Raw genomic sequence first — 57,671 nt, 5'->3', positions numbered from 1 at the left:
TGTTAAGATGGAGCCGTTGAATGGTTCAACGGTGGAATTGCTATATGGCATGTCCGGCAGTCGTCGGATTAAGAAATCCAAGAAAGAAATTCAACCAGCGAAGACCATAGTTGTGAATTTAAAGGCGTCGGAGGAAGAACTTTTGTCTTTGATGCACCATAAGACCAGGTACAACATAAAAGTTGCCGAGAAACATGGACTAAGATTCTCTGAAGATGGTAGTTTTGAAGATTTCTGGAAATTACTTAAACAGACCTCAGAGAAAGATCAATTTAATACTCACGAGAAGGGTTATTATGAAAAGCTATTAAACTTTTTCAGAGACGGAGAAATTAGGGCCAAATTGTATTTTATCAAACTTGAAGATAAGCCCGTTGCTGGAATGATGGCCATGACCTATGGTGATACTGTTTATTATTTGCACGGAGCGATGGATAGAGAATATAAGCCAATGATGGCACCATATCTAATGCATTGGGAGGCTATGAAGCTATTTAAGAACGGGGGATATATGTTCTATGATTTCTGGGGAATTGATTCAAAGAAATGGCCTGGCGTGACTAGATTTAAATTAGGTTGGGGTGGTAATCAGATCGAATATCCCGGGTCATTTGATTTGCCTATATCCAGCTTCTGGTATTGGATATATAAAATAGCGAGAAAAGTTTTTTAACTTAAGCCTACCCGTTTCTTTGGCACCGATAGTCAATCGGCTCCTGCGGCCGATTGCTATCTAAATTCTCGGCATTTCGAAGATCCGACTTTATCGCCTCTTCGAGGCTATATCAATTCTGTTCAAGCCGAAATGCCTCCGAAATTTGCCCAGAAACGGTTGGGCTTAATGGCTAGCTCAATATATTAAATAATAAATGAATAGTGTTTTGAATATAATTAGGAAAATTGTGCCGCGAGAAGTTTTCGGTTTGATCGCGCCGGCTTATCATGCTTGTTGGGCTTATACTGGAGCGCTAGCCTATGGTTTCCCTTCCAAGAAGATGAAGGTTATCGGAGTGACTGGAACCAAGGGCAAGTCGTCGGTAGTATATCTGACGGGCAAGATCCTGGAGAGATCTGGTCATAAAAAAGTAGCGGTGCTTGGCTCGATGGGTTTCAGAATTGGAGAAAAGGAATGGCCAAATACAGTGAAGATGACTATGCCGGGTAGATTTATGATTCATAAATATATGGCTCAGGCCCAAAAAGTCGGTAGCGAATTCTTTATTATGGAAGTAACCTCTGAGGGTATAAAACAGAATAGACATCTCGGTATCGATTTTGATTGTGTCGTGTTCACGGGTTTGCACAAAGAACATATTGAAAGTCATGGTTCATTTGAGAACTATTATCGAGCTAAGCAAAAACTATTTCAGGTTTCGAAGAATATTCACGTTTTTAATGCTGATGATCCTCACGTGGGTCTATTCTGGGACTATCCAGCCAATAAGAAAATAACCTATGGCGTGGAGCGAGGTGATATCCGGGCAGAAAAATTAGAATTGCGATCGGATGGGGCTTCGTTTGAATGTTATGGTACTGAATTTGATATTAATCTAAGCGGCAAATTCAACGTGTCTAATGTTCTGGCGGCGGCGACAATCGCAGCCATGTATAATATTGATCTACCAAGCTCAGCGTCGATTTTTAAAGAGATTAAATATATCCCAGGGCGAATGGAGTTTATTCAAAGGATGCCATTCTCTGTAGTTGTCGATTATGCTCATACTCCAGATTCATTAAGACAAGTCTATGCCGCGTTAAAACCGAAAAGCGGTAAATTAATTTCCGTACTTGGTGCCGCTGGCGGAGGGAGAGATAAATGGAAAAGATCTGAATTTGGCAAAATAGCTGATGAGTATTGTGACCATGTGATTTTAACAAACGAAGATCCTTATGAAGAAGATCCTGGGCGCATACTGGATGGAATCATGGAAGGTATTAAGTCTATTAATAAGGTAGAGAGAATCATGGATAGGAGAGAAGCCATTGGTGTTGGTATGTCTATGGCTGAGAATGGTGACGTGGTGATTATCACTGGTAAGGGCTCGGAAACAACCATGGCGATTGCTGGCGGTAAGAAGATTGGATGGTCCGACAAGGAAGTCGTCGAAGAATTTATGAATCTGCAAGATAGATAAGTATTTATATTTGACCTCTTTTTTTAAAGTAATATTATCAAGGTAGGACATTGAAAAAGGGGTGATTGTGGCTAAGACTAGGAAGAATCTTAGCTCACATCATATTATACCTCGCAGTCGTGTACGTGAAGATGGTGGACGCAAAAATGACGATATTGAATTCATTATGTCTGAGTTCAACGAATTTCGGTGGACTGTCAGATCTCATCGTGCTTGGCACGCTCTGTTCCAAAACTTAACTCTGTTTGAGGTTTGGGATATCATCGATTACGTCCATGGGGTCATATTCTGCGAGAAGCCTCACGATAATGTTGCCCAGCTTTGGTTGGCCGGCGCAACCCAAAGGAATATATATAATAGAAAGAATCGAAATATTTCTGTTAAGAAATTGAGAGAGCGGTGGACGGAGTGCTTTGACAGTGACGATATCGTCGCCGCCAAGACCTTGATGGGTAAGATGATGCTAGTCATGATCTTCGGCGCTAGAGTTAGGAGGCCAACATTCTATCTCGATACTAATTATGTCGAGGCGGCGATCAATGGCCATTCTCGCGGAGTTCATGAGTGGCGGGTGAGGGCATTTGATATTCTATTCGGCAAAAATCGTGGCACCAGCTACGTTAAGAAGAAAATTGCTAAATTACTGAATCATTCTTCCAGTCTCCAATAGTGGAGACTTTATTTTTTTGCATATATTCCAAATGGTGTTAAAATCTTAATATGGACGGGCCAGAAATCCAATTGACAGTCAAGAGGAAAAAAATAGAGCCGATCAACGGGCCCGGTTTGGTCTGGATGCTGATTATTTTAATGCTTTTATTTCTTGCTCTCTCGGTTGGATTTTTTAGTAAGGCTGGTGGCAATGGGGTTGTGGTGGAGTCTCCTACTCCGACGCCTGAGCCCACTGACACTAGAATTCTTAGGATATACACAGTGTCTTATAAAAATGGAGTTTTTAGTCCCACAAATTTAAGAATTCATTCTGGCGATACGGTTAAATTCAAAAATGATGGCTATTCTGGCATAAGAGTAGTGTCTGATCCCCACCCAGAGCATAATAATTTAGTTGGCTTCGACAGCGTTGGCGATGTTCCACAAAATAGCTTTTTCTCGTTCACTTTTGCCGCTAAGGGGATATTCGGATATCACAACGAGAAAAATTTAAATGAAACTGGTACAATTATTGTTAGGTAATAGGCGCCTACATGGCGCTTGGAATTCCATTGCTTGTCCCGTACGAAAATGAACTTTCGTTTGGAGGCCTGCCAGGAATTAAAAACAAATGTTAAAAAGTTTCGCAACGTTTCGAACTGAGTCGATCATTGGAGCTATTTTTCTAGCATTGCTGTCGGGCTTTTTAATTGGTTTTTTGTTTATTCAAATGAAGAACCTTGAATCCGACACCCTGATCATAGAGTCCAATACTGGAGTGGCCAAGAACGTTTCTCCGTTAGAGATGTCTTTGATAGATGACTGGATTATTGATTATGGCATTAAAATTCCAGGAGATAAGAGGTACGACTACGTATTTGATAAATATCCTCAGAAGCCATGGCTTGGTTCGAATAAAAAATAGTTCTGCATGAGAATAACTTTTTATGGTGGAGCAAAGTCGGTAACTGGCTCGAATTACCTGCTAGAAGTGGGTGGTTTAAAGCTGGTGATTGATTGCGGATTGTTTCAGGGATCAAAGTACTCCGAAGACTTAAATTATGCTCCTTTCCCTTATATTCCTGGAGAGATAGATTACGTTTTGATAACTCATAGCCACGCTGATCACGTGGGCAGGTTGCCCAAATTATATAAAGATGGTTTTAGGGGTAAGTTAATTACTACCGAAGCTACTCTTGGTTTAATAACAAGAGCTTTACCAGACAATCTGGGATTGATTTCTGATGAAGCTGTCAAGCATAATCATGAGCCGCTCTTTAATGCGGAAGATCTTGATGGCATATTATCTTTAGCTGAGCCAGTTAACTACGAAGAAGAGAAGGCTCTCGGTGGTATAAAAATCAAATTCCACGACGCTGGACATATTCTAGGGTCGGCTATCATTGAGATTCAATTTGAAGGTAAGAAGATCTATTTCTCCGGAGACTTGGGTAATCCTCCGACGCCACTATTAAATTATCCGTTTATGCCTCACGATGGCGAATATGCCGTCATCGAGTCAGCTTACGGTGGGAGGATTCACGAAGATAGGGAGACGAGAAGGGATATTCTCTTAAGTTCGATTTCGAAGGCCATAACGCGTGGCGGTACGATTATGATACCTTCGTTTGCCATTGAGCGTACTCAGGAACTATTATACGAGCTTAACAATCTTATAAATGAAAAAAAGATTCCGCACATCCCTATATTTGTCGATTCGCCGCTAGCCATTAAGCTTACGGAAGTTTACAGGCGATATTCTGACTACATGAATATTAAGACGAATTATATAATTAATTCGGGCGATGATATATTTGATTTTCCTGGTCTGCGCTTTACCGTAACTTCTCAGGAGTCAAGATCTATAAATGATATCGTCGGGCCGAAGATAATTATCGCTGGAGCAGGAATGTCTAATGGCGGAAGAATTTTGCATCACGAAAGAAGATACTTATCTGACAAGGACTCGATGATAATTTTTATCGGCTACCAAGTTGAAGGCTGCTTGGGTAGAAAGATTCTAGAGGGCGAGAAATCGGTAAAAATTATGGGTGAGAACGTAGCGGTTAATTGTGAGGTAGTAGCTATCGGTGGGTATTCTGCTCATGCTGATCAGAACATGTTAGCCGAATGGATAGGATCAATTGCCGAGGGTGGGAATCTACGAAGAGTTTTTGTTGTTCAAGGAGAAGAAGATGCGGCAACGGCCTTAGCTCAGAGAATCAAAACCAGCACTGGCGTAGAGGCGATTGTTCCGGCGCAAGACGAGAGTTTCGAGCTGTAAAATTTATTGTATAAGGTATTTCATCCCGAAGACGGCCTAAATGGCCGTTTTTTGGTGAGAAAATTATGCTTGACTTTTCAGCGCGTATGCGGTATAATGTAAGTACAGTTCGTTGTTGTGTCCAGCCCCACCCGACGTAGAGCCAGTCGGTGGGGAAAGAAGAAATGGCTCAGGGAGAATCAAGATGGTCAACTACTTTCTCGTCGCAGTGGTCGTTGCGGTCATCACGTTCATCGTCATGCGGAAGCTGACGCCTCCGCCTCCGGCACCCAAGCCGGTGCCGGTCAAGACATTCGGCCTGGCGCAGGCCGCCAAAGCCGCACCCATGTTCCAGCAGCTCGGTGATCAGGCTGGCCTGGGCGCGAAGATCGCGATGGGCGTCCTCGCGATGATGGAGATTCAGAGTCGGGTCGGCGCCGACCTGAAGGCGCTCCTTACGGAGCGGGACAACCAGATCGTGGCGGCTGGTGAACGGTCCAAGGCTGCGCAGAACGAGATCCTGCAGCAACAGGCCATGATTGCGAATGCCAATCGGACCGCTGCTGCAGCCGAGCTCGAGAAGGTCCAGGCCACGGCGGTCGCCGCTCTGTTCGGCGAGTAGCCGATCGGCCGGCAGGCCATCGAGGCCTGACACACAAGCGCGTGTGTCAGGCCTCTTCTAATTTAAGCCCAATCAACGAAGAGTTGATCTGTGGCTTTTTTTGTATTATAATACTGGGGCTAATTAATACGCATATATGGCTGAATTTAAAGAAAACAACACAATTATTCCTAACGAGTTACCTCTAATTGCCCTCAAGAATACGGTCTTATTTCCTAAGCTCATAATCCCGTTATTAGTCCAGAGGTCTAAATCCATGACTGCCCTCGGAGAGGCTATGACTAAAGACAAATTAGTCTTTTTTGCTTCTCAAAAGAACATAGATGATGACGTGGATACTAAAGACATTTTTGAAATTGGTACCATTGGTAGGATTATATCGGTTTTTAAATTGCCAGATGGATCGTCGAAAGTTGACGTTGAAGGATTAGTAAGAGCCCGAATTACTAAATTCACAAAAACTGAACCATATTTTAAAGTTCAGGCCGAGCCATTTAATTTGATACTCAGGAATAATCTAGACGAGAAGGCTTTAGTTCGATCAGCTATCGACCAATTTAAGAATATATCTGAGTCCAAGTCTTTTCCAAATGTATTGCCAGAGGTCATATACATGATGATGCAGCTCAAAGATACTGAGCAAATATTAAGTTTAGTTACGGTTAATTTGAATTTATCTTTAGATGATCAGCAAAGAATATTGGAATTTGAGAGTGCCATGGACGCATTGAGGGAGTTAAATATTTTAATTGCCAGAGAGGCGGAGATATTGGAAGCCGAAAAAAGCGTGGCCAAGGAAACCAAGAAACAGATAGGCAAAATGCAGAAAGAGCTTTTTCTGCGCGAGCAATTGAAGAGTATCGAAAAAGAATTGGGCGTCGACGATGAGCGTGGTGAATTAGATATCGTCAAAGACAAGATAGATAAAGCTGGCATGCCGAAAGAAGTAAAAGACAAGGCGCTAAAAGAACTAAATAGATTATCGAAGATGCCACCATTTAGTCCAGAGGTTTCTTATATTAGAACATATTTGGATTGGATGACTGAGATGCCGTGGAATACAAAAGATGATGCAAAAATAGATCTTAAATCAGCCGAGAAGATATTGAATCAAGATCATTACGGACTATCTAATGTAAAAGAGAGGATTTTAGAATATTTAGCTGTTCAAAAACAAGTTGGTAAAGTGAAGGGGCCGATATTATGTCTAGTTGGCCCACCGGGAACTGGTAAAACTTCTATTGGTCAATCGATTGCCAGAGCTCTGAGTAGAAAATTTATCAGAGTTTCCCTGGGTGGCATAAAAGATGAGGCCGAGATTAGGGGTCACAGGAGAACATACATTGGCGCTTTACCGGGTAGAGTTATACAAGGCATTCACAACGCCAAAACAAAAAATCCCGTTTTCATGCTTGATGAGATCGATAAGATTGGCATGGATTTTAGGGGTGACCCGTCATCGGCGCTACTTGAGGCGTTGGATCCTCAACAGAATAACGCTTTTTCTGATCATTATTTGGAGGCGCCTTTTGATTTATCGGATGTCTTATTTATAGCTACGGCTAATGTTCTAGATACTATCCCGCCGGCATTAAGAGATAGATTAGAGATTATTGATTTTGCTGGTTACACTGAAGAGGAAAAGCTTCATATCGCGAAGAAATTTTTGATACCTAAACTCTTCAAAGATCATGGTATTAAAAAGAATACGTTGACGTTTAATGATCCAGCCTTAGTCGATATTATTGGACAGCATACCCGAGAGGCTGGGGTCAGAGAGCTAGAAAGACAGTTGGCCTCAATAATTAGAAAATATTTAAGAAGGAATTCTGACAATAATGGGAAAAAACAGGCTACAATAACCAAAGAAATAATTCACAAATATCTAGGCCCAGCCAAATATACTCATCAAATGGCGGAGGTTAAAGATGAGATTGGAGTCGTAACGGGTCTGGCTTGGACTCCCGTTGGTGGAGAAGTTTTGACTATCGAGGTAAGCAAGATGCCCGGACGTGGTAGGTTGATTCTGACTGGTCAACTTGGTGAAGTAATGAAAGAATCTGCCCAGGCGGCATTGAGCTACGCTAGAGCATATGCTTCAAAATTGGGGATTAAGGAGGATTTCAACAAGGACGATATTCATATTCATGTTCCATCTGGCGCTATAAAGAAAGATGGTCCTTCGGCTGGCTCAGCTATCACCACGGCTCTGATATCTATATTCCTGAAAAAGGAAGTTAGGAAAGAAGTTGGCATGACCGGTGAAGTAACTTTGCGTGGAAAGGTTCTAGAAATTGGCGGAGTTAAGGAGAAGGTCTTAGCAGCTCATCGAGCTGGTCTTAAAATAATTATATTGCCAGCTGCGAACAAGAAAGACATGATTGATATACCGAAAGAAGTTAAAAGAAATGCTAAATTTGTTTTCGTGAGCCATGTAGATGAAGTGTTGAAAGTGGCGTTTAGATAGACGAGATAAACAAAAAACGGCCAGGCGGCCGTTTTTTGTTTATCTTATTCCCTGATATAATTTAATGATTGTGCAGTATCTAAATTGGATAAAAGGAAATAGGCAGCTTATTTCGGCCACGTCAGTTCTGATTGGCGCTATGGTTGGCGTTGGATTATTTGGCTTGCCCTTAGCTTTCAGCAGAGCTGGTTTTGTGGTCGGAGTCGCATTCCTCTTCTTCGTTGGTGGACTAGTGCTTCTTGTTGATCTAATGTATGCCGAGATAATACTTAGGACCAAAGAAGATCATCAGCTGGTCGGCTATGCTGAGATGTATGCAGGGAAGGGCCTAAGACGAGCCCTTTTCTTCTCGGCTGCTTTGAATGGTTACGCCGGCCTATTGGCCTACATGTTGATATCCGGACAATTTTTAAGTAATATTTTCTCTTTTTTCTTCTATCAGTCGATTGATTTCTATAGTATTTTATTCGTTGTCGTATTCTCGGCAATTTTGCTTATGGGCATCAAGAGAATCTCTTTTTTAGAGATAGCGTTTTCTATACTTTTCTTAGGAATTGTAATCATCATCTTGGGTTTTAGTATTCCCAAGATAGATTTGGGCCATTTAATAGATTTTTCCTCGACCTCTCGGTACTGGTTTTTGCCGTATGGCGTTTTATTATTTGCTTTTGGTGGTTTAAGCGCAATTCCAATCCAGCGGCAGATATTAAAGGGACAAGAGAAGAAGCTATTTAAGGCTATATTGATTGCCATGATTTTCGTGGCGGTGCTTTTTCTTCTTTTCGTTATTGGCGTTGTTGGGGTAACTGGTGGATCTGCCGGCGATGATTCTATAGCTGATTTGTTCATCATCCTTGGCGATAAGATGATGGTTCTGTGCTCTTTATTTGGTATTTTGGCTATAGGCAGTTGTTTCCTGATGCTGGGATCAGCTTTCCAGGAGATATTTACTCTCGATTTTGGCTTTAACAGATTCTGGTCTTGGCTGTTGGTCGTGGCGCCGCCAATTGTTCTTTATTTCCTTGGTTTGCGTGATTTTGTAAGCGTCATCGGTTTAGGTGGGGCTGTTGCCTTGGGTTTTGAAGCGATAGTAATAATTTATATATATTTAAAAGCGAAGAAAAAGGGTAATCGAGTACCAGAGTCCAGATTGTCCATGCCGCACTGGATTTTATATGGCATGATGCTCCTTTTTGCTTTAGGAGCTATTCTGAAATTATTTTTAGATGTTGGATAAATTAGAGAGGTATCTATTCTACATATTCTTATTTTCTATTCCACTTCAGACGAGGAAGATTTTTTACTACCCGGGATGGCGCTACAATGAATGGTTATCTATGTCCGTGTACCTAAGTGATATAATCTTGTGCTTATTGTTAATAGTGGCGATATATTTATGGGCCAAGAATAATTATAGATTTTATCCAAAGATCGATAAGCCATCGTACGTGTTGTTTGGGCTTGTCGTTATAGGCGCATTATCGATTTTTAAATCTCTAGATCGAGGCGTGGCGATATTCCAACTTATTAAGCTAATAGAGTTTATCGGTCTGTATTTCTATATAAAAAATTATGCCACATCCAGATTCAACTTTTCCAGGGGATTGGTCGCAATTGTAGCAGGTGGATTGTTGCAATCGATCATAGCCATTGCTCAATTCTTAAAACAAGGAGATCTGGGACTTAGATATCTAGGTGAAAGTCCTCTGGGCCTATATATGAATGGCGTGGCGATATTCACAAATACTGTCGGAGAAAGAATTATCAGGGCTTATGGAACTACGCCTCATCCAAATGTTTTGGCAATTTTTCTATTTTTGGCCATCTATTGTTTGTATAATTATTGGTCCTATCGTGATACTGCGAAGAACGGAATGAATTATATATTGTTTACGATTCATAGCATTCTTTTACTTGGATTACTGCTGACGTTCTCGAGAACAATTATTTTCTTTTGGGCATTAGGATTTGTTTTGCGAGGAGGGCTCTTAGCTTTTAAGACTAATTTTCGAGAGCTGTTTTGGGCTAAATCCGAGAACAAAATTAAGCTGAAGCTCATCCTGGCTTCAACGCTCTTGGTAATTCTCATGGTGAGCGTTTTATATTGGCCGAGCGTACTTAGTAGAATCACTATGTCTTACGAGGAGGAGGCCGTGCAGATGCGATTATTTTACGCTGAAGAATCTCTGAGCTCGGATATCAATATAGTTGGATATGGTCTGGGCAATTTTGTACCATGGCTTATGTACGAGAGCCCGCATCTCCCAAGTTATTACTACCAGCCCGTGCATAACATTTATCTACTGGCGTATAACGAAGTCGGCTTGATCGGCTGCATATTGTTCATAGCCTTTTTGGTTTTAATAATCGGCGAGTATGTCCTGGATACTAGGTTTAAAAAAATGTACCACTATTCTTTTATAATACTTTTTGGATCATTGCTCTTAATCGGACTATTCGATCATTTCTTTTGGACTCTACAGCAGGGGAGATTAGTCTTCTGGCTGGTAGCTGGTCTAATTAGTTCGAAGAAACTAATTATGGGCTAGTGACAAAAATACTTGCGATCTGCGCTCTAATAAAATAGTATTAAGTACATATGTCAGAGGATAGAGATGAGCTATTACGTATAATAAAAGACGAGATCATGGCCCTGAAGGAGTCTCCTCTTTATGCCGAAAGGATTAAAAATAATGTTTTTCCAGTAATTGGCGAAGGTAGTCATTATGCAGAGATTGTATTTATTGGCGAAGCTCCTGGAAAAAATGAAGCTGCGACTGGTAAGCCGTTTTGTGGCGCTTCGGGCAGGATATTGAATGAGCTATTGGCCTCAGCTAGTATTGATCGAGCGGATGTATACGTGACGAATATTGTTAAGGATCGGCCGCCGCTAAATAGAGATCCACTACCGGGAGAAATAGAAATATATGGTCCATTTCTAGATAGGCAGTTGGAAATAATTAGACCCAAAACGATTGCTACTTTGGGTAGATTTTCTATGGAATATATTATGAAAAGATTCGGCTTAGAGTCGCATCTAAAGCCCATTAGTCAGATGCACGGCAAGGTGTTTGAAACCGATGCCTCATATGGTAAGGTTAGGATCGTCCCACTCTATCATCCAGCCGTAGCAATCTATAATTCTAACACCAAATCTGTTCTAAAATCTGATTTTCGGATACTAAAGAAGTCTTAATGGAAACAATTTTCTATTTTCTAAAAGATAATTTTCCAGTTCTATTTTCTCACAAATATTTTTTTGTTTTTGCTGGCGCTGCCATCGAGGGTTTTAATACGCAGATATTGGCCGGATTCTTGGTAGGTGTCGGTGGCTTAAGTTTTATCCCCACGTTTTTGGTTACTATCGCCGGGCAATTCGTAAATGGTTTTATGTGGTATGGAATTGGTTATTTTGCCGGTGCTAAAACTTTGGATTATTGGGCACGCAAGACTAAGAGCGGCAAGAGAATCGTGGGATGGGTTAGGACTTATTTTACAGAGCATAGCGGTAAGGCCATAATTTTTACGAGAATGACCGTCTCTTTCACTGTGGCCACATTGATTACGGCGGGGATGCTAAAATACAATTTAAAGAAGTTTAGCCTCTATAATTTAATAGGTGGCATCGGTTGGGCCGCCATAACGATTGGTTTCGGATATTTCTTTGGAGAGGGTTTCAGATATATCTTTCAATACGTCGCTAATGCGACTATGGTCTTGCTGGGTTTAATTCTAATTGTTACCGTTTGTTATCTGATATTTAAATTCACGAATAAAATTTTTGAGAAGATTTTCAGAGCGAACGAGAAGATTAAAGAAATAGGCGATCTAGTTGTGGATGGCATAGACAAACTACTTTCTACTGAAGAAATGACAAAAAATAATGACGCAAAAAGCAAGTAGGCTGTGGATTGCCCTAGGGGGTGGCGATGTGGTAAAATAGATCCATACATGAATATAAAGAGAATAGTGCCTGTTTTAGCCATTATTGCAGTATTTGGGGTAGCATTTGGCGCTAATGCAGCGGCTAACAATACTCGCTATTTAGTAAAATCGAACGCTTCTTTTTGGAAGAAATCCTTCAATGTAAGGCAGATTTTTGATGTGGGTTTCACCGCTGATTTAACCGATTGGCAGCTTAGACTAACTAAAATATTTGGCGTTGAGATTACGTCAGTTAATAGGCTAAATATTCTAGAAACTAAGGTTGCCCCTAAATTAAAGGCCGCTTATCAAGCTCCGGTAGATAGTATCCCTTGGGGAGTAAAAACTTTATATAGCGATCCAACTATAACTAAATCTTCTGGTGGAGATGGCGTGAAGGTTGCTGTCTTAGATACTGGCGTTGCAAAACATCCTGATATTAAAATTAAAGAATGCAGAGACTTTACAGGATCGAAGCCCATGATTGAGGATAAATGCGACGATAACAATGGACATGGTACTCACATGGCCGGTATTATTCTTGCCAATGGTGGTAGCGAGGGCAATGGTATTTGGGGCATGGCTCCAGAGGCGGAACTCTACGCTTATAAGGTCTGCTTAGACAATGGTTCTTGCTGGGCTGACGATGTCGCAGCCGGGATTATAACAGCGGTTGATCAAAAGGTTAACGTTATAGTATTGGGATTGGGTTCAGATATCGAAAGTAATTTGATCCGAGACGCAATAGCTTATGGCATTGGCAAAAATGTTTTATTCGTAGCCGCTGCGGGCAACGATGGTCCGTATGCTGGAAGTATTGATTATCCTGCGACAGACAAAAGCGTTGTCTCTGTGGGTGCTATTGATTTTAGCGACAAAGTGCCGGATTGGAGCGCTAGAGGCGAAGACGAAGATAAAGAGACGAATGTCAATGAGGACGGTTATGTCAATTTCGTGGCTCCTGGAGTCGGCATAGAATCTTTGTCTAGAGATGGTGGCTATGTCGTGTCGTCTGGCACATCTATGGCCGCCGCGCATGTTGCTGGCTTGGCAACTAAGCTTTGGCAGAAAGATGACAAGAATCCAGCAGTTTCTACTTTTGAATTACTTAAGGAGTTTTCACAGAAAATATCTTCAGCTGACGATGGATCGACGGGTTGGGGATTGCCTAGGCTCTAATACCATCCAACTAATGTTGTGTTCTAGAAATGGCCGTTGGCCATTTTTTCGTTTATTGCTAGAATGGATATGTGAAGGTTAATCATGTTATAAGAACACTAGTTGTATCAGATTTTTTTATAAACTCTGGCTTTAGTATATTCGCTCCAGTGTTCGCGATATTTGTTACTAATCAAATCCAGGGCTCTTTGGAGGTCATCGGTTTCGCCGCCGCAATCTTTCAAGTTTTTAAAGTCGGTTTTCAAATCCCGGTTTCTAGGATACTAGATAGAAATCATGGCGAGAGAGATGATTTCTATTCAATGATATTTGGAAGCGCTATTGTCGGCATCATTCCTTTTCTGTATCTCTTTGCAAAGACTCCGATTCATATATATATTATCCAGGCTCTATATGGAATCGGGGCAGCTTTCTCTATACCTCCTTGGTATGCTATTTTCTCTAGGCATTTGGACAAGTTGAAAGAAAATGTTGAATGGTCTATGGACTCTGTGGCCATAGGTATTTCCGGTGCTATTGCCGCCGCTCTGGGCGGATTCCTTGCTCAAAAATTTGGATTCCAGGCCGTGTTTATAATTGGTGGTATTATTGCCCTTTTCGGCGCTGTTCAACAAATCAGAATATTTGATGATATTAAAAAACGAGTCAAGCGTGATGATGTTAAACCTCAGCCAGATCGTGGCTCAGAATCTTAATATAAAAATAATTTAAAAATCATGAAAAAATTTATTGCCCTGGTCGTATTCTTGATCGTGGCTGGAATGGCTATCCTATTTGGTATGCGCTTATGGAGTGGCGAAGATTCTTGGGTATGTCAATCTGGGGAATGGGTTAAGCATGGTAATCCTTCTAAGGCCAAGCCGGCTGGAGTTTGCGGGGAAATTAGAGAATTCAACGGGACCATATCGAAAGTCGATATTGATGGTGGCGTAATATTTATTGAGTTATCTGATTCTAAGATCGAGCTCGTGCTTCATGCGGAAGCAAAACTATTCGACGGATCAGGGATGGATATCCCAATAAGTGATTTGTACGAATCTTTTGAGGTCTCTGGGAAGGGTAGCGTGGTTGCGGAAGATAAGTTAATCGTCACTGAGCTTAGGGTGACTAAATCTCCAAATATAATCTTAATGAGTCCCAGAAGTGGAGACGAGGCTGGTCTTCCGGTTGAGATAAGGGGCGTTGCAAGGGTTTTTGAAAATAATCTGAACGTTCGAGTTAAAGATAGTAACGGCAAGGTACTTGCAGAGGCATTTACCATGGCTAATAGCCCCGATATGGGCAAATACGGAGTCTTTGCTATTGATTTAAATTACAGCGAGCCGACAGCTAGTACGGGATATGTTGAGGCTTTCAATTACAGCGCCAAAGACGGATCAATTGAAAACTTAGTTTCTTCTCCGATTAAATTCGAGAACGTAGAAGCGCAGATTTTAAAGGTCTATTTCTCTAATTCTAAGAAAGATCCCAGGGCTGATTATTGCGCTAGAACATATCCAGTCGAGAGAAGAGTCCCCAAGTCTGAGGCTCCGGGTAGGACAGCTCTCGAGGAGCTAATTAGGGGCGTGCTAACTGATGAAGGTAGAGCTGGCTATTTTAGCTCCATACCTCAGGTTCCTAGGGTAGAGATAAATAAGCTAGTCATAGAGAATGGATTGGCCACAATCGATTTCAACTCGGCCCTATCTGCGTATGGTGGTGGATCTTGCAAGGTTGCTGCGATAAGATCGCAGATAGAGAACACGATAAAACAATTTAGCTCAGTGAAAAAGGTAGATATTCTAATCGATGGCAGTAAGGATGACGTGCTCCAGCCATAGTTGGTCGTTGATTATTCTGATAATATATAAATAACATATGGCTTTTAGAATTTTATTAGTCGGTGGCGGTACGGGTGGCCATGTTTTTCCATTGATAGCAGTGGCCAATTCGTTACAGAACAAAGCTCAACAGTCAGGAGCTGATTTAGATTTATTAGTGTTGGGAGACGGAAAGATGCTGAGGGATGCTTGCATCGATAACTCGCTTAAATTTAAAAGCGTGGTGGCTGGCAAATTTCGCAGATATCTTAGCTTCCTCAATCTCCTTGATATCTTGAAGATGCCTATCGGTTTTATCCAATCTCTTTGGTATATATTCTGGTTTATGCCAGATGTGGTTTTTACCAAGGGGGGATATGCGTCTTTTATTCCTGCGATTGTGGCAAAAATATACGCAATACCACTTTTGACCCATGATTCGGATGCGGTTCCAGGACTAACGAATAGATGGATTGGCAAAATGGCAAATGGGATATTTATATCTTTCAAATCTGCTGGAGACTATTTTGTGAAAGATAAAGCCATTCTAACCGGTAATCCTGTAAGGACTGATTTATTAAATGGTAGCAAAGAAGAAGCTCTTAAAGCGTTTAATCTAAAATCGGACAAGAAGGTTATCTTAGTCTTGGGCGGAAGCCAGGGAGCTAAAATCATAAACGATACGATCACTCAGTCCTTGGTCATAATTGCCAAGGATTATCAAATTATCCATCAATGCGGGGACGGTCAATTGGACGTTGTGAAGTCCGAGGTTGAGAAGATAACGAAAGAAGGTGAAACTCATTATGCCGATTTGATTAAGAATAATTATCGTCTCTATCCATTCTTTGGAGTTTCAGAGATGAGATTGGCTTATGCGGTCGCCGATATAATAATCTCTCGTGCGGGTGCAGCTAATATATTTGAGATTGCCGCACTTGGAAAACCTGCCATCATTATTCCCCTCGGAAATTCAGCCTCAAACCACCAGTTTTTAAATGCGAAGGAGTTCAGCCAGTCTGGTGCGGTTATGATCGAAGAGCAGAATTTAACGCCGCATATAATACTCAATCAAATTGAGAATTTATTAAATCCAGAAAATTATCTCAATGTCAGCGAGAAAATAAAATCATTTGCATTGGTCGATGCCGCTGATAAGGTCGCCGAACAAATTTTGTTATTAAACAATAACGATCGTTAATACGAAAATATGTTAATTACAGCTTTAATAATAGGAGCGATAATAGTGCTAGTCATTATATATGTCGCACTCAACGACAATAAGTCGAAGAACTTGCCCATGGTATCGGAGGATGTTAATTTGCCAGCTAACATAGAACAGGGCAACTCCGATAAGGTTACGTCAGGAGCAGAGACGCCAGAAGAGGAGAATAATAATCTACCTCTCAATCCAGCTCAGTAAAATCATAAGTATCTAAAAGAGCCGCTTTTGATTGCAAAGGCGGCTCTTTTCTTGTTTAATGAAATTATGAAGTGGGCGACAATAGGTTTCAGTAAAAATAAGAAATACTTTGAAAGCATGATTAAAGATGGCAGCATGAACCATGCTTATTTGTTTTGGGGACAAGAGATGATCGGTAAAAGAACTTTTGCCTTGGAAGTGTACAAATTGGCTAATAATCGAGCTGATATCTCTGACGCAGATCCTGACCTAAAGATATTGTCACCTAAAATAATTGACGGCGAAACTAAGATTTATATTGATGATTCTAGGGATATGCGAAAGTTCATGACGCTAAAGCCATATCATGGGCCATATAAATTTATAATTATAAATGATGCTGACAGATTAACTACTGATGCCGCCAACGCTATCCTTAAAATCTTAGAAGAGCCAAACAAGTTCTCAATATTACTGTTAATATCTTCAAGACCTCAGGCTATGTTGTCAACTATAAGATCGAGATGTGAATCTGTTAAATTTGTGTCCATCGCTGATAAAATGATAGGAGATTATTTAAACGAGAGAGGCATTAATGGCCAAGATGCTGATTTTATAATGAGAGTTGCGAATGGTCGTCTCGGCTGGGCAATAAATTGTGTGGACGACGAAAAAATTAAAGGAGTTAAGAGATCTATCGATAGCCTTAACGAAGCCATCAACATGAGCGTGGCAGATAAGATCAATTTTGTTAAAAAATTCTATGAAGCTGGAGACTACCTTCAACGTATTGATGAATGGATGAACTATTTGAGTCATGGCGCTAAGACAGCTTTATGCGTCCGGATTTTGAGTGGCTTGAGCCGTCTCTACCCGATCATATCTGAACCACAATTTAATCATCGGCTAGCTCTCGAGACTTTTTTCATTAATGTTGAAAATGATTAGCTTAATGATATAATATCTTTATATGTATAAGGACTTAATCAATCAAAGAAAGGGCGATTTCGAGGGTGCATTTATGCATGCGAAGAACGAAGTTGCCTCGATAAGAACTGGTCGTGCGAATACTTCCATGGTGGAAGAGATTCAGGTTGAATATATGGGTTCAAGGATGAGGATAAAGGAGTTGGCAACGATTTCAATACCAGAGCCTAGAGTTATTCTCATAGTGCCTTGGGACAAACAAGCGATTCCGTATATAGAGAAAGGTATTAAAGATGGTGCCGCGTCTCTTAGCCCATCATCTGATCGGGATGGTGTTAAGGTCGTATTGCCTGCCCTCACAGAAGATCGAAGAAAAGAGTTTATAAAATTGCTTGGCCAGAAAGTAGAAGAAGGTAAAATCAAGGTTAGGCAGATAAGAGAAGATATTCTAAAAAAAGTTCAGCAAGAAGTTAAAGAAAAGAAAGCCCGAGAAGACGATAATTATAAAGCCAAAGATGAATTGCAAAAGATTATAGACGATCTAAACAAAAAGTTTGACGAGCTGGCCAAGAAGAAGGAGCAAGAGCTAATGACGTCATAAAAAATATCAGATGCGGGTATGGATTTCTCGAGTACGGGCTGTATTTTCTACTGAAAATCACCCTCTCTCTCGCGCCAGTCGCGCTCCGAGAGCCTCTCGAAACCCATACCCGCACATGCTAATTGGCATTTCTAAGCTTAACCTATGCTGACTGCTATAATTTTCATTATTGTCCTCGGGATACTAATCCTAGTCCACGAACTTGGCCATTTTATATTTGCGAAGAGGGCAGGTATGACTGTTGAGGAATTTGGATTTGGGTTTCCGCCTCGGCTATGGAGCATAAAGAAAGGTGGAACAGTATATTCCATTAATCTTATTCCATTTGGCGGCTACGTTAAGATTCTGGGAGAAGACGGCGAAGAAAAGAATAAAGAAGGAAGTTTCTCCTCGAAGTCTATATGGCAAAGATTTGTAGTTATCTCTGCTGGAGTCGTCATGAATTTATTTTTAGCCATTTTCCTTCTAATGGTGGTTAATTTTTTTGGTCTTAGAATTGGCGTGACCGACGGCAGTGATACGTCTAAAGTGAAAGATCTCCAAGTCCAAATAATCCAAGTTAATGCTAAGAGTCCGGCAGATATGTCTGGCCTCAAGCTGTTGGATACTATCGTGGGATTCAAGAGTGGCGATAAGCTGATCTATGCAAGTTCCGTTGGAGAGGTGCAGTCATATATAGTCGATAATGCCGGTAATCGGGTGACCATGCTCATCAAAAGAGGCGACTTAGTGATTGAGAAAATCGTTGAGCCTAGAAAAAATCCGCCTGCAGGCGAAGGTGCTCTTGGAATATCATTAGCCCTTACGGGAATTGTTAAATATCCTTGGTATGAGGCGGTTTGGCGTGGCGTTTACGATGCTTATTATTTATTGATCAATACCGTAATGGGATACTATACTCTCATTAAGACGCTAGTAGTGAGCGGTAAATTGATGTCAGATGTTTCTGGACCGATAGGCATTGCTACACTTACTGGTTCAGCGGCTAGAATCGGTTTTAACTATCTCATGCAATTCGTAGCTATGATATCTATCAATCTTGCAGTTCTCAATTTTATACCATTCCCAGCTCTCGATGGTGGCCGGGCCTTACTTCTGCTAGTCGAGAAGATAAAACGTTCTCCCATAAATAAAAAGCTAGAAGGCCGCATGAATGCTATTGGTTTTGGACTTCTAATACTTCTCATGTTCTATGTCACATTCAGAGACCTCGTTAAATTCTTCTAATTATCACTTAGCGGTTGATAAAATACTCAGAATATTAAAGAGCGGGGGTTTTTGGTTTGAGACCTTCGAACACGACGAAGTTAGAACAAGTGAAGAGGCGGCCAAAATGCGACCAGAATATAAGTTAGAGCAGGGAGCTAAGGCCTTAATTGTTAAGGCCTATCTAGCTGATAGCGAAGAGAAATTTCTTATGCTAATAATGCCGGCCGATCTAAAGCTAGATTCTAAAAAGGCTTGCGAGGTGCTGGGCGCTAAAAAGATAAGATTTGTCACAGAAGACGAGGTATCGCAAATAACAAATGGTGTTAGGGTTGGCGGCGTACCGCCTTTTGGTAATTTATTTTGTATTAAGGTGGTAGCTGATCCAAAACTTTTCGACAATGAAAAAATAGTTTTTAATGCCGGCGACAGATGCTTTTCGATTGCCATGAAGTCTGAAGATTATAAAGCGATCGTCACTCCTCAGATTGCCTCAATTACGTAAATTGGGTATATTAAACATATGCGAATATCTAAATTATTCACTAAAACAATCAAGGAGGCTCCAGCCGATGAGACAGCTGTAAATGCTCAACTTCTTATTCGTGGCGGCTTCGTGTATAAGGAAATGGCTGGAGTATATTCATTTCTTCCTCTTGGCTTGAGGGTTATAAAAAAGATTGAAGGGATAATCAGGGAAGAAATGAACAGAATTGATGGCGTAGAAATGAAGACGTCTATACTTCAGAATAAGGAAACTTGGGAGAAATCAGGTAGATGGAGCGATGAGGTGGTAGATAGCTGGTTTAAGACGAAGCTAAAAAATGGCGGTGAAGCCGGCTTATCGTTTACCAACGAAGAAGATTATTCCAATATCTTGACTCAGCACGTAAGCTCATATAAAGATTTGCCGATATATGCATATGATTTTAAGGAAATCTTTAGAAATGAAGCCAGGAGCAAATCCGGTATCTTAAGAGGGAGAGAGTTCTATTGGAAGGCTCTGTATTCATTTTCCAAAGATGAAAAGGAGCATATGGCATTTTATGAAAAAGCTACTGAGGCGTATAAGAATGTTTTTAATCGAGTTGGCATTGGAAATAGGACATACTTAGTCCTTGCATCTGGTGGAACTTTCTCCAAATTTTCCCACGAATTCCAAACTATTTGCGAAGCCGGAGAAGACCTTATCTATATATCTAAAAAAGATTACGGTAAGGGACTAGAAATAGAAAGAGGCCGAGCTGCCATAAATAAAGAGATTTTTACCGATAATATTAAGAAGGATTTGGGTCTAGGAAATGACTTTGTAGAAGAGAAGGCTATTGAAGTTGGTAATATTTTTACCTTGGGAACTAGATTTTCAGAACCTTTTGGTTTGGATTTTATCGATGATACTGGAAATAAGAAACACATTTTTATGGGTTCTTATGGCATTGGACTCAGTAGATTGATGGGCACAATTGTTGAGGTAATGCACGATGATAGGGGTATTATTTGGCCTGATAGCATAGCACCATTCAAGATACATTTAGTATCGTTAGGCAAGAATGACGAAGCTGGGGCTATATATGATACATTAACTGAATCTGGCTTAGAAGTCTTATGTGACGATAGAGAGGACAAGAGTGCAGGTGAAAAATTTGCTGATGCTGATTTGATAGGTTGTCCAATCAGACTAGTAGTTAGTGAAAAAACTCTAGCCAAAGATTCGGTAGAGCTTAAGCACAGAAAGTCTAGCGAGCTAGAACTGATTGAGATAAAAGATCTCAAGAAATTTCTAATATAATTAGAAAAGCGAGCCTAAAAATTTTTTGAGAGTTTTAGGCTCGCTTTTTCGTATGTAAAGTTCTATCTCAAGCGAAGCTCCTTCCATCTCCGAATCATCCGCAGTTAAATCATTGACTGTAGAGTGACTAGAATCAAGAATCCAAAAAGATAGGTCGAGGGCAACACCTATAAGAAATTGATAGTGCGAGGGTTACCTATCTTTTTGGCTTATTCTTGCCTAGGCAACTCGATAGTCAATGATGCAGGCGAGGACACGATGAGGAGATGGAAGGGGTGGAACGTCTTTTGATTGTTCATATCATTTTTGATATGTTATGTTATTGAAAGATAAGGATTAAACGAGGATGTTAAACAAACTTTTTGGTTTTTGGTCAAAAGATATTGGTATTGATCTGGGTACTGCAAATACCTTAGTTTATGTTAGGGGCAAAGGTATTATCATCAATGAGCCATCGATAGTCGCAGTTAATCAAAAAACTGGCAAGATTTTAGCCATAGGCGAAGAAGCTAAGAAAATGGTAGGGCGTACGCCTGGATATATCATGGTCTCTAGGCCATTGGTTTCCGGTGTGGTGTCCGATTTCGAGGTTACCGAGCAGATGCTCAAGTACTTCATAGACAGAGTCCATCAGGAAGGATTTGCATTATTTCCGAGGCCACGTGTAGTTGTGGGCATACCTTCTGGCGTGACCGAAGTTGAGAGGCGTGCAGTCGAAGATGCAACATATAATGCTGGTGCGAGAGAGGTCTATTTGATAGAAGAGCCTATGGCCGCGGCTATAGGGGCAAGATTACCAGTCCAGGACGCTGTAGCCAATGTTATCGTCGATATGGGTGGTGGGACTACGGAGGTGGCTGTAATTTCTATGGGAGGCGTTATAGCGTCTAGATCTCTTAGAATAGCCGGAGATAAATTGAGTGAAGATATTGTGAGATATATGAGAGAGCAGAAGAATCTTCTAATAGGTGATGCAACGGCTGAGAATCTGAAAATTATGTTTGGTTCGGCTTCTCCGCTTGAAGATGAGCTAGAAGGTACAGTTAGGGGTCGAGACCTGGTTTCTGGGCTGCCTAAGGAGCTGCCGATCACGTCATATGATCTTCGCGAAGCAATGCAGAGGTCTATAGCCCTAATTGTTGCGTCGGTTAAAAGCACAATCGAAGAGACGCCGCCAGAGCTTACGGCTGATCTTATAAATAGGCACATATATCTTGCCGGCGGTGGAGCGATGATGCGTGGGTTGGATAGGCTCATAGCTCAAGAGACTAAGCTGTTTGTTAAAATTGTCGACGATCCGTTAACGGCCGTTGCTCGTGGTTGCGGTTTTGTCTTGGAAAACGTGGATCAGCTCAAGAACGTATTAGTCTCAACCGAGAGAGAGGCTTATATATAAACCATGATGAGGAATAAGTTCCTGGCGTATCTAATATTTTTAATTTTTATCTTATTGGCGATGGCTCTAGCCAGTCGTTTTTGGATTGGGCAGATTGTTCCAAACGTAGGGATAATTCAAAGGCCGGCAGTTTATCTATTTGAGAAGATGAACGGCTTCAGAATGTTCTGGGATGAATTTAGAAGATTGGGAAAAGTCTCTAATGATAACGTGGCCCTGCGCGAGAAAGTTGACGATCTTACTAGTCAATTGTCTAAATTTAAGAATTTAGAAGAAGAGAATAATTATTTGAGAAAATCTTTAAATTTAGCAGAAAAACATAAATTTTCATTCGTGGATGCCAGCATATTCAGCAGTTCGGCATCTTTAGACGGTTTAAATTTTTTAATTAATAAGGGTTCTAGCGACGGGTTAGAAAGTGGCCTCGTTGTTGTGACTGACGAGGGTGTACTAATAGGTAGAATCGGAGATGTCTTTGAGACTTTTTCTAGAGTCGTTTCGGTAATCGACAGTTCTTTCAAGGTTACGGCTAGGGATGCGGCATCTGGAGCTGGAGGTATCGCTGTCGGAGCTGTGCGTAATGGTTTAAATTTAGATTTGATCGTTGAGGACGATGACGTAAGGGAGGGGGATCTTATTGTGTCTTCTGGTGATGACCTTTTCCCAGCAGCTTTGATTATAGGTACAGTTGATTTGGTTGAGACTAAAGCCGGAGAATTGTTTAAGAAGGTGAGAATTAAGCCAGCATTTGATCAGATAAGATTCTCAAGAGTCTTAATTATAAAAAAATAATGTTCTTGTGGTTCCTATTGATATTTTTATTGTGTATCGCTGTTGATGGACTAATCGGGCCAGCTCTTTACGGTGCGTATTTTAATTTTTTAGTAATTACATATCTGGCAAGTTGTCTACTGGTTTTCGGTCCTAGAAAAAGAGTATTCATTTTTCTTCCATTCTTTTCGATTCTGTATGAGCTGATTCTTGGTTATCCGCTCGGCTCAATTATTCTTCCTATGAGCTTAATTATCTTGGTATTGTTTGGGATGGATAGAATTATCAGTTTTAATATATTCTCTGAACGTAGCGGATATATGAGCTTTATTGCGATGCCTATACTGGGACTGGCCCTTACTGTCGCGATATTGATTATTAGTCACTACTCTCAACAGTTTATCTCCGGCGAGAGCTTAAATGCGTTCAAATTTGGGAATCATCTGAAAGATTATAGGTTCTATATTCATTCATATATAATAATCGCTATAGAATATTTTCTGCTGACTCGCATATTTAATATCTACAATGAAGAGAGACTATAGAATATCAATCGATAGGGATGATTTAATAACGCCGGAAGAAACATTATTAGATTCCGGCAGTGATCTTTCAGATCTAGAAAGGCCGATATCGGATCTAGCTTTTAGGATTATTTGGATATCTTTCATTCTGTTGATAGGGGTTATACTTTCTTTTTCTTTCAAGATATCAATCGTAGATCATAAAAGCTTATCAATAGTTGCCAATCAAAACCGTTCGGCTAATTTTCAAATTCCGCCCCCGAGAGGAATAATATTAGATCGTTCTGGCAAGCCGCTTACGAAGAATCTGCCAAGTTTTGATCTATTGGTTATTTCCAAAGAGATTAGGGAGCACAAGGAAGATTACGATGTTAATCTAGGTAAGATTGCGAAGGCACTTGGCCTAGATAGAGATATCCTAGCCAGCCAAGTCGCCGATCAAATGAAATCAAGCTCAATCTTTTTTATAGCTAAAGATCTATCCAAAGAGCAGCTATTAGAGATAAATTTTCTAAATCCTCAAGGATTTTATGTAATAGCAGACACTAAGAGGTACTATGTTGATGGCTCTCAATTTTCTCAAATAATTGGATATACCGGCAAGGTCTCTAAAGATGACCTAGCTCGGGATTCGTATTATCTATCTACAGATACGATCGGTCGTGCCGGCCTAGAAGACGAATATGAAGAATATTTGAGGGGGGAGCATGGGCGCGTATTTTTCAGTGGCGGAGCTAGCGGCGATCAAAAAGAAGCACTACCCGGCAATAATATTGTGTTGAATATAGATTATGACATGCAGAAAGTATTATATAATTCTCTTTTTAATATATTGAAGCCGACATCATTAGATAAAGCCGCTGCTATTGTGCAGAACCCGCAGAATGGCGAGGTGCTGGCTTTGGTAAGCTTTCCCAGTTTTGATAATAATCTTTTTCGAGATGGCCTATCTGAGACTGAATACAAAAAATTGTTTGATAATAGCTCAAAGCCACTTTTTAATAGAGTAGTAAGTGGCGTCTATAATCCGGGTTCTACGATAAAGCCATTCATGGGCATGGCTATTCTACAGGAGGGCATATTTAAAATTAGCGACACCATAAAAGATTGCGTCAGCTTAACTGTTCCTGATTCAAGTGGCGGCGATACTGGCCGTACTTTCAAAAATTGGCGTGTAGATTTGGGGCAATTTAATTTAAGGCGTGCCATAGCAGATTCTTGCAACATATACTTTTTTATTGGCGGCGGCGGATATGGAAAAATCTCTGGACTGGGAGTTGATAGGATAGCTAATTATTTAAAGAACGCTCTAGCTGATGTCGTCTTGGGAATTGATCTGCCGAATGAGGGTAAGGGTTTTGTTCCCACTCCTGCATGGAAGGAAACTGAACGGGGTGAGTCTTGGTATCCAGGAGATACTTACAATATATCCATAGGCCAGGGAGACCTATCCGTTACGCCGTTGTGGCTTAATAGTTATATAGCGGCTATCGCTAATGGCGGGACTATATATCGTCCTAGGATAGCTAATAGAATTGTGGACGGAAAGAATAATACATTGAAAATTTTTAAGACAGAAGTTCTTAAGAAGTTGCCATTCAGGGAGGACATAATAGACGAGATGAGAAGAGATATGGAGGAGACGGTTATATCTGGTACGGCCAAGTTGCTACAAGACATACCGGTCAGAGTTGGTGCAAAGACCGGAACGTCAGAGATTGTAAAGGGCAAGAGGATCAACTCCTTATTTACGGCTTTTGCCCCTTTAAATAATGCGGAGATTGTTGTCACTGTTCTGACCGAAGGCTCGTCTTCAAATGAAGGATATGCCACCCGTACAGTTAACGAATTCATGAAATGGTATTTTTCTAAGGATAAAGTGCTAGATGTCGTGCCCTCGATATCTCCTGCGGAGAGTCCCGAGCCATCTATCTCGCCTGCACTTTGATTATCAACAAGAGAATTGCCAAAAACAAAGTATTGTTGTAGACTTCTACTTTATATAATTAAGTAACGCCCGTTTCTGGTCATTATCTAGAAATAAGGCAAAAATTATGGATAACCAATATTTCAGTAAGGAAGGCCTAGAGAAACTAAAGAATGAGCTCGAAGAGAGACTCAGTGTTTTGAGACCCGAGATTGCTCTTAGAATCAAGGAAGCTAAGGAGCAAGGAGATCTGTCTGAGAACGCCGAATTCGATGCAGCTAAAGAAGCTCAAGCTTTCAATGAAGGCAGGATAGAGGAGATAAAAAACATATTGGAGAAGGCCGTGGTTATTAATCATAACGGCGATAAAGACTTCGTCCAGGTCGGGTCAACCCTCAAAGTTCAATCTGAAGTTGGTTCGCACACTTATTCGATTGTTGGCGCCGCAGAATCAGATCCGGTCGCCGGATTTATCTCTAATGAATCTCCCCTTGGAAAAGCTTTTATCGGCCGTAAAAAAGGCGAAGCCGTAAGAGTTGTTACTCCAAAGGGTGAAGTTGAATATAAAATCGTAGATATCGGTTAATCTTTTAAAAAGCCCTGTCTACGCTGAATGGCGTAGACAGGGCTTTTTTGTTGTCCAGCTAGTTTAATGGCGAGGAGAGGGGTACTAATTTTTAGCGTATAGGGAGCGGCCGATTGGCCGGGTTCACTTTTTTGGCCAATTTGCTATCATTTGAATATGCCAATAGATGAAATAAGAGATACTAAAATTCAAAAGGTTGAAGAGCTGAGAAAGTTGGGTATAGACCCATATCCGGCTAAGTCTAATCGCACACATACCGTCGCTGAAGCGATATCCAATTTTGGGTCATTGTCTGACGAGAAAAAGACTATAGTCATAGCTGGGAGGTTGATGGCGGTCAGGGGGCATGGTGGCGCGGCTTTTCTGGATGTCTATGATAACGGTAGTAAGATCCAGGGGCACATCAAGAAAGACGTGGTCGGTGAAGATGCCTTTAATAAATTCCAAAGATTCATAGATATCGGTGATTTTATAGAAATCAAAGGAACACTTTTTAGAACCAAAAAGGAAGAACAAACTTTGGAAGTCGAAGAGTGCAGGCTTCTAAGCAAAGCCATTTTAACGTTGCCAGAGAAGTGGCATGGACTCCAGGATGAAGAGGACAAGTTAAGAAAAAGATATTTAGATATTTTATTTGATCCAGAAACCAGAGAGATGTTCGTAAAAAGGTCTAAGTTCTGGCAATCAACTCGCGAATTCCTATTGAATCGGGGGTTCTTGGAAGTTGAAACACCAGTTCTCGAGAGTACGACCGGCGGAGCTGATGCCAAGCCCTTCATTACCCATCACAATGCGCTCGATCTTGATGTCTATCTTAGAATCTCCATGGGCGAATTGTGGCAAAAGAAATTAATGGTTGCTGGTTACGCCAAAACCTTCGAAATCGGAAGGCAGTTTCGAAATGAAGGCATGGATAGTGAACATGCTCAGGATTATACCCAGATGGAATTTTACTGGGCCTATGCCGACTACAATGATGGCATGGAGCTAGTAGAAGAAATGTATAAATACGTTGCTAAAGAAACTTTTGGCACTCTACAATTTAAAATTAAAGATTTCGAAATCGACCTAGGCCGCGAGTGGGAGAGATATGACTACCGAGAAACTATAAAGAAATTTACTGGGGTGGATATTTTAAGCGCCAAGCTTGAAGAGGTTGAGGCTAAACTTATTGAACTGAAAATAAAATATGACAGAAAGGGTTTTAATATAACGCGAGCGCTAGATAATCTTTGGAAGTATTGTCGAAAGCAAATCACTGGGCCTGGGTTTTTGGTAGGCGTTCCGGTGGCGCTGTCACCATTGGCCAAGAGAGATCAGAATAATTCGGAATTGAGCCAGAGGTTCCAGGTAATTATCGCTGGTTCTGAAGTTGGTAACGGCTACAGCGAATTGAACGACCCGATTGATCAGGCTAACCGTTTCGAAGACCAAGTTAAGCTCAGAGAATCTGGCGACGAAGAGGCCCAGATGTATGATTATGATTTCGTGGAAGCATTGGAATACGGTATGCCTCCAACTTGTGGTTTTGGTGTTAGTGAGAGGCTATTCTCTTTCCTCATGAATAAATCTATCCGCGAATGTCAGATCTTTCCGTTGATGAAGTCTAACTCCCGAAAGGGATAGAATTTCGCATGGCTAGAGTAGAAACCTACAACTTTAATTAATCATTACGTATATGTTAGATATAAAATTAATAAGAGATAAAAGAGATGAGGTAGAGAAGGCTTTATTGAAAAGAGTGGCCAAGGATGTCCTAAATTTGGGCGGGATTATCGCGCTAGATGATAACAGAAAGGAGATACTTATTGGCCTAGAAGCATTGAAGGCCGAGAGGAATAAGAACTCCAAGGTTAAGCCGACGCCAGAGATAATTGAACAGATGAAAAAGATTGGCGAAGAAGTAAAAGAGTTAGAGGCCAATCTCAGGAATGTTGAAGATCAATTAAAGGAGAAGCTGTCGGAGTTACCAAATATACCGGCCGAAGACGTTCTTCCGGGCGGGAAAGAGAATAACAAGGTGGTAAAAACATTCGGTGAGAAACCGGAATTTAGTTTCGAGCCAATTGATCATGTCGAGCTGGCCAAGAGAATGGATCTTATCGATTACGACCGCGGTGTTAAAATAGCTGGGTCTGGCTTTTGGTGCTATAGGGGTAACGGCGCTCTGTTGGAGTGGGCATTATTAAATTATTTCAAAGATTTTCATGTCGCTAATGGCTACACTTTTATTTTGCCGCCATTCTTACTTAACGAAGATTCGGCCTACGCCTCTGGCCATTTACCCAAATTCAGAGACGATCTTTTTTGGACATCGCGATCATCGGAAAATAAGCAGGGCGACAGTCTTTGCCTTAATGCCACCAGTGAGATGATGATCAACAACTTGCATCGTAATGAGGTGTTAGATGAAATTGATCTACCTTTAAAATACTTTGCCTATTCGCCGTGTTTTAGAAAAGAGCCGGGGGGCTATGGTGCTGGAGAGAAGGGTACGACTCGTGGCCATCAGTTTAATAAAATAGAGATGTTTCAGTTTACTAGACCCGAAGATTCGTGGAGTGGTTTTGAAGAACTTGTTGGGAACGCTGAAAAACTAGTCGAGGGCCTCGGGCTTCATTATCAGACTGTTCAGCTGGCCGCTCAAGATGCCTCGGCCTCAATGTCTAAGACTTGTGATATTGAAGTTTGGATACCAAGCATGAATACATATAAAGAGGTAAGTAGTGCTTCGAACGCAATCGATTACCAGGCCAGAAGGGCGGATATAAAATATAAGAGTTCTAAGACTGGAAAAAATGAATTCGTGCATACGCTCAATGCTTCTGGTCTTGCCACGAGTCGTTTATTACCAGCCATCCTGGAGCAGTTTCAGCAGGAAGATGGTAGCGTAAGGATCCCCGAAGTCCTCCATAAATATATGAATGGAGTAAAAGAAATTAAATCGAAATAGTTAATGCGCGCCACTACCATTAAGGGACCGCACTATAAAGACAGTCTAACTCGAAAAAGAAGGCGATCTTTTCTCATAAAAAGCTTAATAGCTGGCGTAATTATTTTTGCCATAATAGCTGGTGCCTTCTATCTGATTTTCTTTTCTTCGGTGTTTATGATCGAAAGCGTGACTATCAAGGGCCTGGAAGATATCCCTACGGATTCAGTAACTTCGGAGATAGAAAGACATAAAGAGAGAAAGATATGGGGATTCATACCCGTCGGGAAAAATATACTGTTCCTCGATCAGCAATCTCTAAAGAATGATTTACTCAATAAGTATGACAATCTAAGAGACGTGAGTATAGATAGAAACAACCTAGGGTCATTGATTATGAATTTTACCGAAAGAGATCCGACTGGCGTCTGGTGTTTTGAAAATTACATCACTAGCAACGATAAGTGCAAGTATTTCGATGAGAGTATGAGTTTATGGGGGGAAGTCCGCAAATCTACGGGATTTGCGTTGCTAACGATCCTAGATGAAAAGCAATTTGATGAGCAGGCTATAGACAAAGAATATTTCAATGCCATCTTGCTAACGATCAAAAGTTTAAGGGATATCGTTAATATAAAAAATGTGACTATCCCTAAAAACACTGTAAGCGATATTCGTTTTAGTAGTAATGGGGGGTATGATCTAATCTTTTCTCTTGATTCGAATATCGTTAGTCAAATAGAGGTTCTTAAAATATTCCTAAATAATAAGAAAGACGACACGAACTTTAAGCCTCAATATGTCGATCTTCGTATTGATGGCCGCGTCTATTACAAATAAGCACTCAGCCCCAATCACTTCATCGGATCAGAGTCGAAAGTTTCCTGCGATCTTTCGCTCCTAATGCTCGATATTTTGAAGAACCTCTCATGGCCAGCGCTTATTCGCAAAGCGAATGGGCGCTGGCCATCCTAAGGATAAGCCAAAATATCTGCGCAATTTCCTCCGAAGTGATTGGGGCTTCGCTCGAATAAACCAAGCGAAGCCTAGCCCCATCGATTACAATCCGAGTCATATAGATATAAATAAATGAGAGATTCGATGATAAATACGGTAACCCCGAAGGGGCTTGCAATAATCTGGGTCGAAGCCCCTTGGGGCTGAGGGGCATCCAGATTTTGTTCGGATTTATCAGAAGCTCGAATATTATTTATCTATATGGGGAGTTGTAATAGATGGAGCTAGGCGGAGTGGCTATTGACATTATATCGCCATCTGCTATAATGTATCTACACTAAGTTCCTTAAAGAGCCCGTAAGGGCTCAAAAAAGCCAGTATTTATGCAGTCTTTTGAGAGTTCAGGCAACACGCAATTTTGATTAAATGTGCCATTAGAATGTAGATCAGTGTAGTATTGGTTTTTTTGAGCCCTTTCTTGGGCAAAGAAGTTCGACCAGATGTCTCCGGCGAAACCCCAAGATGGGCTTCAAAGGAGATGGATCCCGTCCCGGAAGCAGGGGTAACCCTCGATATTCCGATCTGGTCGTACCTATTGGTGGAAGCGGGAGTCCTTTCATAAGGTTTGAATTGAAGGAAGGACAGCTTCTGCCAATTGCCTGCGGCACCGAGATTCTCTCGGGCGCGGGCATTCGGAGATAAAGTCAGGCACTCCACCCAAAAAAGCCTGAACCTTCTTCCAAAGTCTGTAAGTCGTGGAAGATGCGAAGAAGAAGGTACGGCCGCCCAAAGCGGTGTTCACCCATTCCCAACAACCCGAGGTATCCATGTCCAAGCGTAGACTGTTCACCATCATGCTCCTGATCGCGGTCATCGTCATTCCCATCGCGGAATCGACCCGCGTCGATGCTCGTCCCGCCTACTGCGACCCGAGTGACGCGGGCTACGACAACCCCTCGGGTGAGTGCATGACGGTCGTCACTCAGGATTGCCCGTGGTATGACTTCCTGGCCCGCCCGTTCGGCTACAACGTCTGCACGATGAACGCCTGCACGTCCTGCGGCCCCCGGTAAGGATGGACCACGAACCGACGGCCTGGTCGTACCTATTGGTGGAAGCGGGAGTCCTTTCATAAGGTTTGAATTGAAGGAAGGACAGCTTCTGCCAATTGCCTGCGGCACCGAGATTCTCTCGGGCGCGGGCATTCGGAGATAAAGTCAGGCACTCCACCCAAAAAAGCCTGAACCTTCTTCCGAAGACACTAGATCTGAGGAGGAAGCGGGGCCTGATACGTGTCCCGACGACCCAGCGAAAGGCGTATCGTTGACGGAAGGTCCGGAGCGGCCAGCGAACGGTGGCCATAGTGGCGAAGACTGTTGCGCTCGGCCCGCTCCGGGCCCGCTCAATTCGTAGACCTACACGATGCGGAGGAATGATGCTAACCCCTCGATCCTGGCGGCCGCCGTAGCAAATAGCTACGACCAAGCGTCCAGAACTCGACAATGACGATGATCGACTCGCGTGGAGGACGCATGGCACCAGACAGGTCGTGGCGGCCGCCGTAGGGTAAATCGCCGACGGACGCGACGCAAGTAGGTAGGGGGGTGGGGCGAAAGGCGCGAAGCGCTGAGTAACTCCACCCAGCTCGTGCTGACCGGGTATCTCGGTGGCACGAGTTTTTTAATACTTTAAAATCACGCTCCGCCCCATCCATTTTTTCATCTTGTCCTCGACTACGCCAAGTCTAGTCGATACAGAAAAGCATTAGTAGGCCAAAACAATAGGTAACCCTCGCACTATCATTTAAAGAAGGCCTCCCACTTAGTGGGAGGCCTTCTTCCTTAATGATTGTATTGCCCTCGACCTGTTGTTTTGGACTAATGCTTTTCCAATCTCCTATTCTTGGCTTGTCTGCGGATGATTCAAAAATGAATAGAGCTACGCTTGATTAAAATTAATTCAAGCGAAGGCCCAAGCCTACAGCGAGAACTCGCACAGGCCCGAGGGCTTGGATCTTCCGAGGGCCGTCTCGGAGGGATGGTGCTTTAGCCCATCCTCTAAGTCTCTGTAGCGTGTAGACAGCGAGCCGCCGCAGGAGCGGCTCGACTATCGGTCGAGTCGTAGGCTTGGGCCGAAGCGGTTATCTGGGTGGTATGTGCCAAACGAGAATCGAGTTGCCTATAGTGATGACGGGTTTGTATGCGTCTAGCCAGGCATAGAATTTATCCTGATCATATTTGGATTGCATATAGAATGTCGCCGATATGGCTAAATATCCACCGGCGGGATAAGCTTTTAAGAATTCTTCGGCGCTCTTGTACATTCCTCCGCTTGTATAAGCGTATTTATCGCCTAGATAATATCTAGGATCTGACCATCCAAAATAATCTAAATTTATTTTATCGATATTATTTTTTTCTGCCCAATCACCCAATCTCTTAAGATCTTGGCCCCAGTCGAGATTAGAATCGACTACGTAACGATGACCACCAGTCGGCCCACCTACGGTCTGATTGAAGTAAGTTAAGTAATATGGAAATACGTTGAGGTTCTCAACCAAATACCATCCAAGCAAAAGAAATATCATCGTGGCGAATACAGCAAGAGCCTTTTTCTTATATTTTAAGATTTCCAATATTTGCGCAATCTGACCAGATAAGAGGATGTAGACGAAACCGAACGTGGGTATGAGGTGCCTAACGCCTATGTTAAGATGTGCGGTTAGGCTCGTATACCAATAAATGGCTAGCCAAAGTAGCATCGTAATCTCTCCTATGTGATTCTTTGACCAGCTAGAGATTCTATCGAATTTAAACTTCTTGAAACCATATAGCAAGCCAATCAATCCAATTAGTGTAAGTCCCCAGAATGGTAGCGGTTCTTTTATGAAATAAACTAACGGGAAGTAGCTCATAGACCCCACGAAGTTTATATGGCCGAAGAAATAAGTTGTGTTACCTCCAGCATTTCTTTGGACAACCATTAGAACGCCAAGGGTATAATGGCTAAGAGATCTGATTATGGGCTTATCGCTGGCCCAAATTGTTAGGTCCGCGGCCTTACGCATTAATGTGGGATTCTTCTGACTGTCATATCCGAAATCTTTCAGTATATCTATCGCGTCAGCTCTTTGCGTCTGAGGATTATCGTTTTGGACGTGTAGCGCATATGTCGGCCAAATTATAGTTACTACGCCGATGATCATTATAACGGCGGTTAGTAATAATGATTTGACTGCCAGGCGCCAATTTTTATGAGAGGCGCCCCAGATTACGGCTATCAAAAAGAATAGCGGGATGATCAGGACTAGAGAGAATTTTGTCAGTTGAGCAACGCCAAAGGCTAAACCAGCTAAAACGAGATTTATTTTCGTTTGATTCTGTATGAATTTTACGAAGAAATAAGAGCTGAGAAGCACGCCAAATAGCGCGGCGACGTCCGTCGTTACTAGACGGCCATGGGCAAGGATGGTTGGCGACATACAGAAAAGAAAGAGCGCAATGAGACTTGCTTTGTCTCCGTATAATTTTCTGGTCCAGATAAATATTATTAATGCGCTAAGAATGAAGAATAAGAATAGAGGTATTCTCGCCACTCGGGTTACGAGCATGGCATCGTTCCCTGAATTGAATATTAAATTTCTTCCAAAATTCCATTCACCGTGAATGTCAGTCGGCCAATACCCGGGATGAGGCATGGAAAATGCAGATTGATCTAAATCTAGAAGCGCCAGAGCTATGCCAGCTAAGTCTTTGGCTAATGGCGGATGTTCCGGATTAAATATATAGCTACCTTGAGTCACGTACGAATAGCCTGCACCAATATGGGGCACCTCATCCACGACTGGTGATTCGTTCCAAGTGCTGAATAGGCCCAGAGCAACCGACAATACGATGATTATTCCGGCTATAGTTTTTGTGTACATAACGCTACTTATTTAATTATTTGGTTAAAGAATATAAGAACTTCGGGTGACGTGCCCCAGACGTGGAAGAATTGCCAATACTCAAAAAAACCGATTGCGCCAAGGAAAGCGAAAAGAGTGACGCTTACTTTTGGGGTCATTGTCCCATGGAATAGAGAATGATTGGCCGCATGGAGTAGCTCTTCTGAGTGGTTTAATTTTTCAAACAACCACCAAATACCGCGAGCGGTGAGTATCATTATGATTGGCAGCATGCCTGCAGCTAGCAATGAATTCGGCGCGTTATTGCCAAATATGGCGGGTAACATCATTAATATGAGCCATGAGAACAGCATTGTGTGTGCAACTGAGAAGTGGCCGTGTTTTCTTCTCGTCCAGTGAATAAATTCTTTGACTAGTCCAATTGCAAAGAATATTACTAGTGGCCAGGCGATAGCAGTCCTGCCAGGGATATTATATTTAATATTTTTATCTCCGGAGATCAAGAACATTCCCAACGTTTTCTCGGTATTTTTCACTATTTCTACGGTTGGGGACTTGGTTGTAAAAACCGATTCTAAACCATCATGGGAATTATTAATAATCTCAGGATGGCTCCAATATAGAAACCCGAGGGGTAGAAATATTATTAACGCTGTCAGGCCCATGGCCGTAAAACCTTTTAGAAGTTCGTGTCTAGCGAATTCATATTTCGAGAGAGAAAAGTCTCTCTTTAGGAAACTCCAATATCCTAAAAATAGAATAATTATTATCGGGATGGCGTAAAAGAAGGAATCGTATATGTAGGGACCAAAACCACACAATATTCCAGCTGCGATAAAATGTAGTATGTGATGGCTTCTGAGCCCTTCCCATAAGAAATAGAACATTGAGATCATAACTAGCAAGAAGCTGGTAGCCATAATTTCGGTCCTAGATAAGTTCACGTGCCAAAATGATGTGGCCATAAGAAAGGCCGTGATTGCGGCAATGGGCCAGCCAAACATTTTCTTTGCTAGTAAATAGAGGCAAATTACAGATAATAAGCTAAGGCCCGATGAGACAATCATGAGCGTCATGAGGTCTGGAGCTATTTGAGGCGTTGTATCTATCTGATACAACCTAAAAAAACCGGCTACGACCAGGATTATAGAAAATACGATAATTTCTTTTCTCATTAGATTAATTTTAACAGAATATCGTGGTTGTACCTTGCTCGGTATGTTGATAACAGCATTGTGCTATTTGTTTATATTTCCTACACTTTAGGTAACTAATATAACCAACATCAAAATGTCAACGGAGGATCCTACAAAAATAGAAGTTTCGGGTGATAAGTCTTCGGCCGTCGAGAGAAGTGCTGAAGAAATCAGAATGGAAGCCCTTTTAGCGAAAAGGGATGTTTTGTCCGCTAATTATGCTCTAACAAAATTTAGCAGATCGATTAATGAAAGAATTGAGGACATGTCCGATGAGGAGGTTAAGACTGAGGGTGGCAGAAAAGAAATGCTAAAGAACGAATGGAAAAGAAGAATGGAGAAATTAGCAGCGCTTGATCCCGAAGCTAAGATTGCTGGAGAATTTAAGAGTTTGATGGCCATAGAACTTGAGATAGCCAACTTATCACCAATTCCAATTCCGAGGCCACCAGAAGCGGCTCCTTCTGCTCCTCATGAACCAATGGCAGAGCCAACTCCGGCAGCTCCATCACCAGCTGAAGTAGCACCGATCGTGCCATCAGCTGAGGTTGGAGAAGAAATGCCGGCTGGAATGGCTGAGATCTCCGAATCAAGAGTTGATGATGAGGTTTCTGGCTTGCTGACGGAAATCGCTAATAAGCAGAGAGAATTAGACTACACCAAGAGTACGGCGCGACCCTTAGCTTTGGCTTTAGCAGAATCAGAGATGGCTGATCTACAAAATCAATTAAAAGCAGCAAAAGAAAGACAGGCCAACAAAGAGAAGTTAGAAGAAGAAGAAAGAAAAGCGGCCGAGAAAGAATTAAAGCTTGGAAAATTAAAAGATAGACTGTCTGAAGTTATGGCTGAGATAGAAAGAGTTAAGCAAGATGGTAGTGATCCTAGATCGGCCATATTGAACGAGATTGATGAAATCAGAAAAAGAATAGAATTTGCAAAAAGTACTGGTAGAGTTCCTGGCATTGGGCCAGATGGCTTGGCTTTGGCCGAGGAAGATATGAAGAATGCTCGAGCGAGGCTCAAGGAATTAGAAGATAGAATCGGAATACTTATTGGACCGATGGAAGACGAAGCTGATCAAATTAGGGGCGAGATCAGAAAACTTGAAGGCGGAGTAGGTAAGAAGATGGCTGAAGCTGTCGAAACGGCTTATGAGTCTGCCAAGGGGTTAATTAGTAAATTCAGCGCTTCAGGCATTGGTTCTAAGCTCAAGAAGGCCGGAGGCTGGCTATGGGAAAGAGCTAAGGGAATGGCAACCGTGGGCGGTTTAGAATATTATCATGCCGAAAAGTTTAGGAGACACACATTCGGAGCGGCCGATACGGCCACAGCCTTTGCTACTCAAGTTGAGGTTGATACTGCGTTTCCATATCCGCGTAGGGATATGATAGCAGACACTGATAAGGCGCAGGAATATGCTAATAAATTAGTTGAAGAGTCAGCAGCAACCGGCGAAGATATAAAGGTAATTGATGGGCGTTTATCCGATGCTAATCGCGATTATTGGGCCAGTATATATAGGGAAGCTATAAGATCGGGGGCTGACTTCGAAGAAGTTGAAAAAGCCAGAAGAAAGGAGAACGATGGATATATCGAAAGGACCATCGGTTATACCATGGAGAGAATATTGGAAGGCTTGAAAAAATATAAGAATCAATTCGGCGAAAATGTTCTAACTCCGGAGAAATTGGCTCAAGTAGAAGATGAAGTTAGAAAGACCCTGGTTTCTATAAGAGAGGCTGGCGCGGGATCTTCATTTGAAGAAGTCAAAAAGAGAATGAGAGATACTTTAGATTCAAAATGGTGGAGCAGGTACGTATATGGCGCGATAGAGACTCTATTGTGGATAGGCGGTATCGGGTATATAGCCTTATCTTCAGAAGTCGGGCCGTTACCACCGCTACCAAAAGGACCAGGATTGCCCATGCCGGACAAACTTCCAGTGCGAACACCGCCGGAGTTCGTAGATATGTGGACTAGGATGACTGATAATATTTGGAACACCATCGAGATTAATTCTAAGGTACCTCTTACCGATTCTCAGCTCGTGGATGCTTCTAAGCAAGTGCTTAATTTCAATCAAATGTATGAGCCTGAATGGACTAGCAAAATCCTAGACTCAGTAAGCTCGAGATCATTGCCTCAGGGCCAGATGTTAAGAATACCATTCGAAGTATTAAGAATGATGGGACTCTAAAAATATAAAATAATAAAATGGACGAACTAAACTTAACACAACAACAAATAGCGGAGAAAGTTGGCCGTTTGCTGGCTGAATCTGCTCTGAAAGATGAGATTAAAGATGGTCTTCTGAAAAATATCGAGAACATGCCAGATTATCTACTTATTAAGCTGATGAATGCCCTTGAGGCCGAGGTTGATGAGATGGATAAGGCTATCGCCGAAGTTGAATTAGCAATAAGAGAGAGAAATGGTGCATGGAAGAAGACGGAAGACGATCAGAAAGCGGCGGCAGACACAATCGCCGATGCCTGGATACAAAAGTTGGGCTAAATAAATCCCAGATCAAAACGAGCCCTGTTGGGGCTCGTTTTGATCTGGGCAACTGTTGATACGGACGTTTTATTATTAATACAAAAGACTATAATTAGGTAAAGTAACAATATGAAAATGCAAGAGACTTCGCCGGCACTACAACAAGAAATTGCTGATCTAGAGATGCGGTTGCGAGAAAAGAGAGCGGCTTTGGGCCAGTCTGAGGGAGACAATGCAGCCGATAAAGAAATACTTCACGAAGCTGTTGGAGAAAAAATACAGGAGCACGCTCCTGAGTATCAGCCCAAGGCGTATACTCAAACAGCTACTTCGGGCGCTAATTCCACGCCCAAGGATGATGACCAAACCTATCTACTGCCCGAGCTTAAAGACGCCGTCCAGGCATTGGTGAATATCGTTTTTAGTAAGAGCTTGGCAGATGCCGTGAAAGCAGCTAAAGGCCAGAATAACCCAGCCTTGATGGACGCTTTTCACGACATCATAGTTGACCAGTTATACGACACTCTAATTGAGAGAAATAAGTTAGAAAAGATTAAATAATACCTAAAGTTTGTCTCCAATACTACTAGCCATATACCTAGTCGTCGCAGCTATGATTTTAATAGCTACTCTTATTGTAATTAATTCCTTCAGAACCAAAGGTAGTATTGCGAGAGCTCTGAATATGTCGTTATTCTCCATAGTCTTGCCTAGAGAAACTCAATCTTCGAATGGCCCACAGAAGCAAGACAAAGAGTTAATTATGGTCATGGAGCAGTTGTACTCTTCGTTCACCAATATTCATTCAAAAGGGTGGAATAAATTTGAGTATGGTGAGCCATATCTATCCTTTGAGATGGCCGTGCATCATATTGGCGAAGAGATACATTTCTACGCTTCTGTGCCAAGATCATTCGAAGATATCTTTGAGAAACTGGTCCACGGGCTCTACCCAACGGCGGAAGTGGCGAAAGTTAAGGATTATAATATTTTTAATCCTAATGGTGCTCATGTTGGAGGATACATGGCACTAAAGGGTGATGCTATATTACCATTCAAGACTTATCAAAGTCTCGAGTCTGATCCTTTGGGATTGATTCTGACAGCATTTTCTAAACTTGACGGGCAAGGCGAGGGTGCTTCCATGCAAATATTAATTAGACCATCACACGAGGACTCGGCCAGAAAAATCGCAGGGAAAGTTGCTCGTGATATGCAAAATGGTGCTAAGTTCTCGAGCGCACTTTCAAAAGCTCAAAAAGCAAACTCAATTTTTAATATATTCTTTCCGGCTAAGAAAGATGAAAATAAGCCAGCTGAAGGGCCTAAGCAGATAACTCAATTTGATCAGGAAGTCATAAAAAGTATCCAGACCAAAGCTTCAAAGCCATTGTTTGATACAGATGTTAGAGTAATCGTTTCTTCGACGGATCAATCACGAGCGGAGCAAATATTTAACGAGATTAGCAATTCATTCGTACAGTTGTCTAGCTCAGACGCCAATTCGGTCAAGATGAATAAGCTTAAGGGGAGCTATCTAAATAAGCTTCTTTTCAAGTTTGCCTTTAGGGTATTCGACAATAGGCAATCCATTTTACTTTCTAGTGAAGAGCTGGCGAGTTTGATGCATTTCCCATTAGCGACTACTTCGGCGCCGAAGGTCAAATATCTAAATGCCAAGCCATCTGAACCACCATCTGATCTACCAAGAGAAGGGATTGTCTTGGGAGTTAATGTTTATAGGGGGCAAGAGACTCCTGTGCATATGCCTGACGAAGACAGAAGAAGGCATTTGTACGTGATCGGACAAACTGGTACTGGAAAAACAACTATTCTTAAATCGCTTTTACGACAGGATATCGAAAATGGAAAAGGATTATGTCTAATTGATCCTCATGGTGAATTCTCTGAGTTTGTCCTGGGCATTATTCCAAAAGAAAGGATTGATGATGTAATATACTTTGACCCTGGAGATATATCAAGGCCAATGGGCTTAAACATGATGGAGTTCGATCCAAATCATTCTGAACAAAAATCTATGGTTATAGACGAATTGTTCGGAATATTCGATAAGTTATACGATCTGAAAACTACCGGCGGACCAATGTTTGAAAAGTACTTTAAGAATTCGGCTTTATTACTGATGGACGCCTATGAACATGCGTTTAGAAGCAACTTACCAGATAAGGATAGCTATATTCCGGTATTGGCTGACGTTAGCCGAGTTCTAGTCGACGATGCTTATAGGGCTAAACTACTAACCATGGAAATGAACCCCCTGGTGAGCCAATTTTGGAAGCTAGAGGCCGAGAAAGCCGGCGGTGATCAGAGTCTCGCCAACATGGCCCCATATATAACATCCAAGATCACGTCTTTTGTATTCAATGAGTTTCTTAGGCCAGTCATTAATCAACCGAAAAGCGCTTTCAACTTCAGAGAGGTTATGGATAATGGCAAAATTTTGGTTGTTAATCTGTCCCAGGGTAAGCTTGGCGAAATTAACGCTGCGCTTCTCGGCATGATCGTAATAGGTAAATTATTGATGGCCGCATTGTCCAGAGTGGACATAGTGGATGAGAAACAAAGAAAAGATTTTTACCTGTACATAGACGAATTTCAGAATTTTTCTACGGACAGCATATCTAAGATATTGTCAGAGGCTAGAAAATATAGGCTCAGCCTGATTATCGCTCACCAATTCGTAAAGCAATTGAAAGAGAATATAAGAAACGCAATATTCGGTAATGTTGGCTCTATTTTTGCACTAAGACTTGGTCCAGATGACGCGGAGGATCCATCGATGAAAAATAAATTTGCAGCCAGCTTTACTCCGCAGGATATGACCAATATAGCCAACTTGAATGCCTATGTTAGCCTGATATTAAATAATAAGGTAGAGAAACCATTTAGCCTCAGATTAGAGACTGAGAAGGTTTTCGGTGCTGGTTCTAGGGAGATGTTTGATGCGATCAATAATATGTCCAAGCTAAAGTACGGTCGACCAAGAGATGAAGTTGAGGCTGAGATTAAAGCTAAATTTGATCCGGTTAAGTAACGATTTCGTTCCGAAATTAACTGCTAAAAAATAAATGAAGTTTACAAAAAAAGATTTTGTTTTCTCTGTGATAACCGGATTAATAGCCGGCTTTATTGGCTGGAGAGTGTTGGAGTTTCTTGGCACACCAATATTCCTCGGAATGAATGTCTCATGGCTAGTCTTGATCATTCCGATTCTATGGATATTTGGGGTTAATCTAGGATATTTCTTGGGAAGATGGGTAGCTTTCTTCAATCAGTTTGGCAAATACGTTGCGGTCGGATTTACCAATTTCGCCGTAGACATTGGAGTATTGAACTTGCTTTTTGCATTATCCGGACATTCTACTGGCAATTGGTTTACCTCTTTCAAGACGGTCTCGGTTATAGTGGCTCTTTTGACGAGCTATATGTGGAATAAGTATTGGGCTTTTAATGCTTCGCAGAGCGGCGAAGGTGGAAAGGAGTTCGCTAAATTTATAGCCGTTACGGCATTGGCTCTAATCGTGAATACGGCGACAGCTTCATTTGTGGCCAGATTCATAGGTCCTCAATTCGGACTTGACGCTAAGGCTTGGGGAACTATTGCTTCTATTGTCGGATCAGCTGTCTCGCTGGTGTTTAGTTTTGTAGGTTACAAGTTGGCAGTCTTTAAGAAAAGTGCTACAAGTTAATGTAAGATAGTTTAGTTTTTTCGGGTACTACTATGCTATATAGAAAATATAGACCCCAGACGTTTGCTGAAGTTGTGGGGCAGGATCATATAATAAAAACTTTGACCGGGGGATTAATAAGCGGCCGAATAGGCCACGCTTATTTATTTACCGGACCCAGGGGTACCGGTAAAACCTCTGTCGCGCGAGTATTCGCTAAATCTTTGAACTGCCACAATCTATCCAAAGATGGAAATCCCGACAATAAATGCGATAGTTGTTCGATAATGAATGAAGGCCGTTCGATGGATTTAATTGAAATTGATGCCGCCTCAAATCGAGGCATCGAGGATATACGCAACCTTAAAGAATCGGCCCTAGTCGCGGCTCCAAGCGGTAAATACAAGGTTTTTATCATTGATGAAGTTCATATGCTAAGCAAAGACGCATTCAATGCACTACTTAAGATTTTAGAAGAGCCGCCGGCTCACGTAATCTTTATTCTAGCCACCACCGAATCGCACAAGATCTTACCAACGGTATTATCCCGCGTTCAGAGATTTGATTTTAAGAGACTTACTACCGATCAAATTTTTAATAAGATAAAAGATGTCGCGCGCATAGAAAAGATAAAGATCGGAGATGACAGCTTACGCTCTATGGCTATCTCGGCTGATGGTGCGCTAAGAGATGCCGAGGTTTATTTATCTAAAATAAGGGCTGCATATCCTCTTGGCCAAGAAGTCACGGCTAAAGACGTAATTGAAACTTTGGGTCTTATTCCCGCCGATTATTTCCCGAAGTTCGTGTCTCTCATATTTAATAGCGAGAAAGAGAAGGCGATTGAATTTATAAGCGATATCCATGGTTCTGGAGTTGATTTGGATAACTTCTCGAAAGGATTAATAGAATATTTACGCAAAGTATTGATATCGAAAATTAGTCCAGCGACTTTGGCGGCCTATTTTTCCGATGTAGAAATTTCGAGCGATGCTAATTTCACTCATCAGATTGACCCTAAGCTAGTAGTAAGGATGATCGCATCTTTCTCGAATGCCAGGAATGAGATGAAGACGTCTCCGATCCCGACACTATCTCTTGAATTGGCCGTGATGGACGTCCTCGGATTTAGTTAACTCTTCAACAATGGCGGCCTTTTAGGCGGCAAAGACCGCCATTGTTAAGTAAGTCAACTCTTGAGAAAAATGCCAAAATAGGGCATAATCTTAAATATTGCGAGGTTGTCCCTGGCCGGGCAGGCTAATGGTAGGACACATATGGCACAGTTTGTATATATACTGAGAAGCGATAAAGATGGAGGTTATTATGTCGGTATGACAAATAACCTTAAGGATAGGTTGACTTGCCACAATGCTGGTCGAGTCAGATCTACTAAATCCAGGAGACCATTTAAGCTAGTGCATTCTGAAGAATTTAGCACAAGGATATTTGCCAGAGAGAGGGAGAAATATTTCAAAAGTTATGAAGGATCGAGGGAGAAGTTGAGAATACTTGAGAAGATAAAATAATATTGCGAGGTCGTCTAATGGTAGGACACTGGCCTTTGAAGCCGGGTATCTTGGTCCGAATCCAAGCCTCGCAGCATCTAGCTTGTAGTATCGAGAGATCGGAGAGCATCGGTTTAGTTTATAATTTTTAAGGTATGAAGGAGATAAGCGAGGATAGTATGGAGAAAATTTTAGAAGGAAACACTGAAAACTTGAATCTAGAATTTAAGGAAAGTTTTGATTTTGAAGAAAGTGTTTGGGCAAGAGAAAAACTCATTCGGGCAATTTTAGCGATGTCTAATACAAAAAGTGGAGGTTTTGTTATAGTTGGTATAAAAGATAACAAACCTTTTGATTTTGTTGGCGTTACTGCGGAGCACTTAAACAAATTCGTGACAAAAATAGAAGAGCTTAAAGCAAAAGTTGAATCGTTTGCTAATTTTCAAGCTGACTACGAAATAGGTATTGGTACCTATCGAAAAAAACGGTATCTAATCTTTGATATAAGAGAATTTTATTTAAATCCAATAATTTGTCGAAAAAATGGGGAGCATAAAGATAAAATTTTAGAGGAAGGAGCCATCTATATAAGAACTCTTAAAGACAAACCATCTTCTATAAAATTAATTAATCCGGTTGATGTACAAGATTTTATGACTAGGGGTATGGATAAACAAATAACAAATTACCACAAGAGGGGGTGGAGACATGTTTCGGAGAAAAGTGAAGATACTAGTTCTCTTTTTGAGAAAGAAAGAAAGGGTTTTTAATAAAAATTAGATATATTATGAATATCGCAGATGTTAGAAACAAACTTAAGACCGTGGGGAATATGGAAGTTATTTTTGAGCCATCACAAGCTTTTGAGAAGAACTTAATTTCGAAAGCAAAGCTCAAAGATATTTTAGAAAAATCGGTAGTTAGCCTTCGGGGCTGGAGTTTTCCTCATATACCGAATCAAGACCTAGAACACACAAAAAGACCCTACATTTTTGAATCTGGATTAGAATTTTTTACCGATTGGGATAAATTTATCGAGATGTTTCGCTTATATCAAAGTGGCCAGTTTTTGGCAAGATTTGCACTATACGAGGATACGATTGGTAAGCTAAACAATAAAGAACTTAAACCAGGCGAATACCTGGATTTCATTAGTACAATATATAAATTCACGGAGATTGTTTTGTTTATTAAAAATTTGCTTGAAAATACTAATATAGATAAAGGCAAGCTAACTATTAAAGTTAATGGAACAAAAGATAGAAAACTCCAAACTATTTTTAGTTCCAACATAATTCCTTTCTGGCAAGAGTATGTTTGTAAAATAGATAGCATTGTTGTTTCTAATAAAATTGATAGAGAAATTTTGTTTGACCACTTATCTGTGAGCAGGTCATTTATTAAAGAGGCTTTTGAGTACTTTAATTGTTTTGATATTTCAGAGCAGGTTATAAAAGCTCATCAAGAAAATCTTATTAATAGGAGAATCTGATGATGACCGAGACGTGTTAAATCGCCTCTGGAAAGACCCCTCAAAAATCCTTACAATACTTGAATACCACTGGTTCTAGACCGGGGATGCCAGCCAAATTGATTAAATTTATAACAACCAGGAAGATTAGACAGTAACTAAGAGTTATTTAGGTCTAAATGTTTAAAGTCATTTTGTCTAATATAAAAACTTTTTTTAGGTATGATATATCAAGAACTACGGTTTTCGAGCTTATATTTGCCTTTGTAATAGCAATATTACTTTTTTTAAAACACATAAATTATTTTAATTTTGAGATTAGAAATTATATTCTTTCACTCTTTTTGTTCTGGGCTTTCCTTGCCATGCAAGGTTTTTTTATACCCATTGTAAGGGAAGGCTGGACGATAGGCATACCAGGTAGCAAGGGACCTAATCATCCTGGTATACCACTTCATTTGGATTTGGAATCGAGGGGTGGTTTTATTGCTGGTAGGATCATTAGCCTAAGAGCCAAAGTCATGAATTTGGGTGCCAACGAAAATTCATTCGAAGAATTCAAAGGTATATACAGAGAATTCAATTTCGCTTTCTTTAGTTCTATTGGGGTACCCGTAGAAGATGGTAAGTTTTTGGAAGGCCAACCTCAGGCTGGCGGAATTAGCTTGAGTCCGCAAAAGTTAAAAGCCAGGGCATCAATTATTTTTAATTCTCCTGGTGAATATGAACCAATAACGCTTTTTTATAAAATCAATGATCTCAAACAATACGGTGGCTCTATCTCAGAGAGCATGTTAAAACAAAAGCTTCGAGTGTCGCCAGCTGAAAACTGGATAGTTCTTAGGAACTATGCGATTACTTATGCTCTAACTTTGGTAATATTGCTCTTGACCCTAATCCAATTAAAATTTATATGATAATATCAGAGCATCTTCTAATTATTTTTAATTTAAAATGGGTAGCTCCAGGCAGGAGATATTAGTTAAGTCATGGTATAAGTCGTTTCATCCTAGGAGTATTTAGATATAGACCAAAAACGAATACATATGAATAAATTTGAATATAAGACAGAACAATTTACGGCCACCATTTGAAAAATTTTATTGAACTTTGGAGAAATATTTCTCTAGAAGTTGAGAAAGAAACTGGCATCTTTGTAACTGTTAGAGTGAACATGGGCAAGGTTGTTTATCAAACCGAGAAAGGGTGTCCCGATGATGGTGAAGATGTCCTCATCCTTCAAGGTACTAGAAATCCCTTCCATACTACTGAATCTACGAAGTGGCGAGAGGCTGTTATTAATATTGTGGAAGAGATCAAGATAAAAATGAAGCAAGTAACTGTTCAGATTATTTTCCAACCTATAGAATTGGTCTACATTAAATCCTAGAATGCCGTCCTAGATCTATAGTTCTAGGCACATGAGGTCAAGATTATGAAAGAAAGATTTGGGACGGACATGTATGATAGGAAATATGCCTCAAAGGAGGAAACAAAGCCACGAAGCGTGGTCACGTATTTTGTTGATAAATATTTAGCTGGAACTAAAAAATGTCTTGATTTGGGAGCAGGGGCCGGAAGACATAGTAGATATATTGCAGAGAAGGGCATAGACGTTACGGCAATTGACCTGTCAGAAGCTGGGATAAATAGAGCAAATGAGGTACTTAAAGATTTTTCTAATGCTCACGTCTTGGTTGGCGACATTCACAAGCTTCCATTTGATCGCGAGTCTTTTGATTCATTAGTTTGTAATCGCGTCTTAGACTATAACGATGATGAGGGTCTGGAAACTTCTTTTTCAGAAATCGAGAGAGTCCTTAAAAATGGCGCCTTAGCTCTCATAACTGTTCGCTCAATCTCCCAAGCGCCCAAGAAAGGAGAAGAATTAATTGTTGAGAATGAAAACGGCGGCAAGTCCTTCGTGGTCGCTGATAGCCAAGAAGTTCAGCACTATTTTACCGAATCGGAAATCCGAGGCTTAGCTGATCGTCACGGCTTTGAAATCCTTGAGGTAAGAGAAGATAAACACACAAATAGCGAGAATGAAGATAAGTCTGAATGGCAGGTAATAATCAGAAAGATCGGAGCGCAATAAGTGTCATAATTTCCGCAGATCCAGGCTGTAGCAGGCTCAATAGCTCGTAGCCATGTAAAATAAATATGTATCAAGACGAAGTCAAAGCATATTACGATTATACACTGAATTTATATAGATTTTTTTGGCATGGAGATACGCGTGCGGTTCATTATGGCATTTGGGATAGCCATACGAGAAATCTCCGAGAAGCGTTATTAAATACGAACAGATTTTTAGCCGACCAAGCCAATATTAAATCTGGAGACAGGGTTTTAGACGCCGGATGTGGAGTCGGTGGGAGCCTCTTCTGGCTTGTTAAGAACAAGGGAATCCAGGGTGTAGGAATTACGATCAGCGAGAAACAATTAGCCAAAGCAAAGAAGCTACAAAAACGACTGAGGGTTGAAGACAAGACGGAATTCTATCTGCAAGATTATACGCACACTAATTTCCCAGATGCATCATTTAATATTGTTTGGGCTATCGAAAGCGTTTGCCATGCAATAAACAAGTCTGATTTTCTGAGAGAAGCCTTTCGTCTTTTAAAGCCCGGAGGGCGTATTATTGTCGCCGATGGCTTTCTAGAGCGTAGTCCTAATAATGCACTGGAGAAGAAAAAGCTGGTTAATTTTTTAAGGGGCATGGCCTTAGACAATCTTGCCGAATCAAAAGAGTTCGAGAGTGAAATACGCAGGGTAGGTTTTAGAAATATTCAAAATATAGATAAAACTGAGGCAATCTTACCGACTGCTGTGAGAATGGCTCGTATGTCTCGTTGGAGCTGGCCGCTTTCAACGCTGACGACTTGGCTTCGATTAACGCCTCAGCTTCTGGCTGACAACAACAGGGCGGGGATAGATCAATATTATCTATTTAAAAATGGTATTATAACTTATCGAGTTTTTTCCGTAGAGAAGTAAAATAAAAAATAATTGATGGGATAGTTGGGATAGTTTCGGGCAAAGCTTGTTTGGAGTACAATCAAATCATAGGCACAATGATGGAAATTAAGACAAATAAATTATCTGGTACAAAAGAGCTCCCGTCGATGATGGTAATACCGCAGATCGCAGCTCTGTGGATTGCTTCAAATGTTGGATATTACATTTTATTTAGTAAGGGATATGATGCTGAACCCATTCGCATCGCGCTTTATTATATATTCTGGCTAGCGCTTACGATATTCTCATTCTGGAATGTGTATAAGGGTTGGAAGCCTGTAGAAAATCGTTTGTCAACTTATATTATTATAGGTGCTAGCATCGCTGGTATCGTTTTATATTTAACCTATCTTTTACCTAATTTCCAGCCAATAGTTTGGGCTAAAGCTTGGCAGCCGCCTTCGGAATTGTTATTCGCCACGCCTTGGTATTTTTTGCCTAAGTCTATAGAAATCTTACTGCAACAATTTCTTGTGGCGGCCATGGTGCTTACTTTTTCGGCTCACGAGATGACCATCAAAGAGACTTCTATCTGGTCGGCCATTCTCTTTGGCGGAGCGCATTTATTACTCGTTTTCGGAGGCAGTGGGTTAATCCATACGGCCACATTCACAATCGCGGCTGTGGCCGCGTCGTTTGTTTTTCCGTATCTTATATTACGGGTAAGGAATGGATTTATTTATTCAAATCTTCTTCATTGGTTATTCTACGCAGTAACCATAGTCCTAGCCCGATTAGTTTTCTAGTTGAATATAAATACAAAAGGCCTAGGCGTTACGCCTAGGCCTTTTGTATTCTGCGACAAGAGTAATCAATATTATTGTTGGTTACTTGTCTGGTCGGAGAGATTAGTTATGGAAACATCGGTGAATTCTCCTGCTGCTCCACAGGCAGTTATTAAAAATTCTTTTTTAGCCTGATTATTGATGTTGAAGATTATGCTATTGTCGGGCGATATGGCATAGCTAAATGTTGTCGGAACAGAACGTATCTTGGAACTACATTGAGGGCCGTTGGGTATATGAATCGCGGCGTAGACTGATTCCTGGGGCTTCAGGACATAAATTGAAGTGCCGGCCAGGCCGTCATTTATTAAGTTTATATTTGTATATAAATCTTTATCGAAATTAGCCTCAACAAATGTTTTACCATCTATTTGACACGTATTTTCGGAGTTGTTCTTGATAATAAACGTTCCGAATATGTTGCCAGCGGCTCCTTCAAATTTGGCTTCAGCACTTATCTGTTCGGGTAGGCAATAGGCGATATTTTTGATTTTCCAGTCTCGATAATAAAAGCCAGCTATGAGGCCGATGATTAAGCTGGCAATCGATGTGCTAACTGTCAACCAAATGAAATTCTTTAGCAATTTTGTCATCTTGAATACATATTAACTCAACTCGCATCTCCTGTATAGTTATAAGCCGATGCCACCTAGGAAATCTTTCAATTCTTTCCCGTCTATTTGGCGTTTATGGCCATCTGGCAGCTCGCCCAGCATTATGTTCATAATTCTGGTTCTTTTTAGATCTCTTATCCTCAGTCCAAGTGCCGCACACATGCGACGTATTTGGTGTTTCTTCCCTTCGATTAGTACTATCCTGAACTTGTTTTCTCCGAGGACGTCAATTCTACATGGCTTAGTGATATAGCCCTCTATATTAATTCCAAGTTCCATTCTCTTTTTGAAATTAGACGGCAGTTTGTCGTGGGTATAGGTTATGTATTCTTTCTCGTGCGAGTAGTCTGGATTCAGTAGTCGATCGGTGACGCGTCCGTCGTCTGTCACCAATATCAGCCCGTGAGAACTTTTGTCCAGCCTCCCTAGCGGAAATCCTTCGGTGAAAACTATGTCTTCAGTCGTTTGACCAATCGGTTTATTGTATGCGAAGTATTTATATTTCCGCTCTTTATCTCCTCCAATTATCTCAACCTTATCTTTTTCCTCGACTTTGCTTCCTAGTTCGGCCACCTTACCATTAATTTTGACCATCTTATTCCGAACCAATTCGTCTCCACCGAGACGTGTCGAATAGCCTTTATGGGCTAGGTATTTATTGATACGCATTGGAAACTTATTCTCTTTGGGCTTATTCATGGGGCTAGTATGCCACAAAATAGGATATGAAAAAAGAGGCCGCATGGCCTCTTGGTCCTAGTACCTGCCCACCGTATCGTGATGTATGTTTATGGCGATTTGAATAGCCCTGTCATCGCTTTGCTCTTGGTGGCTACGAATGGCAATTATTCCGTTGGTTACTCTGAGCACAAACCTCTTCGGCGCACCCAAACGGGATAGGAGAATTTTTGTTAGATTTACAGTTTTGGCTACATTGTTTTTATCTCCTGGCGTACGAATCAATCCGTGGAACCACAGGATTGCCTCTATTTCGAGTAGGAATTTCTCGTTATCGACGCCGCCTATACGCAGACCCGATATGATAGTTCGTGAATGTTCGAATGCCTCCAGACATTTAATTACGTGATATGCTCCAATTTGATTTTTGTCATTCTCTGGATAATGTCTGAGAATTTGTTCAAGAACAAAATTCATGTCGATATCTTTAATGGCGAGATTAAATTCAAATGCTAGCTTCTCGCAGAATTTGTGCCATTTTGTTTTAAAGTTTCTAAAACGTATCATGCTCACCTCGTGACAGATAGTTCCGATAATGATATTACGAATAATTGACGAAATTGTCAAAATGTATTATCTTTTCATGTAGATTTTTCACGGGTAGAGGTGGATATGTCCAAGAGGGACTTCTGGACCACGATTTTAAACCATTTTGAGGTATACGTTAATTTGAGACATGCTGGCCATAGGCATTCCGTTTATGTGAGAGACAACGTACTGCCAGATGAAGTCGGCGATGAGCTGAGCAAGATATTCATCAGAATTCTTCGCGGAGAGGCCTTCTCTGAAATAAAGCGTGAGATTACATCACGATGTCGTGAGTCCAGGCGTAAATCTAAGACAAGCAAAAGCCGCTAATAGCGGCTTTTATTTTGAGCGTAGGCATATATCAGAGTGGATTTATATCCATCTTTGGTTCGTGTTTCTCTGCTTCATTGACAGCTCTTTCCATAAATTCAACTACCTCTACTGGGTGTTTGCCTCTGGCTGATTCCTCGGAAAGCATAACTGCATCCGATCCATTAAGTATCGCATTGACGACGTCGGTGATCTCGGCTCGTGTCGGTTCCAGACTTTCAACCATAGATAACATCATTTGGGTGGCAGTAATTACCGGCTTTTTAGCTGCTTTGCATTTTTCGGTAATCATCTTTTGGGTGAAGGGGATTTGCTCTAGCGGGATCTCATTGCCCATATCTCCGCGAGCAATCATTATGGCGTCAGCCTCAGCTATTATGGAATCAACGTTGTCTATGGCGATCTTTCTCTCGATTTTAGCGATAACGGGAATGCTTGCTCCTAGCTTGGCCATCTCTGATCGTAATTTCTTTATATCTTCTGCGCTTCCAACGTAAGACATGGCTACGTATTCAACTTTCTGGTCTATTCCGAAAGCCAGATCTGTTAAGTCTTTAGCGGTTAGTATCTCTTTCTCGGAATCAAAATGATGTCCAGAAGTTTCTTGCTCGCGCGGGCCAGATAAATCCTGAATTATGGGCACTCTTTTATTTAATTCTTCCGCAACTTGGCGAACGTTGGCGATGTAGCCGGCGTGTTCTTCATATGTTCCCCAGGAAAAATTTAAACGAATCGCGTCGACTTGATGTCCTATCAGCTTTCTAAGTATCTCTACGCTTCCGCTGGCTGGACCAATTGTTGCAACTATCTGTGCTTTTGATGGCATGTTGTGATTATGGCAGTCGTGAATGTGGGTTTTGAGAGGCTCTCGCAGGGCCGACTGGGCCCGAGAGAGAGGGTGATTTTTCAGCAGAAAAATACAACCCGTACTCGAAAAACCCACATCCACGACCGAGATTTATTTTAATGAAGTTATGTGCTGTAGGCGATTGTATTTGGCAACTCTTTCACCACGATTTGGTGCCCCTGATTTTAATCCGAAGCACCTAAAGGCATAGGCTAGGTCGGCAATGAAATCGTCTTCTGTCTCGCCACTGCGGTGGCTTACGATGCACTCTATGTCGTTATCTCTGGCTAGCTTCATGGTATTCAAAGTCTCGGTTAGTGTTCCGATCTGATTTGGCTTTATGATTATGGCGTTTATACTCTTGGCGGCTATGGCCATCTCTAAGCGCTTAGTGTTAGTTACGGTCAAGTCATCGCCTACAATGTATAGGCCGTTATTTTCCTTTAAAATCTGAGAGAACATATTAAACTCATCTTCAGAAAATGGGTCTTCGATAGACATAATGTCGTACTTGCTGAGCATCTCTTTATAGATCTCGTAGAGCTCTTGGCTATTGAGATTCTTACCGATTGCATAGTTACCATTTTCGAAGAAAGACGATGCCGCAACGTCCATGGCTAATCGTACTTTACCTTTTAATTCCAGCTCATCAATAGTTTCAGATAGAAGTGTTAATGGAATGAAGACATCGTCTGTTTCGATTGTTTGGCCTACGTCTACGGTCGCGCCGCCTTCGTCGCCGACGTTAGAGAATGATGGAGCCATCTCTTTATCAATTTTCTCTCTCAAAGCTTTGAATATTTTTGTGCCCATATCAAGGGCTTCTTCGATTGATTCGGTCTGGGGCACGACGTGGTATTCCTGAAATGGAAGTTTAGAGTGGGCGTGTTTGCCGCCGTTGATTAAATTCATGAACAAAAATGGGACTGATCGGGATGGTTTGATCTCAGATAATCCATTTAAATATTCAAAAAGTTCTTGACCGAGTGATTTCGCCGCGGCCTTAGCGCAGGCGATACTTACTCCTATTGTGGCGTTACCACCCAAATTTGACTTATTAGTGGTGCCATCTAGACTGACGAGAGTTTCGTCTATGTTCTCTTGGTCGGTGACATCCATTCCAACTAATTTGGGGGAGATCTTGGTCTCTATGTTATTTATGACCCTAGCGATATCCTTGATTTCATTAGCTTCAAACGTACCAGTGCTTGCACCAGATGGCACCGAGAAGGAACCACTGCCACCAGTAGCTTCGACGGTAACAGACACCGTTGCATTGCCTCTCGAGTCTAATATTTTTTCGGCCGATATTGATTTTATTTTTTGTGACATCTATTTATTTAAAAGTATTATTAGGTCTGACACGTTAGCGCCAGTCGGGCCAGTATATATAATGCTATTTATCTTCTCTAGTATATTATGAGAGTCAAAAGCCGCTACAGATTCCTCGAGATTAATAGATCCAAGATTGGCCTGTTCGAGAGTATTCTCGTCAACGATTGCTCCGGCGGAGCTACCGTTATCGGTGCCGTCGGAAGCCAAACTTACGAATACCGCATTCTTGATTTTGTTGATCGCTTTAAGCGCCAGGAAAGAGTTCCTGCCTCCACTACCTCCGGGCCTATCTACTTTTAATTTTATTTCACCACCAGCCAAAATTACGGATTTCGGCGAAGATATTCTGATTAAATTGCTTAGTGTATCGCGAGCATTCTCATAATTTTCGTACGACAATATCTGAGGTTCGTAGCCTAGAGATTTCGCCTTATTGGCCATTTCGTCTAGGGCTATGGCATTTGATACTAAGGTTATGTTATGTACTTTTTCGAAATAGAGATCTTCTTTAGGAGTTTCAAATAATTCAAAATTTCCGAGATTTAGTTCTTCGATAATCTCCTTAGCCTCTTCTTTGGTCGTTGGGTCCTTGAATGTTGGCCCTGAAGCAACCTGGTCGTAATAATTGCCGGGAATGTCTGAGAATATTAGACTAACAACTGTCGCTGGATAAAGTAATTTAGCCAAGCCTCCGCCTTTGATGGTTGAAAGATGTTTACGGACCACGTTGAGCTCCTTGATGGTTTCACCAGATTTAAGGAAGTTGTCATATAGCTCCTGACCTTTGGTGCATTCTACTTCCGGCCAGCATAAAAGCGCCGATCCACCGCCTGACACGATAACTATGACTAAATCTTTTTCTCCTGACTTTTCGGCCAGAGAAACTATTTCTTTGGTCGCTGCGTAATTCTCTAGTGATGGCCTAGGATGAGTCCCGCGATGAACAATAACAGTATCGCAGACATAGGGATCTTTATCTATGACTGCGCCTTCGGAGATTCTATCTTTTAGTATTCCTTCCAGCGCATGAGCGGCTCTTGAAGATGCCTTACCGAAGCCAATTATTTTGATAGATTCAAAGTCGTCCAAATTGAAAACCTTATCTTTTATGTAGAGATCATGGTCATCTATTTTTATCGAGTCAGCGATAACTTTGTCCGTATCAATCGCATCTAGGCCAGCTTCCGCAATCAATAATGCGTCCTTTCTGAATTTATCTGAGGCCAACTCTTCGAAATTTGTTATCCAATGTTTTTCGGTAGACGTGTTAAGCATACACTATATATTATCTCATTAATGTTGCTTTGGAAAGTTGCTTTTAGCGCCAATAGTATTTAATATTTAAAGATGACAAAGAAGATCTGGTCGTATGTTTTTGTTGGATTGAGTGTTTCTGGTTTTCTTCTATTCAAGTTTTCTAATTTGTATTTTCGTTTTGGCGATGGCAATGCTTATATTTATATGGCCCAAGCTATCTTGGCTGGCGACATGCCATATTCTGATTTTTTCTTAGCCGATCCTCCGTTTTTCTTGCTTTTTCTTTTGCCATTTAAGCTGATATTCGGCAATCATCTTATCTGGTTTCAGATTCTCCCAGCCATATTGGAGTCGGGAACTGCTATTTTGCTATTTTTAATTCTCAGGAATAGGTCTAATAAGTTCGCATTCTTGGCTCCAGCTATTTATCTTTTTTCTTTTACTGTGGCCTCTACCTCTGATTTCCTTACCGGCTTACAGCTAGCCGTTTTCTTGATGGTGACCGCTATCTTTGCTAACGAGAGAAGACGACCTGTTATCTCTGGTTTCCTTTGGACTGCGTCTTTCCTTACTAAACTCTATATCCTTCCCGCCTATCTGGGCTTTATTATCTATTTATATCTTAGAGGGGAGCGTTGTGATTTGAAGAAGATCATGATTGGTATGGGCATAGGTTTGGGATTAATCATGCTGCCTTTTTTCTTGGCTTCACCGCAGAAGGTTTTTGATTACATGGTGATGCATCAATTTAGTAGACCAAAGGGCCTGAATAAGGTTGATGTTTTTGGCTTCTTCCTGGCTAGAGAGTGGCTATTGATAACTCTCGGCATTGTAGGAGCATATTTTCTGAGGAGAAGCTATTTGTTTTACTCTTGGATCCTGACGTTGGCATTCTTCATATTTTTTAAGGATATATACTACCTATATCTTGGCTCCCTAATGCCGTATCTAGTACTTTTCTCGTTGATACTTATCGATAAATTTTGGAGTTTGGTGAATTGGACTAGAAATTTAGTAAAAGTAGTTCTAGTTCTTTTAATAATATTTGTTCCGCATGCATTCGTGGGGTATGCTAAGGACTTTTCTACTCGGGGCAGATTCACTAATTTGTATGAGATTGGTGATTATGTAAGGACTCTGCCTGATGCTCTGCCTCTATATGGATCGCACGAGGTAGCACCACTTATAGCCCTAGCTTCTGGTAGAGAGTTATTTGGCAATTTTATAGACACCAATGCTCAGGCTTTTGGTTCTGGCGCGCAGGATCTAAGCGCCGTAAGTGGCGCATTGGCCGAGGCCGGCGGATACATGGTGGGAAGGGTAAGTCATTATCCAGAATTTGGCATTTTCGATGGTGGCTATGGAGGCTATTTTAGCGAAGAAATATTTCAAAAGTATTGTCAACGAGTTAAGGAGTTTGCTGATACTGGCAATGAAATCAGTAATCAGATCGTGATATATAGGTGCAAGAAGTAGGTGAGGCGCGGTTTCTCAAGAAGTGACGGGTGTGGTATTATTTTCAGATGGGAAAGAGATTAAAAGCGGCCGTATTTGTTTTGGCTTTGGCGGCCGTTTTGTTTTACATATTCCAGGCCTATTCCGGAGATAAACATTTGTTTCCAGTATTATTCTCTGCGGCATTGGTCGATAGCGTGAACCCCTGCGCTTTTTCAATTCTTATAATCACTATAGCTTTCCTTTTTAGCTTAGGTAAGCTGAGATCTCACATTCTTGCAGTAGGGGGTATGTACATTCTAGGTATCTTTGCCGTGTACATACTTATAGGACTAGGAACTCTTAGAGTTCTGAGTCTGTTTAATATGCCGCATTTTCTTTCTAAAGCGGGAGCGTGCGTAATGATTGCCTTCGGGATACTTGAAATTATCAATAATTATTTTCCTAAATTTCCAATTCGTCTGGCTATCCCTCAATCAGCACACGATAAGATTGGTCGTTTAATCGAAAAATCCTCTGTGCCAACTGCTTTTATTATGGGAGTGGTAGTGGGCATGTACGAGTTCCCGTGCACTGGTGGGCCATATCTGATGGTCCTGGGGCTAGTACACGACAGTCAGACATATCTAGCCGGATTTATGTATCTGTTATTCTATAATTTAATTTTTGTCCTGCCATTGGTTGTGATATTGTTTATAGCAAGTGACAAGGTAGTCTTAAGCAAGGTAGAAAGCTGGAGCAAGGAATCTAGAAATACGAGATTATTCATGGGGCTGATCATGATATTATTGGGGTTAGCTATATTCATTTTTCAATAAATTAATTTGTGATAATTTAATTAACTATCAATTATGGATCAATTAAATAGGGAGAGTTTCGATAAGCTGGTCGAAAGAATATCGGACTTAAAAAAGGGCAAGGCTTTTGATCTTTCTAGCGATGAAGATCTTAGTATCGCTGTTATGAATCTCGTAAGCTTAGAGGAGCATTTTTATTTTACTGCCGAGAAAACGAATAAGCTGGATTATTTCGATATGCTCAATGAAGTCAGGGGAATACGTAAAGTTCTACTCGGGAAGATGATAGATGAGCATGAGGGCGAAACTTGGTGCGTGTCAAAACATTTGCTAGCCACGACGATGAGAATGATCGAAGTTGGTACAAAATATTACTCAGACGGCAAGAAAGAAGAAGCCAAGCAGATGTACGATCATGCGTATAGAACTTATTCGATATTTTGGGGCATAAGACTAAAGCTTATAGATATGTCTAACGTAAAGAAGGTAATCAGTGAAGCTATGACGGATAATCAAGGAGGCGCTACCAAAGATCCAGAATCAAAGCCTTGGAAATTTGAAGACATCGTTAATAAATTAGTGAATTGTTGCGATGAATAAGAATAATATAATAGTCGGAGGAGTTGTACTTATCTTAGTTGGAATTTTTGGACTCGTCTTTTGGCTCACTGGAAAGACTACGAATGTGCCCGATGGCAAGTATGATAATTTGGCAAAATGTTTAGCCGATAAGAAGATTACTATGTATGGAGCGTATTGGTGCAGTCACTGTCAGAGCGAGAAGAAAGGTTTCGGAAGCTCCTTCCAATATGTACCATATGTAGAGTGCACTGAAGAAACGCAGAAATGCGTTGATGCTAAGGTCTCTGGATATCCAACCTGGGTATTCCCCGATGGTAAGAGATTCGAAGGTGCGCAAGGGGTTGAAAAATTAGCCAGAGAGAGCGGGTGCCCGATTAATTAGAAAAGCGACCAATAAGTCGTAAATACCGCTCTAAAGGGGCGGTATTTACATTCGGTGAATAATTTAGTATAATATGGGGAATTATATGGATAATATCAATACACTAATGGATAAAATAAACAAAATAGGCGCCTTCATAAAGAGAAGGAAATATCTTCTAATTTTGGCTGTTTTGATCATCGCAGTGATCAGTTTCTATCTATTCAAAGATAGCGCTATCACACATAGAACTGCCGAGGCTCAAATCGGACGGATTGAGCAGGCTGTTTCGGCTACTGGCCGGGTCCAGAAATCAGACAAGGTGGACTTAGGCTTTAGTGGTTCAGGCAGAGTAAGTTGGATTGGCGTTAAAGTCGGTGATAAAGTGAAAAGTGGCCAGACCTTGGCTATGATTGATCTTGGTGAACTTGGTGCTCAGAGAGATAGCGCTCAGGCCGCAGTTGATTCGGCAAAGGCAAAATTAGATCAACTTATGGCTGGTCCAAGATTGGAAGATCTTCAAGTTTCCCAAACTAATTATGACAATGCCCTCAAAGCGTTAAATGATACGAGTACTCGTAATTCTATTGATGTCGCCGGAAGCAGTATAAACGTCGCGACCAGCGCGATGGTGACATTTACGGATATTCAATCTATATATTTTACTCAAAATTCCTCTGAGGATATTGATCTAGC

59 protein-coding genes and 1 tRNA gene (2 of these 60 running past the window's edge) are annotated in these 57,671 nt (G+C 41.3%); 51 read left to right on the top strand and 9 right to left on the bottom strand.

The annotated features are described in order from the left end of the window. The 30 genes from DEG18_03140 to DEG18_02995 form a co-directional block, all read left to right on the top strand. Positions 1–673: the 3' portion of a hypothetical protein gene (locus DEG18_03140; protein ID HBX58577.1), read on the top strand. 251 nt of this gene lie to the left of the window's left edge; the window shows 673 of its 924 coding nt (coding positions 252–924); the start codon falls outside the window, past its left edge; it ends in the stop codon at positions 671–673. A gap of 196 nt (positions 674–869) precedes the next feature. Continuing rightward, on the top strand, positions 870–2,135 hold the full coding sequence (locus DEG18_03135) for a hypothetical protein (GenBank protein HBX58576.1): 1,266 nt from the start codon (positions 870–872) through the stop codon (positions 2,133–2,135). Between the two features lie 61 nt (positions 2,136–2,196). Then, the gene (locus DEG18_03130; protein ID HBX58575.1) at positions 2,197–2,805 is read left to right on the top strand and encodes a hypothetical protein; all 609 of its coding nucleotides are present in this window, start codon (positions 2,197–2,199) and stop codon (positions 2,803–2,805) included. A gap of 50 nt (positions 2,806–2,855) precedes the next feature. Beyond that, entirely contained in the window at positions 2,856–3,329 is a 474-nt protein-coding gene (locus DEG18_03125) for a hypothetical protein (protein ID HBX58574.1), read from the top strand. Between the two features lie 88 nt (positions 3,330–3,417). Further along, entirely contained in the window at positions 3,418–3,711 is a 294-nt protein-coding gene (locus DEG18_03120) for a hypothetical protein (protein ID HBX58573.1), read from the top strand. A 6-nt stretch (positions 3,712–3,717) separates the two neighbouring features. Continuing rightward, the gene (locus DEG18_03115; GenBank protein HBX58572.1) at positions 3,718–5,070 is read left to right on the top strand and encodes an MBL fold hydrolase; all 1,353 of its coding nucleotides are present in this window, start codon (positions 3,718–3,720) and stop codon (positions 5,068–5,070) included. A 184-nt stretch (positions 5,071–5,254) separates the two neighbouring features. Continuing rightward, the gene (locus tag DEG18_03110; GenBank protein ID HBX58571.1) at positions 5,255–5,671 is read left to right on the top strand and encodes a hypothetical protein; all 417 of its coding nucleotides are present in this window, start codon (positions 5,255–5,257) and stop codon (positions 5,669–5,671) included. Positions 5,672–5,807: 136 nt separating this feature from the next. After that, complete coding sequence (gene lon, locus DEG18_03105; GenBank protein HBX58570.1) at positions 5,808–8,138, top strand: endopeptidase La; 2,331 nt, start codon at positions 5,808–5,810, stop codon at positions 8,136–8,138. A 64-nt stretch (positions 8,139–8,202) separates the two neighbouring features. After that, the gene (locus DEG18_03100; GenBank protein ID HBX58569.1) at positions 8,203–9,375 is read left to right on the top strand and encodes a hypothetical protein; all 1,173 of its coding nucleotides are present in this window, start codon (positions 8,203–8,205) and stop codon (positions 9,373–9,375) included. Beyond that, a complete protein-coding gene (locus tag DEG18_03095) occupies positions 9,365–10,687 on the top strand; it encodes a hypothetical protein (protein HBX58568.1) in 1,323 nt (440 codons plus the stop codon). The genes DEG18_03100 and DEG18_03095 overlap by 11 nt, the downstream gene beginning before the upstream one ends. Before the next feature lie 50 nt (positions 10,688–10,737). Further along, positions 10,738–11,334, top strand: coding sequence for a uracil-DNA glycosylase (locus DEG18_03090; GenBank protein ID HBX58567.1), 597 nt, complete (start codon positions 10,738–10,740; stop codon positions 11,332–11,334). Beyond that, on the top strand, positions 11,334–12,041 hold the full coding sequence (locus DEG18_03085) for a hypothetical protein (GenBank protein ID HBX58566.1): 708 nt from the start codon (positions 11,334–11,336) through the stop codon (positions 12,039–12,041). The genes DEG18_03090 and DEG18_03085 overlap by 1 nt, the downstream gene beginning before the upstream one ends. Positions 12,042–12,089: 48 nt before the next feature. Then, the gene (locus DEG18_03080) at positions 12,090–13,241 is read left to right on the top strand and encodes a hypothetical protein (protein HBX58565.1); all 1,152 of its coding nucleotides are present in this window, start codon (positions 12,090–12,092) and stop codon (positions 13,239–13,241) included. A 71-nt stretch (positions 13,242–13,312) separates the two neighbouring features. Then, positions 13,313–13,936: a hypothetical protein gene (locus tag DEG18_03075; protein HBX58564.1), complete on the top strand. Its 624-nt coding sequence runs from the start codon at positions 13,313–13,315 to the stop codon at positions 13,934–13,936. Between the two features lie 21 nt (positions 13,937–13,957). Then, on the top strand, positions 13,958–15,061 hold the full coding sequence (locus DEG18_03070; GenBank protein ID HBX58563.1) for a hypothetical protein: 1,104 nt from the start codon (positions 13,958–13,960) through the stop codon (positions 15,059–15,061). A 37-nt stretch (positions 15,062–15,098) separates the two neighbouring features. Next, positions 15,099–16,241, top strand: a complete 1,143-nt coding sequence (locus DEG18_03065) for a hypothetical protein (protein HBX58562.1) — start codon at positions 15,099–15,101, stop codon at positions 16,239–16,241. 9 nt (positions 16,242–16,250) lie between these two features. Further along, positions 16,251–16,463 carry a hypothetical protein gene (locus tag DEG18_03060; protein ID HBX58561.1) on the top strand — a complete coding sequence of 71 codons (213 nt, stop codon included), beginning with the start codon at positions 16,251–16,253 and terminating at the stop codon, positions 16,461–16,463. Positions 16,464–16,529: 66 nt separating this feature from the next. Beyond that, entirely contained in the window at positions 16,530–17,390 is an 861-nt protein-coding gene (locus DEG18_03055; GenBank protein HBX58560.1) for a hypothetical protein, read from the top strand. Positions 17,391–17,412: 22 nt separating this feature from the next. After that, the gene (locus DEG18_03050; GenBank protein ID HBX58559.1) at positions 17,413–17,970 is read left to right on the top strand and encodes a ribosome recycling factor; all 558 of its coding nucleotides are present in this window, start codon (positions 17,413–17,415) and stop codon (positions 17,968–17,970) included. Positions 17,971–18,114: 144 nt separating this feature from the next. Next, positions 18,115–19,197 (top strand): hypothetical protein, encoded by a 1,083-nt coding sequence (locus tag DEG18_03045; GenBank protein ID HBX58558.1) that lies wholly within the window; start codon positions 18,115–18,117, stop codon positions 19,195–19,197. Further along, on the top strand, positions 19,163–19,681 hold the full coding sequence (locus DEG18_03040) for a hypothetical protein (protein HBX58557.1): 519 nt from the start codon (positions 19,163–19,165) through the stop codon (positions 19,679–19,681). The genes DEG18_03045 and DEG18_03040 overlap by 35 nt, the downstream gene beginning before the upstream one ends. Positions 19,682–19,699: 18 nt before the next feature. Beyond that, a complete protein-coding gene (locus DEG18_03035; protein ID HBX58556.1) occupies positions 19,700–20,965 on the top strand; it encodes a prolyl-tRNA synthetase in 1,266 nt (421 codons plus the stop codon). 346 nt (positions 20,966–21,311) lie between these two features. Next, positions 21,312–22,361: a rod shape-determining protein gene (locus tag DEG18_03030; protein ID HBX58555.1), complete on the top strand. Its 1,050-nt coding sequence runs from the start codon at positions 21,312–21,314 to the stop codon at positions 22,359–22,361. Between the two features lie 3 nt (positions 22,362–22,364). After that, on the top strand, positions 22,365–23,153 hold the full coding sequence (mreC, locus tag DEG18_03025; GenBank protein ID HBX58554.1) for a rod shape-determining protein MreC: 789 nt from the start codon (positions 22,365–22,367) through the stop codon (positions 23,151–23,153). Beyond that, positions 23,153–23,677 (top strand): hypothetical protein, encoded by a 525-nt coding sequence (locus tag DEG18_03020; protein HBX58553.1) that lies wholly within the window; start codon positions 23,153–23,155, stop codon positions 23,675–23,677. Before mreC ends, DEG18_03020 begins: the two co-directional genes overlap by 1 nt. Next, positions 23,661–25,604 (top strand): penicillin-binding protein 2, encoded by a 1,944-nt coding sequence (mrdA, locus tag DEG18_03015; GenBank protein ID HBX58552.1) that lies wholly within the window; start codon positions 23,661–23,663, stop codon positions 25,602–25,604. The genes DEG18_03020 and mrdA overlap by 17 nt, the downstream gene beginning before the upstream one ends. A gap of 106 nt (positions 25,605–25,710) precedes the next feature. Then, the gene (locus DEG18_03010; GenBank protein ID HBX58551.1) at positions 25,711–26,169 is read left to right on the top strand and encodes a transcription elongation factor GreA; all 459 of its coding nucleotides are present in this window, start codon (positions 25,711–25,713) and stop codon (positions 26,167–26,169) included. Between the two features lie 156 nt (positions 26,170–26,325). Further along, complete coding sequence (lysS, locus tag DEG18_03005) at positions 26,326–27,795, top strand: lysine--tRNA ligase (GenBank protein HBX58550.1); 1,470 nt, start codon at positions 26,326–26,328, stop codon at positions 27,793–27,795. A gap of 52 nt (positions 27,796–27,847) precedes the next feature. Next, complete coding sequence (locus DEG18_03000) at positions 27,848–29,122, top strand: serine--tRNA ligase (protein HBX58549.1); 1,275 nt, start codon at positions 27,848–27,850, stop codon at positions 29,120–29,122. Positions 29,123–29,125: 3 nt separating this feature from the next. After that, positions 29,126–29,941: a hypothetical protein gene (locus DEG18_02995; protein ID HBX58548.1), complete on the top strand. Its 816-nt coding sequence runs from the start codon at positions 29,126–29,128 to the stop codon at positions 29,939–29,941. Between the two features lie 821 nt (positions 29,942–30,762). Here DEG18_02995 and DEG18_02990 read toward each other — a convergent pair. The 3 genes from DEG18_02990 to DEG18_02980 all read right to left on the bottom strand — a co-directional run bounded on the left by DEG18_02990 (position 30,763) and on the right by DEG18_02980 (position 35,140). Next, positions 30,763–31,191 carry a hypothetical protein gene (locus tag DEG18_02990; protein ID HBX58547.1) on the bottom strand — a complete coding sequence of 143 codons (429 nt, stop codon included), beginning with the start codon at positions 31,189–31,191 and terminating at the stop codon, positions 30,763–30,765. Positions 31,192–32,198: 1,007 nt separating this feature from the next. Then, positions 32,199–33,983: a hypothetical protein gene (locus tag DEG18_02985; protein ID HBX58546.1), complete on the bottom strand. Its 1,785-nt coding sequence runs from the start codon at positions 33,981–33,983 to the stop codon at positions 32,199–32,201. Positions 33,984–33,991: 8 nt separating this feature from the next. Then, entirely contained in the window at positions 33,992–35,140 is a 1,149-nt protein-coding gene (locus DEG18_02980) for a hypothetical protein (GenBank protein ID HBX58545.1), read from the bottom strand. 115 nt (positions 35,141–35,255) lie between these two features. Here DEG18_02980 and DEG18_02975 point away from each other — a divergent pair, with 115 nt between their 5' ends. From DEG18_02975 to DEG18_02905, 15 genes are all read left to right on the top strand, one after another. Next, positions 35,256–37,358, top strand: a complete 2,103-nt coding sequence (locus DEG18_02975) for a hypothetical protein (GenBank protein ID HBX58544.1) — start codon at positions 35,256–35,258, stop codon at positions 37,356–37,358. Between the two features lie 17 nt (positions 37,359–37,375). Then, positions 37,376–37,675, top strand: a complete 300-nt coding sequence (locus DEG18_02970; protein ID HBX58543.1) for a hypothetical protein — start codon at positions 37,376–37,378, stop codon at positions 37,673–37,675. Positions 37,676–37,786: 111 nt separating this feature from the next. After that, positions 37,787–38,218 (top strand): hypothetical protein, encoded by a 432-nt coding sequence (locus DEG18_02965; GenBank protein HBX58542.1) that lies wholly within the window; start codon positions 37,787–37,789, stop codon positions 38,216–38,218. A 10-nt stretch (positions 38,219–38,228) separates the two neighbouring features. Then, on the top strand, positions 38,229–40,712 hold the full coding sequence (locus tag DEG18_02960; GenBank protein HBX58541.1) for a hypothetical protein: 2,484 nt from the start codon (positions 38,229–38,231) through the stop codon (positions 40,710–40,712). Between the two features lie 34 nt (positions 40,713–40,746). Continuing rightward, positions 40,747–41,367: a hypothetical protein gene (locus DEG18_02955; GenBank protein HBX58540.1), complete on the top strand. Its 621-nt coding sequence runs from the start codon at positions 40,747–40,749 to the stop codon at positions 41,365–41,367. Positions 41,368–41,399: 32 nt separating this feature from the next. After that, entirely contained in the window at positions 41,400–42,482 is a 1,083-nt protein-coding gene (locus tag DEG18_02950) for a DNA polymerase III subunit gamma/tau (protein HBX58539.1), read from the top strand. 141 nt (positions 42,483–42,623) lie between these two features. After that, a complete protein-coding gene (locus DEG18_02945) occupies positions 42,624–42,875 on the top strand; it encodes an endonuclease (GenBank protein ID HBX58538.1) in 252 nt (83 codons plus the stop codon). Between the two features lie 3 nt (positions 42,876–42,878). Then, positions 42,879–42,949: transfer RNA gene (locus DEG18_02940), tRNA-Gln, on the top strand. A 60-nt stretch (positions 42,950–43,009) separates the two neighbouring features. Then, on the top strand, positions 43,010–43,624 hold the full coding sequence (locus tag DEG18_02935; GenBank protein ID HBX58537.1) for a hypothetical protein: 615 nt from the start codon (positions 43,010–43,012) through the stop codon (positions 43,622–43,624). Positions 43,625–43,641: 17 nt separating this feature from the next. Then, complete coding sequence (locus tag DEG18_02930; GenBank protein ID HBX58536.1) at positions 43,642–44,346, top strand: hypothetical protein; 705 nt, start codon at positions 43,642–43,644, stop codon at positions 44,344–44,346. 158 nt (positions 44,347–44,504) lie between these two features. Further along, positions 44,505–45,242, top strand: coding sequence for a hypothetical protein (locus DEG18_02925; protein HBX58535.1), 738 nt, complete (start codon positions 44,505–44,507; stop codon positions 45,240–45,242). Positions 45,243–45,415: 173 nt separating this feature from the next. Beyond that, positions 45,416–45,715 (top strand): hypothetical protein, encoded by a 300-nt coding sequence (locus tag DEG18_02920; GenBank protein ID HBX58534.1) that lies wholly within the window; start codon positions 45,416–45,418, stop codon positions 45,713–45,715. 45 nt (positions 45,716–45,760) lie between these two features. Continuing rightward, positions 45,761–46,423: a hypothetical protein gene (locus tag DEG18_02915; GenBank protein HBX58533.1), complete on the top strand. Its 663-nt coding sequence runs from the start codon at positions 45,761–45,763 to the stop codon at positions 46,421–46,423. A gap of 65 nt (positions 46,424–46,488) precedes the next feature. Then, positions 46,489–47,325 (top strand): SAM-dependent methyltransferase, encoded by an 837-nt coding sequence (locus DEG18_02910; GenBank protein ID HBX58532.1) that lies wholly within the window; start codon positions 46,489–46,491, stop codon positions 47,323–47,325. Between the two features lie 77 nt (positions 47,326–47,402). Further along, positions 47,403–48,092 (top strand): hypothetical protein, encoded by a 690-nt coding sequence (locus DEG18_02905; protein HBX58531.1) that lies wholly within the window; start codon positions 47,403–47,405, stop codon positions 48,090–48,092. A gap of 71 nt (positions 48,093–48,163) precedes the next feature. Here DEG18_02905 and DEG18_02900 read toward each other — a convergent pair whose 3' ends face one another. The 3 genes from DEG18_02900 to DEG18_02890 are packed head-to-tail and all read right to left on the bottom strand — an operon-like array spanning position 48,164 to position 49,990. Beyond that, positions 48,164–48,724, bottom strand: a complete 561-nt coding sequence (locus tag DEG18_02900) for a hypothetical protein (GenBank protein HBX58530.1) — start codon at positions 48,722–48,724, stop codon at positions 48,164–48,166. Positions 48,725–48,763: 39 nt separating this feature from the next. Beyond that, the gene (locus DEG18_02895) at positions 48,764–49,489 is read right to left on the bottom strand and encodes a 23S rRNA pseudouridine synthase F (GenBank protein ID HBX58529.1); all 726 of its coding nucleotides are present in this window, start codon (positions 49,487–49,489) and stop codon (positions 48,764–48,766) included. A 12-nt stretch (positions 49,490–49,501) separates the two neighbouring features. Then, positions 49,502–49,990 carry a hypothetical protein gene (locus tag DEG18_02890; protein ID HBX58528.1) on the bottom strand — a complete coding sequence of 163 codons (489 nt, stop codon included), beginning with the start codon at positions 49,988–49,990 and terminating at the stop codon, positions 49,502–49,504. 105 nt (positions 49,991–50,095) lie between these two features. Here DEG18_02890 and DEG18_02885 point away from each other — a divergent pair, with 105 nt between their 5' ends. Then, on the top strand, positions 50,096–50,341 hold the full coding sequence (locus DEG18_02885) for a hypothetical protein (protein ID HBX58527.1): 246 nt from the start codon (positions 50,096–50,098) through the stop codon (positions 50,339–50,341). Between the two features lie 31 nt (positions 50,342–50,372). Here the strand turns inward: DEG18_02885 and DEG18_02880 are convergent, their stop codons facing one another. From DEG18_02880 to DEG18_02870, 3 genes are all read right to left on the bottom strand, one after another. After that, positions 50,373–51,167: a hypothetical protein gene (locus DEG18_02880; GenBank protein ID HBX58526.1), complete on the bottom strand. Its 795-nt coding sequence runs from the start codon at positions 51,165–51,167 to the stop codon at positions 50,373–50,375. Positions 51,168–51,299: 132 nt separating this feature from the next. Then, positions 51,300–52,520, bottom strand: a complete 1,221-nt coding sequence (locus tag DEG18_02875; protein HBX58525.1) for a phosphopyruvate hydratase — start codon at positions 52,518–52,520, stop codon at positions 51,300–51,302. After that, positions 52,521–53,798, bottom strand: a complete 1,278-nt coding sequence (locus DEG18_02870) for a hypothetical protein (protein HBX58524.1) — start codon at positions 53,796–53,798, stop codon at positions 52,521–52,523. A gap of 72 nt (positions 53,799–53,870) precedes the next feature. Here DEG18_02870 and DEG18_02865 point away from each other — a divergent pair, with 72 nt between their 5' ends. The 5 genes from DEG18_02865 to DEG18_02845 form a co-directional block, all read left to right on the top strand. Continuing rightward, complete coding sequence (locus DEG18_02865) at positions 53,871–55,256, top strand: hypothetical protein (GenBank protein ID HBX58523.1); 1,386 nt, start codon at positions 53,871–53,873, stop codon at positions 55,254–55,256. A 47-nt stretch (positions 55,257–55,303) separates the two neighbouring features. After that, positions 55,304–56,053, top strand: a complete 750-nt coding sequence (locus DEG18_02860) for a hypothetical protein (GenBank protein ID HBX58522.1) — start codon at positions 55,304–55,306, stop codon at positions 56,051–56,053. Positions 56,054–56,086: 33 nt separating this feature from the next. Next, complete coding sequence (locus DEG18_02855; GenBank protein HBX58521.1) at positions 56,087–56,632, top strand: hypothetical protein; 546 nt, start codon at positions 56,087–56,089, stop codon at positions 56,630–56,632. Next, a complete protein-coding gene (locus tag DEG18_02850; GenBank protein ID HBX58520.1) occupies positions 56,625–56,996 on the top strand; it encodes a hypothetical protein in 372 nt (123 codons plus the stop codon). The genes DEG18_02855 and DEG18_02850 overlap by 8 nt, the downstream gene beginning before the upstream one ends. 73 nt (positions 56,997–57,069) lie before the next feature. Beyond that, positions 57,070–57,671, top strand: the start of a protein-coding gene (locus DEG18_02845; protein ID HBX58519.1) for a hypothetical protein. It continues 1,063 nt past the right edge of the window; only the first 602 of its 1,665 coding nucleotides appear in the window; the start codon lies at positions 57,070–57,072; the stop codon falls past the right edge of the window.

Source organism: Candidatus Yanofskybacteria bacterium, assembly GCA_003514055.1.
Lineage (GTDB): Bacteria > Patescibacteriota > Minisyncoccia > 2-02-FULL-40-12 > GWA2-44-9 > UBA12115.
This window is presented reverse-complemented; position numbering and strand designations above follow the sequence as displayed.

What these genes read in the sequence shown, in the direction of transcription:
- DEG18_03135 (HBX58576.1), top strand. Translation starts at nt 870, where the DNA reads ATGAATAGTGTTTTGAATATAATTAGGAAAATTGTGCCGCGAGAAGTT.
- DEG18_03125 (HBX58574.1), top strand. Translation starts at nt 2,856, where the DNA reads ATGGACGGGCCAGAAATCCAATTGACAGTCAAGAGGAAAAAAATAGAG.
- DEG18_03120 (HBX58573.1), top strand. Translation starts at nt 3,418, where the DNA reads ATGTTAAAAAGTTTCGCAACGTTTCGAACTGAGTCGATCATTGGAGCT.
- DEG18_03115 (HBX58572.1), top strand. Translation starts at nt 3,718, where the DNA reads ATGAGAATAACTTTTTATGGTGGAGCAAAGTCGGTAACTGGCTCGAAT.
- DEG18_03110 (HBX58571.1), top strand. Translation starts at nt 5,255, where the DNA reads ATGGTCAACTACTTTCTCGTCGCAGTGGTCGTTGCGGTCATCACGTTC.
- lon (HBX58570.1), top strand. Translation starts at nt 5,808, where the DNA reads ATGGCTGAATTTAAAGAAAACAACACAATTATTCCTAACGAGTTACCT.
- DEG18_03100 (HBX58569.1), top strand. Translation starts at nt 8,203, where the DNA reads ATGATTGTGCAGTATCTAAATTGGATAAAAGGAAATAGGCAGCTTATT.
- DEG18_03095 (HBX58568.1), top strand. Translation starts at nt 9,365, where the DNA reads ATGTTGGATAAATTAGAGAGGTATCTATTCTACATATTCTTATTTTCT.
- DEG18_03090 (HBX58567.1), top strand. Translation starts at nt 10,738, where the DNA reads ATGTCAGAGGATAGAGATGAGCTATTACGTATAATAAAAGACGAGATC.
- DEG18_03085 (HBX58566.1), top strand. Translation starts at nt 11,334, where the DNA reads ATGGAAACAATTTTCTATTTTCTAAAAGATAATTTTCCAGTTCTATTT.
- DEG18_03080 (HBX58565.1), top strand. Translation starts at nt 12,090, where the DNA reads ATGAATATAAAGAGAATAGTGCCTGTTTTAGCCATTATTGCAGTATTT.
- DEG18_03070 (HBX58563.1), top strand. Translation starts at nt 13,958, where the DNA reads ATGAAAAAATTTATTGCCCTGGTCGTATTCTTGATCGTGGCTGGAATG.
- DEG18_03065 (HBX58562.1), top strand. Translation starts at nt 15,099, where the DNA reads ATGGCTTTTAGAATTTTATTAGTCGGTGGCGGTACGGGTGGCCATGTT.
- DEG18_03060 (HBX58561.1), top strand. Translation starts at nt 16,251, where the DNA reads ATGTTAATTACAGCTTTAATAATAGGAGCGATAATAGTGCTAGTCATT.
- DEG18_03055 (HBX58560.1), top strand. Translation starts at nt 16,530, where the DNA reads ATGAAGTGGGCGACAATAGGTTTCAGTAAAAATAAGAAATACTTTGAA.
- DEG18_03050 (HBX58559.1), top strand. Translation starts at nt 17,413, where the DNA reads ATGTATAAGGACTTAATCAATCAAAGAAAGGGCGATTTCGAGGGTGCA.
- DEG18_03045 (HBX58558.1), top strand. Translation starts at nt 18,115, where the DNA reads ATGCTGACTGCTATAATTTTCATTATTGTCCTCGGGATACTAATCCTA.
- DEG18_03040 (HBX58557.1), top strand. Translation starts at nt 19,163, where the DNA reads ATGTCACATTCAGAGACCTCGTTAAATTCTTCTAATTATCACTTAGCG.
- DEG18_03035 (HBX58556.1), top strand. Translation starts at nt 19,700, where the DNA reads ATGCGAATATCTAAATTATTCACTAAAACAATCAAGGAGGCTCCAGCC.
- DEG18_03030 (HBX58555.1), top strand. Translation starts at nt 21,312, where the DNA reads ATGTTAAACAAACTTTTTGGTTTTTGGTCAAAAGATATTGGTATTGAT.
- mreC (HBX58554.1), top strand. Translation starts at nt 22,365, where the DNA reads ATGATGAGGAATAAGTTCCTGGCGTATCTAATATTTTTAATTTTTATC.
- DEG18_03020 (HBX58553.1), top strand. Translation starts at nt 23,153, where the DNA reads ATGTTCTTGTGGTTCCTATTGATATTTTTATTGTGTATCGCTGTTGAT.
- mrdA (HBX58552.1), top strand. Translation starts at nt 23,661, where the DNA reads ATGAAGAGAGACTATAGAATATCAATCGATAGGGATGATTTAATAACG.
- DEG18_03010 (HBX58551.1), top strand. Translation starts at nt 25,711, where the DNA reads ATGGATAACCAATATTTCAGTAAGGAAGGCCTAGAGAAACTAAAGAAT.
- lysS (HBX58550.1), top strand. Translation starts at nt 26,326, where the DNA reads ATGCCAATAGATGAAATAAGAGATACTAAAATTCAAAAGGTTGAAGAG.
- DEG18_03000 (HBX58549.1), top strand. Translation starts at nt 27,848, where the DNA reads ATGTTAGATATAAAATTAATAAGAGATAAAAGAGATGAGGTAGAGAAG.
- DEG18_02995 (HBX58548.1), top strand. Translation starts at nt 29,126, where the DNA reads ATGCGCGCCACTACCATTAAGGGACCGCACTATAAAGACAGTCTAACT.
- DEG18_02990 (HBX58547.1), bottom strand. Translation starts at nt 31,191, where the DNA reads ATGAAAGGACTCCCGCTTCCACCAATAGGTACGACCAGGCCGTCGGTT.
- DEG18_02985 (HBX58546.1), bottom strand. Translation starts at nt 33,983, where the DNA reads ATGTACACAAAAACTATAGCCGGAATAATCATCGTATTGTCGGTTGCT.
- DEG18_02980 (HBX58545.1), bottom strand. Translation starts at nt 35,140, where the DNA reads ATGAGAAAAGAAATTATCGTATTTTCTATAATCCTGGTCGTAGCCGGT.
- DEG18_02975 (HBX58544.1), top strand. Translation starts at nt 35,256, where the DNA reads ATGTCAACGGAGGATCCTACAAAAATAGAAGTTTCGGGTGATAAGTCT.
- DEG18_02970 (HBX58543.1), top strand. Translation starts at nt 37,376, where the DNA reads ATGGACGAACTAAACTTAACACAACAACAAATAGCGGAGAAAGTTGGC.
- DEG18_02965 (HBX58542.1), top strand. Translation starts at nt 37,787, where the DNA reads ATGAAAATGCAAGAGACTTCGCCGGCACTACAACAAGAAATTGCTGAT.
- DEG18_02955 (HBX58540.1), top strand. Translation starts at nt 40,747, where the DNA reads ATGAAGTTTACAAAAAAAGATTTTGTTTTCTCTGTGATAACCGGATTA.
- DEG18_02950 (HBX58539.1), top strand. Translation starts at nt 41,400, where the DNA reads ATGCTATATAGAAAATATAGACCCCAGACGTTTGCTGAAGTTGTGGGG.
- DEG18_02945 (HBX58538.1), top strand. Translation starts at nt 42,624, where the DNA reads ATGGCACAGTTTGTATATATACTGAGAAGCGATAAAGATGGAGGTTAT.
- DEG18_02935 (HBX58537.1), top strand. Translation starts at nt 43,010, where the DNA reads ATGAAGGAGATAAGCGAGGATAGTATGGAGAAAATTTTAGAAGGAAAC.
- DEG18_02930 (HBX58536.1), top strand. Translation starts at nt 43,642, where the DNA reads ATGAATATCGCAGATGTTAGAAACAAACTTAAGACCGTGGGGAATATG.
- DEG18_02925 (HBX58535.1), top strand. Translation starts at nt 44,505, where the DNA reads ATGTTTAAAGTCATTTTGTCTAATATAAAAACTTTTTTTAGGTATGAT.
- DEG18_02915 (HBX58533.1), top strand. Translation starts at nt 45,761, where the DNA reads ATGAAAGAAAGATTTGGGACGGACATGTATGATAGGAAATATGCCTCA.
- DEG18_02910 (HBX58532.1), top strand. Translation starts at nt 46,489, where the DNA reads ATGTATCAAGACGAAGTCAAAGCATATTACGATTATACACTGAATTTA.
- DEG18_02905 (HBX58531.1), top strand. Translation starts at nt 47,403, where the DNA reads ATGATGGAAATTAAGACAAATAAATTATCTGGTACAAAAGAGCTCCCG.
- DEG18_02900 (HBX58530.1), bottom strand. Translation starts at nt 48,724, where the DNA reads ATGACAAAATTGCTAAAGAATTTCATTTGGTTGACAGTTAGCACATCG.
- DEG18_02895 (HBX58529.1), bottom strand. Translation starts at nt 49,489, where the DNA reads ATGCGGCCTCTTTTTTCATATCCTATTTTGTGGCATACTAGCCCCATG.
- DEG18_02890 (HBX58528.1), bottom strand. Translation starts at nt 49,990, where the DNA reads ATGATACGTTTTAGAAACTTTAAAACAAAATGGCACAAATTCTGCGAG.
- DEG18_02885 (HBX58527.1), top strand. Translation starts at nt 50,096, where the DNA reads ATGTCCAAGAGGGACTTCTGGACCACGATTTTAAACCATTTTGAGGTA.
- DEG18_02880 (HBX58526.1), bottom strand. Translation starts at nt 51,167, where the DNA reads ATGCCATCAAAAGCACAGATAGTTGCAACAATTGGTCCAGCCAGCGGA.
- DEG18_02875 (HBX58525.1), bottom strand. Translation starts at nt 52,520, where the DNA reads ATGTCACAAAAAATAAAATCAATATCGGCCGAAAAAATATTAGACTCG.
- DEG18_02870 (HBX58524.1), bottom strand. Translation starts at nt 53,798, where the DNA reads ATGCTTAACACGTCTACCGAAAAACATTGGATAACAAATTTCGAAGAG.
- DEG18_02865 (HBX58523.1), top strand. Translation starts at nt 53,871, where the DNA reads ATGACAAAGAAGATCTGGTCGTATGTTTTTGTTGGATTGAGTGTTTCT.
- DEG18_02860 (HBX58522.1), top strand. Translation starts at nt 55,304, where the DNA reads ATGGGAAAGAGATTAAAAGCGGCCGTATTTGTTTTGGCTTTGGCGGCC.
- DEG18_02855 (HBX58521.1), top strand. Translation starts at nt 56,087, where the DNA reads ATGGATCAATTAAATAGGGAGAGTTTCGATAAGCTGGTCGAAAGAATA.
- DEG18_02850 (HBX58520.1), top strand. Translation starts at nt 56,625, where the DNA reads ATGAATAAGAATAATATAATAGTCGGAGGAGTTGTACTTATCTTAGTT.